We start from the raw sequence: 55,687 nt of genomic DNA on the forward strand, positions 1-55,687 counted from the left end.
GCGGGCTGGCGCGCTTTCCGGTGCTGGCCGTTCCGTCGGCGCTGCGTATCGAGCGTGGCGTGTCGGCGGAGCGGGTGGACATGTCCATCGACGTGTTTCCGGCGCTGCCGGCGACATCGGCCGCGGACGGCAACACGCCGGTTCGCGCCATTGCGCCCGGCGCCGATCCGTTCGGCGAGGCTGGCCTGGCCGAGGCGGCGGGGCACGCCGCGCGCCTTGCCGGCACGATTCGCGATGCGCGTGCCGGTCTCGCGTTGTTCGACGACGGCGACGGCACGTTCACGACCGTTGCGCCGGGCGAGGTGTTGGGGGCCGCGCGCGTGGTGCGCGTCGAGCGCGCGGCCGTGATGCTCGCGACGGCGGACGGATCGCAGCGGCTCGTCCTGGACGACGGAGGCCGGCCGTGACGAAGTACCGTTGTGGGGCGCTTGCCATCTGGGCCGGAATGATGGCGGCCGGCGCAAGCGCGTCGTTGCCGCCGCTGCCGGCGGTGTGGCCTGCCGGATCGACGGATGTGCCGGTGCCGCGCTTGCCGCCGCAGGTGGCTGACGGCATGGACGGCGCGGTCGCGCAGGACGCCGGCCCGCCGCCGTTGGAACAGGCGGCGCGTGCGGCGCTGCAGACGGAAACCGCTGCACCGGGCCCCGCGCTGGAGGGACCGCCGATCCCGCTGGCGCCGCCGGCCCGGATGAGCGACGCCGCGGCCCGGCAACCGGGCGATGCGGACGACGCACGGCGGATCTCGCTGAATCTGCAGGGCGTCGGGCTCGCGGCTGCGTTCGACGCGATCGCGCGGTTCACGGGGCTCAACATCGTCGTCGGCGAGCAGGTGCGGGGCACCGTGACGTTACGTCTGAACAATGTCGGCTGGCGCGACGCGTTCGATACGCTGCTCGACACGCACGGGCTCGCGATGTCCCGGCGCGGCAACGTGATCTGGGTCACCCCGGCAGCCGAGCTGGCTGCGCGCGAACGCGAGCGCTTCGATATGCACGCGCGGGCCGCCGATCTGGAGCCGCTCGCGAGCCGTACGTTCGTGCTGCACTATCCGCGCGCGCAGGACGTGCAACGGCTGCTGGCCGGCGCGACCGGCCAACGCCTGCTGTCGAAGCGCGGCGCCGCGGCGGCCGATCCGCGCACGAACCTGCTGTTCGTGACCGATCTCGCGCCGCGCATCGCGCAGATCGCCGGCCTGATCGATGCGATCGACCGGCCGTCGCGGCAGGTCCGGATCGAGGCCCGCATCGTCGAAGGCGAGCACGGTTTCTCGCGCAGCCTCGGCGCGCGTGTCGCGCTGCGTGCGCAGGGGCGGCCGTCGCCGGCCGACGGCATGCCTTTCACGGCGGACACGCGCAACGCGCTCGATCTCGCCGCGCGGCCGCTCGGCGGCTTCGACGCGGCCACCGCCGGCTTCACGCTGTTCGCCGCGCCGCTCAGCCGCGTACTCGACATCGAGCTGAGCGCGCTGGAGGCGCAGGGCCGGGGCCAGATCGTTTCGCGTCCGCGGGTGGTGACGGCCGACCGCGTCAAGGCCATCGTCGAGCAGGGTTCCGAGCTCCCGTACCAGGCGAAGGTCGGTAATGGCATGAGCGGCGTGCAGTTCCGCCGCGCGACGCTCAAGCTGGAGGTCGAGCCGCAGATCACGCCGGATGGGCGCGTGGTGCTCGATCTCGACGTGACGAAGGACAGCGTCGGGGAGCCGACCGCGGCGGGCCCCGCGATCCATACGAAGCACGTGCAGACGCGCGTCGAGGTCGAGAATGGCGGGACGGTCGCGATCGGCGGCATCTACGAGCAACTGAACCGGAACGATGTGACGCGGGTGCCGCTCTTGGGCAAAATACCGCTTCTGGGCGCGCTTTTCCGGCACCGCGCGCAGCGCGACCAGCGCCACGAACTGGTCGTCTTCATCACGCCGACCGTCGTCGACGCGCGTTGCGGCGCACCCGGCGCGGGCGGCGCGGATGCCGAAAAAACGGGGCCGGAAGCCGCCGGCGCAGGCTCGACAAGGCAGCCGCTTTGCCAGTAAGCTGCGCCACACACCAGCAAGATTGAAGCAGAGGAAGCCGTTGCAAGCGCGGGACCCACATGCAAACGTATTTTTCGTCGGCCTTATGGGAGCGGGTAAGACCACCGTGGGCCGTGCGGTCGCGCGTCGTCTCGACAGGACGTTCTTCGACTCCGACCACGAAATCGAGGCCCGTACGGGCGCGCGCATTCCGGTGATCTTCGAGCTGGAGGGCGAGGCCGGGTTTCGCGATCGTGAAACGCAGGTGATCGCCGATCTCACGCAGCGCGAGAACATCGTGCTCGCCACGGGCGGCGGCGCGGTGCTGCGCCCGGAAAATCGCGATAGCCTGAAAAGCCATGGCATCGTCGTCTACCTGCGCGCCAATCCGCACGATCTGTGGCTGCGCACGCGCAAGGACAAGAACCGCCCGCTGTTGCAGACGGAAGATCCGAAGGGGCGTCTCGAAGCGCTGTATGAAGTGCGCGACCCGCTGTACCGCGAATGCGCGGATTTCGTCATCGAGACCGGCCGCCCGTCGGTCAACGGCCTCGTCAACATGGTGCTGATGCAACTCGAACTGGCCGGCGTCATCGCCAAGCCGCTACAAGCATGATTACTGTCAACGTCGATCTGGGCGACCGCGCCTATCCGATTCATATTGGCGCCGGCCTGATCGGCCGCACCGAGCTGTTCTCGCCTCACATCAAGGGTTCGTCCGTCACGATCGTCACGAACACGACGGTCGATCCGCTCTACGGCGACGCGCTGCGCGCGGCGCTCGCGCCGCTCGGCAAGCGCGTGTCGACGGTCGTGCTGCCGGACGGCGAGGCGTACAAGAACTGGGAAACGCTGAATCTGATCTTCGACGGCCTGCTGACGGATCACGCCGATCGCAAGACGACGCTCGTCGCGCTCGGCGGCGGCGTGGTCGGCGACATGACGGGCTTTGCGGCCGCGTGCTACATGCGCGGCGTGCCGTTCATCCAGGTGCCGACGACGTTGCTGTCGCAGGTCGATTCGTCGGTCGGCGGCAAGACGGGCATCAACCACCCGCTCGGCAAGAACATGATCGGCGCGTTCTACCAGCCGCAGGCCGTGATCGCGGACATCGGCGCGCTGACGACGCTGCCCGATCGCGAGCTGGCGGCCGGCGTCGCCGAAGTCATCAAGACGGGCGCGATCGCCGATGCGGCATTCTTCGACTGGATCGAGGCGAACGTCGAGGCGCTGAACCGTCGCGAGCCCGCGGCGCTCGCGCATGCGGTGAAGCGTTCATGCGAGATCAAGGCGAGCGTCGTCGCGGCCGACGAGCGCGAAGGCGGCCTGCGCGCGATCCTGAACTTCGGCCACACGTTCGGCCATGCGATCGAGGCCGGGCTCGGCTACGGCGAATGGCTGCACGGCGAGGCGGTCGGCTGCGGGATGGTGATGGCGGGCGACCTGTCGGTGCGGCTCGGCCTTCTCGACGAAGCGTCGCGGCAGCGCCTCGATGCGGTGATCGCGGCCGCGCACCTGCCGACCCGCGGGCCCGCGCTCGGCGACGCGCGCTACATGGATCTGATGCGCGTCGACAAGAAGGCCGAGGCCGGCGCGATCAAGTTCATCCTGCTGAAGCGATTCGGCGATACGTTGATCACGCAGGCGCCGGACGAAGCGGTATTCGCTACACTGGCGCAGACGACCGGCTAACGGCGCCCGGATTCGCCGGCGCCGCCGACATGGAGGAGACGTGAGCGAGACATCCAGCAGCACACTGCCCGAAGCCAGCCGCGCATCCGCCGCGCCGGTGGCCGAGCCGCCGACGCTCGCGGCGCTGGAAGCCCATCTCGCTCCGTATGCCGCGCACGCGTCGCAGTCGCGCGGCCGCCGCCATCCGGAACCGCCGCCGGCGGCGCGCACCGAGTTCCAGCGCGATCGCGACCGCATCGTCCATTCGACCGCGTTTCGCCGGCTCGAATACAAGACCCAGGTCTTCGTCAATCACGAAGGCGACCTGTTCCGCACCCGCCTCACGCACAGCCTCGAAGTCGCGCAGATCGCGCGCTCGGTCGCACGCAACCTGCGACTGAACGAGGATCTCGTCGAAGCGATCTCGCTCGCGCACGATCTCGGCCATACGCCGTTCGGGCATGCCGGGCAGGACGCGCTGAATGCGTGCATGCGCGAGCACGGCGGCTTCGAGCACAACCTGCAGAGCCTCGCCGTGGTCGACGAGCTCGAGGAGCACTACGGCGCGTTCAACGGGCTGAACCTGTGCTTCGAGACGCGCGAAGGCATCCTGAAGCACTGCTCGCGCGAGAATGCGCGCAAGCTCGGCGCGCTCGGCGAGCGCTTCCTGCAGGGCCGCCAGCCGTCGCTCGAGGCGCAGCTCGCGAACATCGCCGACGAAATCGCCTACAACAACCACGACGTCGACGACGGCCTGCGCTCGGGCCTGATTACGATCGAGCAGCTCGCGGAAGTCGAGCTGTGGCAGCGCCACTACGAAGCGGCGCTCGCCGAATTCCCGCACCTCGAAGGCCGCCGTCTCGTGCACGAGACGGTGCGCCGCATCATCAACACGCTGATTGTCGACCTGATCGACGAGACCACGCGCAATCTCGCCCGCGTCGCGCCCGCGTCGCTCGACGACGTGCGCGCCGCGCCGCCGCTCGTGTCGCATAGCCCCGAGGTCGCCGCGCAGGCGGCGGCCCTCAAGCGCTTCCTGTTCAAGAACCTGTATCGCCACTACAAGGTGATGCGCATGGCGAGCAAGGCGCAACGCGTCGTCACGGGGCTGTTCGATGCGTTCATCGACGATCCGCGCCTGCTGCCGCCGCCGTACCAGTCCGACGACGCGGCGCAGCAGCCGCGTCTCGTCGCGCACTACATCGCCGGCATGACCGACCGCTTCGCGCTGAAGGAATATCAGCGGCTGTTCGTCGTCAACGACAACTGACTGTCATAAACGATCACTAGACTTCGCCGGTTCAATGGCGACGGGAATGTTGCACACGCTGTTGGTAACGTTTTCATAGGAGAGGTCGATGAAGAAGAAGCCTGCGGGGACACTGGTTCGTTCGATCGCGCTCGGCGGCGCGCTGCTGTTCGGCGCGCAGCACGTCGCGCTCGCCGCGACGGAAATCCAGTTCTGGCATGCGATGGAGGCCGCGCTCGGCGAGCGGGTCAACGCGATCGCCGACCAGTTCAACGCGTCGCAAAGCGATTACAAGATCGTGCCGGTCTTCAAGGGCACTTACGACCAGGCGCTCGCGGCCGGCATCGCGGCCTATCGCAGCGGCAACGCGCCGGCGATCCTCCAGGTCTACGAAGTCGGTACGGCGACGATGATGCAGGCGAAGAAGGCGGTCGTGCCGGTCTACGACGTGTTCAAGCAGGCCGGCGTGACGCTCGACGAAAAGGCGTTCGTGCCGACCATCGCGAGCTACTACAGCGACGCGAAGACGGGCCACCTCGTGTCGATGCCGTTCAACAGCTCGACGCCGGTGCTGTACTACAACAAGGACGCGTTCAAGAAGGCCGGCCTCGATCCGAACCAGCCGCCGAAGACGTGGGCGGACGTGAAGGCCGACGCCGAGAAACTGCGCAAGTCGGGCATGGCGTGCGGCTTCACGACCGGGTGGCAGGGCTGGATCCAGCTCGAAAACTACAGCGCGTGGCACGGGCTGCCGTTCGCGAGCCGCAACAACGGCTTCGACGGCACCGATGCCGTGCTCGAGTTCAACAAGCCGCAGCAGGTCGCGCATCTTTCGTTTCTCCAGCAAATGGCGAAGGACGGCACGTTCACGTACGCGGGCCGCAAGGACGAAGCGTCGGCGAAGTTCTACAGCGGCGACTGCGGGATCCTGACGACGTCGTCGGGCGCGCTCGCGAACGTGCAGAAGTTCGCGAAGTTCAGCTACGGCACGGGGATGATGCCGTACGACGCGAACGTGAAGGGCGCACCGCAGAACGCGATCATCGGCGGCGCAAGCCTGTGGGTGCTGGCCGGCAAGGATCCGGCGACCTACAAGGGTGTGGCCAAATTCCTCGCGTACCTGGCTTCGCCGCCCGTCGCCGCGAAGTGGCACCAGGACACGGGCTACCTGCCGGTCACGACCGCCGCATACGACCTGACGCGCCAGCAGGGCTTCTACGCGAAGAACCCGAGCGCCGAAACCGCGATCAAGCAGATGCTGAACAAGCCGCCGCTGCCGTACACGAAGGGACTGCGGCTGGGCAACATGCCGCAGATCCGCACGATCGTCGACGAGGAGTTCGAACAGGTCTGGGCGCAGAAGAAGTCGCCGAAGGACGCGCTCGATTCGGCCGCGTCGCGCGGCGACGAGCTGCTGCGCCGCTTCGAGAAGTCGGGCGGCTGAGCACGCATCGCGTCGTGCCGCCGGCGGCGCCGCGCGTGAGCGCGTGCCGTCCGGCGGCGCGGTTTCCCTTCCGTTTCGCCTGACCGGATATCCGCGATGCAATCCCGTTCCCGTTTCGGTACGAGCGCCGTGCCGTACCTGCTGATCGCGCCGCAGCTCGCGATCACCGCCGTGTTCTTTCTGTGGCCGGCCGGCGTCGCGCTGTGGCAGTCCACGCAGATGCAGGACGCGTTCGGCACGTCGAGCGAATTCGTCGGCCTCGCGAACTTCACGCACCTGTTCGCCGATCCGCTGTATCTCGATTCGTTCCGCACGACGCTCGTGTTCAGTTCGCTCGTCACGGTGAGCGGCCTCGTCGTGTCGCTGCTGCTGGCCGCCTGCGCCGACCGCGTGATCCGCGGCGCGCGCGCGTACCGCACGCTGCTGATCTGGCCGTACGCGGTCGCGCCGACGATCGCGGCCGTGCTGTGGGCGTTCCTGTTCAACCCGAGCATCGGCCTGATCACCTATGCGCTCGCGAAGGGCGGCATCGTCTGGAACCACGCGCTGAACGGCGAGCAGGCGATGTTCCTCGTCGTGCTGGCGTCGGTGTGGAAGCAGGTGAGCTACAACTTCCTGTTCTTCTACGCGGGCCTGCAGGCGATCCCGCGCTCGCTGATCGAGGCGGCGGCGATCGACGGCGCGGGGCCGGTGCGGCGCTTCTTCAACATCGTGCTGCCGCTGCTGTCGCCGACGAGCTTCTTCCTGCTGGTCGTGAACCTCGTCTACGCGTTCTTCGACACGTTCCCTGTGATCGACGCGGCCACCGGCGGCGGCCCGGCGCAGAGCACCAAGACGCTGATCTACAAGATCTTCGCGGAGGGCTTCCAGGGGCTCGACATCGGCAGCTCGGGCGCGCAGTCGGTCGTGCTGATGATCATCGTCGTCGCGCTCACGGTGATCCAGTTCCGCTTCGTCGAACGCAGGGTGCAATACGCATGATCGAAAATCGCAAGGGCTTCGACCTGTTCTGCCACGCGGTGCTGATCGCCGGCGTCGTGCTGATCGTGTTCCCTGTCTACGTCGCGTTCTGCGCGGCGACGATGAACGCGCAGGAAGTGTTCACGGTGCCGCTGTCGCTCGTGCCGAGCACGCACCTGTTCGAGAACGTCGCGTACATTTGGGGGCACGGCAGCGGCGGCACGACGGCGCCGTTCGGCCGCCTGCTCGTGAACAGCTTCGCGATGGCGCTCGGGATCGCGGTCGGCAAGATCGCGGTGTCGATCCTGTCCGCGTACGCGATCGTCTATTTCCGCTTTCCGTTTCGCAACACGGCGTTCTGGCTGATCTTCGTCACGCTGATGCTGCCGGTGGAAGTGCGGATCTTCCCGACCGTGCAGGTCGTGTCGACGCTGCACCTGACGAACACCTATGCGGGGCTCACGCTGCCGCTGATCGCGTCGGCGACCGCGACGTTCCTGTTCCGCCAGTTCTTCATGACGCTGCCCGACGAGCTGATGGATGCCGCGCGCATCGACGGCGCGGGGCCGCTGCGCTTTTTCTGGGATGTCGTGCTGCCGCTGTCGAAGACGAGTATCGCGGCGCTGTTCGTGATCACGTTCATCTACGGCTGGAACCAGTATCTGTGGCCGATCCTGATCACGACGGAAGCGTCGCTGTCGACGGCCGTGGTGGGCATCAAGACGATGATCGCGAGCGGCGACGCCGCGACCGAATGGCAATACGTGATGGCGGCGACGCTGCTGGCGATGGTTCCGCCGCTCGTCGTCGTGCTGGCGATGCAGCGCTGGTTCGTGCGCGGCCTCGTCGATTCCGAGAAATGAACGACCGACGGTAACCGGGAGAAGGACCAGGTATGGCTGCGCTGAGCTTGAAGGGCGTCAGGAAATCCTACGACGGCAAGCAGCACGTGCTGCACGGCATCGACGTGGAGATCGCCGACGGCGAATTCATCGTGCTGGTCGGCCCGTCGGGCTGCGGCAAGTCGACGTTGCTGCGGATGATCGCGGGGCTCGAGAGCGTGACCGACGGCGAGATCGCGATCGGCGACCGGGTCGTCAACGCGCTGGAGCCGAAGGACCGCGACATCGCGATGGTGTTCCAGAACTATGCGCTGTACCCGCACATGACGGTCGCGCAGAATATGGGCTACGGGCTGAAGATCCGCGGGATCGAGCGCGCGATGATCGATTCGCGGGTGGCCGCGGCCGCGAAGATCCTCGAGCTCGAGCCGCTGCTCGCGCGGCGGCCGCGCGAACTGTCGGGCGGCCAGCGGCAGCGCGTCGCGATGGGGCGCGCGATCGTGCGCGAGCCGTCGGTATTCCTGTTCGACGAGCCGTTGTCGAACCTCGACGCGAAGCTGCGCGTGCAGATGCGGCTCGAGATCCAGCGGCTGCATGCGCGGCTCGCGACGACGAGCGTGTACGTGACGCACGACCAGATCGAGGCGATGACGCTCGCGCAGCGCGTGATCGTGATGAACCGCGGCTACGCGGAGCAGATCGGCGCGCCGGTCGACGTGTACGAGAAGCCGGCGACGGTATTCGTCGCGGGTTTCATCGGCTCGCCCGCGATGAACCTGCTGCATGGCCGGCTGTCGGAAGACGGCGCGACCTTCACCGTCGCGGGCGGCGGTCCGGCTTTGCCGGTCGCCGGCGCGCCCGGCATCGGCAGCGAGATCGCCACCGGGCGCGACTGGGTGCTCGGCGTGCGTCCCGAACACATGACGCCGCAGCCGGGCGCGGCGCACGCGACGCTGCCGGTCGATTCGTGCGAACTGCTCGGCGCGGACAATCTCGCACACGGCCGCTGGGGCGATCACGACGTCGCGGTGCGCCTGCCGCACGCGGACCGCCCCGCGCGCGGCACGGCGCTGGCGGCCGCGCTGCCCGCGCACCGGCTGCATTTCTTCGATCCCGAGACCGGCAGGCGTGCCGGCTGAAACCGTTCGACCGACGGAGACCGACGATGACGATCCGTACCGACTGGCCCTATCCGCGCGTCGTCGCCCATCGCGGCGGGGGCACGCTCGCGCCGGAGAACACGCTGGCCGCGCTCGACGAGGGCGCGCGGCGCGGTCACCGGATGGTCGAGTTCGACGCGAAGCTGTCGGCCGACGACGTGACCTTCCTGCTGCACGACGACACGGTCGACCGGACGTCGAACGGCCATGGCGCGGCGGCAGGCATGCGTTATGCGGCGCTGGCCGCGCTCGACGCGGGCGCGTGGCGCGATGCGCGCTTCGCGGGCGAGCGGATGCCGACGCTCGAGGCGGCGGCGGCGCGCTGCATCGCTCACGGGCTGGCCGCGAACGTCGAGATCAAGCCGTGCCCGGGGCGCGAGCGCGAAACCGGGCAACGCGTGGCGGCCGACGCGGCCGCATACTGGCGCGATGCCGCCGTGGCGCCGCTGCTGTCGTCGTTCTCGTTCGACGCGCTGCGACAGGCACGCGCGAGCGCGCCCACGCTGCCGCGCGGGATGCTCTACGAAGTCGTGCCGGACGACTGGCGCGCGCAGGTGATCGACGCGCTCGACTGCGTATCGTTGCACGCAGACCACACCCGGCTCGACGAACCGCTCGTGCGCGCGATCAAGCGCGCCGGATTGCGCATCCTGGTTTACACGGTGAACGACCTCGAACGGGCGCGCGAGCTCGCGCGCTGGGGCGTCGATGCCGTCTGCACGGACCGTATCGACCTGATCGCGCCCGATGCGCTGGACGACATCGACGTCGTCTGACCGCCACGGCGGCGGCGTCCGGTGAAACCCTTGCCCGAAACGTGCCCGACGCGAAAAAACGACGCCCCGGCGGGATGCCCGCCGGGGCGTTTTGCATCGTGGAGACGTTACGCCAGGAAAATTCCGCTACAAATTGCAGCAGGATTAACCATTCCCCAAATATTCGACTACGCTTAGAAGCGATAGCCGACGTTCAGGTACGTGACGATCGGGTTCAGCGAGATGTGGGCCTTCGACGTTTCCGTCAGCGTGCCGACCGGCGTGCGGCGGGCCGTCGTGAAGGTCGCGGTCACGCTGACCGGGATGTACGAGAGCGACAGGCCGGCGAACCAGTGTTTCGTGAAGTTGTACGTGAAGCCGGCGTTGAAGACGGGCGCCCACTGGTTGCTGGTCGTCGCGCTGGTCGGGCCGCCGAGCACGCCGTTCTCGAAGCTGCCGTTCGTGATCTTCGCGCCGGTGAACCAGACGTACGTCGCGCCGATGCCGACATACGGACGGAACTTCGCGTTGGCGTCGTTGAAGTGGTAGCGAAGCAGTACGGCGGGGCTCCACTGGTACGCACGGCCGAGTACGCCGAATCTTTCGAACTGACCCTTGCCGGTGATGTCGAACTTCGGCGGTATCCCCATGACGAGCTCGGTGGAGATATGGTCGGTGACGAAGTACCCAGCTGCGAGCCCGAGCGTATCGGCGTCGTTGATGCCGGCGCCGGTGTTGGGAATCGACTGGTTGATGGGCGTGCCGCCTACGCCATAGACGAACAGCGGGTCGCTGCTGTCCTGCGGCGAAAGGTGCAGCCAGCCGGTGCTGACGTAGAAATCGCCTGCGGATTGTGCGTGTGCCGGACCGCCCGCTAACGTGAATGCGAGCGCTGCGGCCCCCGTAATGGCCAGTTTTCGTTTCATTGTGTCTCCTCCGATCAAAGGCGTGCTCATTATGACGACTGCGTTTAAAACCAAACAAGCTCGTAAGTTAGAGTTTTCACCCTAGGATTCGCACGACCGTACGCTTCCGCGCCCTGACAGGACAGGCATTCTACGCAGGTGCGCATTTTCGGACCTCCGGGTATTTCCTAACGCGTTCAAACGGACATTCAGCATGGCACGGTTAGCACGACTCTACGTTCCCGACCAGCCGCAGCACGTGATACTGCGCGGCCTGGATCAGCAACCCGCGTTCGTCGACGACCAGGACTACGAACTCTTCATCGATTGCCTGAAGGCCGCCGCACGCGATCATCACCTGTCGGTGCATGCCTACGTGCTGCTGCCGCGCCAGGTGCAACTGCTCGTGACCCCCAGCGACGAGGCCAGCCTGCCGAAGGCGATGCAGGCCGTCGGCCGTCGCTACGTCGCGCATTTCAACCGGCGCTATTCGCGGCGCGGCACCCTGTGGGAAGGCCGCTATCGCGCGACGGTGATCGAAGGCGAGCGCTATTTCCTCCTCGCGAGCCGCGTGGTCGAGATGAGCCCGGTGCGTTCGCAGCTCGTCGCGACGCCCGAGGCCTATCGCTGGTCGAGCTACCGGCATCACGTCGGGCTCACCGTCGACAGCCTGATCACCGACCATCCGCTCTACTGGGCGCTCGGCAACACGCCGTTCGACCGCCAGCGCGCGTACAAGGAGCTGTGCGAGCAGCCGCTCGACGAGCGGCAGGCCGACCAGTTGCAGCAGGCGACGCTGAAGGGCTGGGTGCTCGGCGGCGAGAATTACCGCGAGTGGGCGGCGCGCACCGCCAACCGGCGCGTCTCGCCGTTGCCGCGCGGACGCCCCAGAAAGGTGCGCGAGAACACGCCGCCGATCCAGCAGTAATGCCGGAAAGGCGGGCCAGGAGCGGCGCTGCGGGCGCCGCTTCTTTTTGCACCAAAATTATACGTCCCCAATAAAACGGCACCGGATCGAGGCATTCGTTTAATTGGGGTTCTATCAAGCGGTTTTTGTTGCTATTCCCTTGATTCGTCGCGTATATTCCGAATTCCGGTGGCCCGGGCGAAGCTTGCCCAACCACTGTCGGCCGCGCCGTCTCCCTCGGGAAGCGGGATCGACGGCAACAAGAAAACGGTTCAACGGCCTCCAGGCCCCCTTTACGACGGTGTCCCCATGAACGACCACCAGCAGCCGCTCGCCGCGGTGCCCGCCGCACAAGGTCTGTACGACCCGCAAAACGAACACGACGCCTGCGGCGTCGGTTTCGTCGCTCACATCAAAGGCAAGAAGAGCCATGAGATCATCCAGCAGGGCCTGAAGATCCTCGAGAACCTCGATCACCGCGGCGCGGTCGGCGCCGATCCGCTGATGGGCGACGGCGCAGGCATCCTGATCCAGATTCCGGACGCGTTCTATCGCGAGGAAATGGCGAAGCAGGGCGTCGACCTGCCGCCGGCCGGCGAATACGGGGTCGGGATGATCTTCCTGCCGAAGGAAAACGCGTCGCGTCTCGCGTGCGAGCAGGAGCTCGAGCGCACGGTGAAGGCCGAAGGCCAGGTCGTGCTCGGCTGGCGCGACGTGCCGGTCGACCATGCGATGCCGATCTCGCCGACGGTCAAGGCGAGCGAGCCGCTGATCCGCCAGATCTTCATCGGCCGCGGCAAGGACATCATGGTGACGGACGCGCTCGAGCGGAAGCTGTACGTGATCCGCAAGACGGCGAGCCACCGCATCCAGGCGCTGAAGCTCAAGCACGGCAAGGAATACTTCGTGCCGTCGATGTCGGCGCGCACGGTCGTCTACAAGGGCCTGCTGCTGGCCGGCCAGGTCGGCGTGTACTACCGCGACCTGCAGGACGAGCGCGTCGTGTCCGCGCTCGCGCTCGTGCACCAGCGCTTCTCGACCAACACGTTCCCGGCGTGGGAACTCGCTCACCCGTACCGGATGATCGCGCACAACGGCGAGATCAACACCGTGAAGGGCAACGTGAACTGGCTGAACGCGCGTACCGGCGCGATCGCGTCGCACGTGCTGGCCGACGATCTGCCGAAGCTGTGGCCGCTGATCTATCCGGGCCAGTCGGACACCGCCTCGTTCGACAACTGTCTCGAGCTGCTGGTGATGGCCGGCTACCCGCTCGTGCACGCGGTGATGATGATGATCCCGGAAGCGTGGGAACAGCACACGCTGATGGACGAGAACCGCCGCGCGTTCTACGAATATCACGCCGCGATGATGGAGCCGTGGGACGGCCCGGCCGCGATCGCGTTCACCGACGGCCGCCAGATCGGCGCGACGCTCGACCGTAACGGCCTGCGCCCGGCGCGCTACATCGTGACCGACGACGACCTCGTCATCATGGCGTCGGAAGCCGGCACGCTGCCGATCCCCGAATCGAAGATCGTCAAGAAGTGGCGCCTGCAGCCGGGCAAGATGTTCCTGATCGACATGGAACACGGCCGCATCATCGACGACAAGGAACTGAAGGACAACCTCGCGAACGCGAAGCCGTACAAGAGCTGGATCGACGCCGTGCGCATCAAGCTCGACGAGATCGAGCCGAAGGCCGAGGAAGTCGCGGCCGGCCGCACGCAGGGCGCCGCGCTGCTCGACCGCCAGCAGGCGTTCGGCTACACGCAGGAAGACCTGAAGTTCCTGATGGCGCCGATGGCGCAGCAGGGTGAGGAAGCCGTCGGTTCGATGGGCAACGACTCGCCGCTCGCGGTGATGTCGAACAAGAACAAGACGCTCTATCACTACTTCAAGCAACTGTTCGCGCAGGTGACGAACCCGCCGATCGACCCGATCCGCGAGAACATGGTGATGTCGCTCGTGTCGTTCATCGGCCCGAAGCCGAACCTGCTCGACACGAACAACATCAACCCGCCGATGCGGCTCGAAGTGTCGCAGCCGGTGCTCGACTTCAAGGACATCGCGAAGATCCGCGCGATCGACCAGTACACGGGCGGCAAGTTCAGCGCATACGAGCTGAACATCTGCTACCCGGTCGCGTGGGGCAAGGAAGGCATCGAGGCGCGCCTCGCGTCGCTGTGCGCGGAAGCCGTCGACGCGGTGAAGTCGGGCTACAACATCCTGATCGTGTCGGACCGCAAGACGGATGCCGAGCACGTCGCGATTCCGGCGCTGCTCGCCACGTCGGCGATCCACACGCACCTCGTCCAGCAAGGGCTGCGCACGAGCACGGGCCTCGTCGTCGAGACGGGCTCCGCACGTGAAACGCACCACTTCGCGCTGCTCGCGGGCTACGGCGCGGAAGCCGTGCACCCGTACCTCGCGATGGAAACGCTCGCGAAGATGGCCGAGGGGCTGCCGGGCGACCTGTCGCCGGAGAAGGCCGTCTACAACTTCACGAAGGCGGTCGGCAAGGGCCTGCAGAAGGTGATGTCGAAGATGGGCATCTCGACGTACATGTCGTACACGGGCGCGCAGATCTTCGAAGCACTCGGCCTGTCGAGCGACCTCGTCGAGAAGTACTTCAAGGGCACGGCGTCGAAGGTCGGCGGCATCGGCCTGTTCGAAGTCGCGGAAGAGGCGATCCGCCTGCACCGCGACGCATTCGGCGACAACCCGGTGCTGCGCGACATGCTCGACGCGGGCGGCGAGTACGCGTACCGCGTGCGCGGCGAAGACCACATGTGGACGCCGGATTCGATCGCGAAGCTGCAGCACGCGACGCGCAGCAACTCGTACCAGACGTACAAGGAATACGCGCACCTGATCAACGACCAGACCAAGCGTCACATGACGTTCCGCGGCCTGTTCGAGTTCAAGGTCGAGCCGACCAGGGCGATCCCGATCGAAAACGTCGAGCCGGCGAAGGAGATCGTCAAGCGCTTCGCGACGGGCGCGATGTCGCTCGGTTCGATCAGCACCGAAGCGCACGCGACGCTCGCGGTCGCGATGAACCGGATCGGCGGCAAGTCGAACACCGGCGAAGGCGGCGAGGACGAAAAGCGCTATCGCAACGAACTGCGCGGCATTCCGATCAAGGCGGGCGAGACGCTGAAGTCGGTGATCGGCGACGAGATCGTCAGCGACATTGCGCTGAAGGACGGCGATTCGCTGCGCTCGAAGATCAAGCAGGTCGCGTCGGGCCGCTTCGGCGTCACCGCCGAGTACCTCGCGTCGGCCGACCAGATCCAGATCAAGATGGCGCAGGGCGCGAAGCCGGGCGAAGGCGGCCAGCTGCCGGGCCACAAGGTGTCCGAATACATCGGCAAGCTGCGTTACTCGGTGCCGGGCGTCGGCCTGATCTCGCCGCCGCCGCACCACGACATCTACTCGATCGAGGATCTGGCGCAACTGATCCACGACCTGAAGAACGTGAACCCGAGCGCGAGCATCTCCGTGAAGCTCGTGTCGGAAGTGGGCGTGGGCACGGTCGCGGCCGGCGTCGCGAAGGCGAAGGCCGATCACGTCGTGATCGCCGGCCATGACGGCGGCACGGGCGCATCGCCGCTGTCGTCGGTCAAGCACGCGGGCACGCCGTGGGAACTCGGCCTCGCCGAAACGCAGCAGACGCTGGTGCTGAACCGCCTGCGCGGCCGCATCCGCGTGCAGGCCGACGGCCAGATGAAGACGGGCCGCGACGTCGTGATCGGCGCGCTGCTCGGCGCGGACGAATTCGGCTTCGCGACGGCGCCGCTCGTCGTCGAGGGCTGCATCATGATGCGCAAGTGCCACCTGAACACGTGCCCGGTCGGCGTCGCGACGCAGGACCCGGTGCTGCGTGCGAAGTTCAAGGGCCAGCCCGAGCACGTCGTGAACTACTTCTTCTTCGTCGCGGAGGAAGTGCGCGAGATCATGGCGCAGCTCGGCATCGCGAAGTTCGACGATCTGATCGGCCGCGCCGACCTGCTCGATACGCGCAAGGGCATCGAGCACTGGAAGGCGAAGGGCCTCGACTTCTCGCGCGTGTTCTACCAGCCGGAAGAGTGCGAGGACGTCGCGCGCCGCCACGTCGACGTGCAGGATCACGGCCTCGAACGCGCGCTCGACCACGTGCTGATCGAGAAGGCGAAGGCCGCGATCGAGAACGGCGAGCACGTGTCGTTCATCCAGCCGGTGCGCAACGTGAACCGGACGGTCGGCGCGATGTTGTCGGGCGTGATCGCGAAGCAGCACGGCCACGACGGCCTGGCCGACGACGCGGTGCACATCCAGCTGAAGGGCACGGCCGGCCAGAGCTTCGGCGCGTTCCTCGCGAAGGGCGTGACGCTCGACCTCGTCGGCGACGGCAACGACTACGTCGGCAAGGGCCTGTCGGGCGGCCGGATCATCATCCGTCCGACCAACGACTTCCGCGGCAAGTCCGAGGAAAACATCATCTGCGGCAACACGGTGATGTACGGCGCGATCGAAGGCGAAGCGTTCTTCCGCGGCGTGGCCGGCGAGCGCTTCTGCGTGCGCAACTCGGGCGCGACGGCGGTCGTCGAGGGCACGGGCGACCACGGTTGCGAATACATGACGGGCGGTACGGTCGTCGTGCTCGGCGAGACGGGGCGCAACTTCGCGGCCGGCATGTCGGGCGGCCTCGCGTACATCTACGATCCGGAAGGCACGTTCGCGGCGAAGTGCAACAAGTCGATGGTCGCGCTCGAGCCGGTGCTGCAGCAGGCCGAGCAGGAGCGCACGGTCGACCGCGCGCTCTGGCACGCAGGCACGACGGACGAAGCGCTGCTCAAGGGGCTCGTCGAGCGTCATTTCCAGTTCACGGGTTCGCCGCGCGCGAAGTCGCTGCTGGAAAACTGGGACGCGGCGCGCCGCCAGTTCGTGAAGGTGTTCCCGCACGAATACAAGCGCGCGCTGGGCGAGATCGGTGCGAAGAAGGCGGCGAAGGAAGTGCTGGCTGCCTGAGCGACGAACGACATAGCGAATGCCGCGCGCGCCTGACGGCCGCGCGCGGCTCCCCCACCCGATACACCGAACAGAAGAGCACCTTATGGGCAAGGCAACCGGTTTTCTGGAGTTCGAACGCCGCCACGAGGCGTACGAAGCACCGCTCACGCGCGTGAAGCACTACAAGGAATTCGTCGCGGCACTGACCGACGCGGACGCGAAGGTCCAGGGCGCGCGCTGCATGGATTGCGGCATCCCGTTCTGCAACAACGGCTGCCCGGTCAACAACATCATCCCGGACTTCAACGATCTCGTTTACCGCCAGGACTGGCAGCAGGCGATCGAAGTCCTGCACTCGACCAACAACTTCCCGGAGTTCACGGGCCGCATCTGCCCGGCGCCGTGCGAAGCGGCGTGCACGCTCGGGATCAACAACGATCCGGTCGGCATCAAGTCGATCGAGCACGCGATCATCGACAAGGCCTGGGCGGAAGGCTGGGTGAAGCCGCAGCCGGCCGCGCACAAGACGGGCAAGAAGGTCGCGGTCGTCGGTTCGGGCCCCGCGGGCCTCGCCGCCGCGCAGCAGCTCGCGCGTGCCGGTCACGACGTGACGGTGTTCGAGAAGAACGATCGCATCGGCGGCCTGCTGCGTTACGGGATTCCCGACTTCAAGCTCGAGAAGTGGCTGATCGACCGCCGCATGCGTCAGATGGAGGCGGAAGGCGTGACGTTCCGCACCAGCGTGTTCATCGGCAAGGATCCGCTGCCCGAGTCGATCGGCAGCCTCGCGAAGGAAACCATTTCGCCGGACACGCTGAAGGAAGAATTCGACGCGGTCGTGATCGCCGGCGGTTCGGAAACGCCGCGCGACCTGCCGGTGCCGGGCCGCGAGCTCGCGGGCGTGCATTTCGCGATGGACTTCCTGCCGCAGCAGAACCGCGTGAACGCGGGCGACAAGCTCCCCGACCAGCTGCTGGCGAAGGGCAAGCACGTGATCGTGATCGGCGGCGGCGATACGGGTTCGGACTGCGTCGGCACGTCGAACCGTCACGGCGCGAAGCACGTCACGCAGTTCGAGCTGCTGCCGCAGCCGCCGGAAGAGGAAAACAAGCCGCTCGTGTGGCCGTACTGGCCGATCAAGCTGCGCACGTCGTCGTCGCACGAGGAAGGCTGCGAGCGCGACTGGGCGGTCGCGACGAAGCGTCTCGAAGGCAAGAACGGCAAGGTCGAGAAGCTGATCGCGGTGCGCGTCGAGTGGAAGGACGGCAAGATGCAGGAAGTGCCGGGTTCCGAGTTCGAGATGAAGGCCGACCTCGTGCTGCTCGCGATGGGCTTCACGCAGCCGGCGGCGCCGGTGCTCGACGCGTTCGGCGTCGCGAAGGATGCGCGCGGCAATGCGCGCGCGGCGACCGAAGGCGATCGTTCGTACTACACGTCGGTCGACAAGGTGTTCGCGGCAGGCGACATGCGTCGCGGCCAGTCGCTCGTGGTCTGGGCGATCCGCGAAGGCCGCCAGTGCGCGCGCTCGGTCGATGCGTACCTGATGGGGCATTCGGAACTGCCGCGCTGAGTCGAAGCGCGAGCGGGTTTCGTGAAAGCCGGGCGTCCGAGAGGGCGCCCGGTTTTTTTTATGGTCTGCGCATGGCGGGGCCGATGTTCTTCAGCTTCCGAGGCCGGCCGCGCGCTTGTCCGCGATGCCGGCCCTCCTCGCCATTTGCCCATAGCGTCGCCTAATCTGATGACATCCGGCGTCGATTTTTCGTCATCTCAATTTCTTTCATTTTGTAATAATCCTTGAAAACTGTCATATCATGTTGCCCCTCCGGCCGCATTCGCGCGGTCGCCGCACATGACTGACCGTATTTACAAGGATTCTGGATGGAAGCATTCGTGCAAGGGCTGATCGACGCCGTCAACGGCGTGTTGTGGAACTACGTGCTGATCGCACTGCTGCTCGGCGTGGGCGCGTGGTTCACGCTGCGGTTCCGGATGATCCAGCTGAAGGCGCTGCTCCTGAGCGTGAAGCTGGTCGGCAGCAAGGGCGAGCCGGGCAGCATCTCGTCGTTCCAGGCGTTCGCGACCGGGCTCGCGAGCCGCGTCGGCACCGGCAACATCGCCGGCGTCGCGGTCGCGCTGACGGTCGGCGGGCCGGGCGCGATCTTTTGGATGTGGATGACCGCGCTCGTCGGGATGTCGTCCGCGTTCGTCGAGGCGACGCTCGCGCAGATCTTCAAGGTGTCGCACCCGGACGGCAGTTATCGCGGCGGCCCCGCGTACTACATCCAGACGGGCCTGCGCTCGCGCGGCTTCGGCGTGCTGTTCTCGCTGTCGCTGATCCTCGCGTTCGGCTTCGTGTTCAACGCGGTGCAGGCCAATGCGATCGCCGACGCGTTCCATACGTCGTTCGGCTGGAGCCGCGAGACGGTCGGCCTCGGCCTCGTGCTGCTGTCCGCACCGATCATCTTCGGCGGCATCCGCCGCATCGCGACGGTCGCGCAGGTGATCGTGCCGCTGATGGCGATCGGCTACCTCGCGCTCGCGGTCTACGCGGTCGCGACGCACATCGCGCTGGTGCCCGGCGTGATCGCGCTGATCGTGAAGAGCGCGTTCGGCCTCGAGCAGGCGGCGGGCGGCCTGACGGGCTATGCGGTCAGCCAGGCGGTCGCGATGGGCGTGAAACGCGGGCTGTTCTCGAACGAAGCCGGCATGGGCAGCGCGCCGAACGCGGCGGCGACCGCCAGCACGCGGCATCCGGTCGTGCAGGGGCTGATCCAGATGCTCGGCGTGTTCGTCGACACGATCGTGATCTGCAGCGCGACCGCGTTCGTGATCCTGCTGTCCGGCCAGTACGAGCTGGGCACCGGCATGGAAGGCGCGGCGCTCACGCAGCGCGCGATCGCGGGCCACGTCGGCGACTGGGGCGGCATCTACATGGCGTTCGCGATCTTCTTCTTCGCGTACTCGTCGGTGATCGGCAACTACGCGTATGCGGAAGGCAACGTCGAATTCATCACGAAGCGGCGCGGCGTGCTGCCGCTGTTCCGCATCGCCGTGCTCGGCATGGTGATGTTCGGCAGCGTCGGGCAACTGCCGCTCGTATGGGCGATGGCCGATACGAGCATGGGGCTGATGGCGATCATCAACCTGATCGCGATCCTCGCGCTTGGCAAGTACGCGCACGCCGCGTGGGCCGACTATCGCCGCCAGCGTGCGGCAGGCGTCGCCGATCCGGTGTTCACGCGCAACACGATCCCCGAACTCGCGCGCGTGCTGCCGGCCGACGTGTGGGGCGAGCACGGCCCGTTGCCGCAGCGTCCGGCGGCGGCCGATGTGGCGCGCGCGCCGCGCGCGGTGGCGAACGAGTCATGAACGGCGACCGGCTGCGCGTGTTCGTCGCGCTGATGCCCGATGCGGCATCGCGCGACGCGCTGCACGCGTTGCCGGTCACCCGTGGCGCGCGGCGCCCGCTGCCTGCGCAATTGCATATGACGCTCGCGTTCGTCGGCGCGATCGAACGGGCGCGGTGCGACGCGCTGGCCGCTTGCTTGCCGGCGCTCGCGGCCGAGCATGCGCTGCCGTCGATGCCGGTCGAACGGATCGCGTGGTGGCCGAGCCTGCCGCGCGCACGGCTGATCGTCGCGGAACTGGCCGCCGAACCGGCGTGCGCGGCGTTGAATGCCGCGCTGTCGGCGACGCTGCGCGAGCTTGGCGTGCCGGCCGACCGGCGGCCGTTCCGCCCGCACGTGACGCTCGCGCGGCTGCCGCACGATGCGCTCGGGCAGCCGGCGCACGGCGGTGCGGTGAAACGGCCGGTCGCGTTGCGGTTCGACGCGCTCACCCTGTTCGAAAGCCGGCTGTCGCACGAAGGTGTGTCGCATCGGCCGATCGTGTCGGTGCCGATTGCACGGGCGGACGGCGCGGCAGCGGGTTGAGCCGGACCGGCGATGCCTCGCGCGGGCCGGTCACGCTTGCGGTGATGTCGCAGCCAGGCGTGTCGCGGCATCGCGTCGCCAATGCTGCCCGAGGTCCGGGCTAGCGCCCGTAGCGCGCGAGCGTCAGCCCGGCCAGATCGATCTCCGGCGTCCGTCCGGTGACGAGATCCGCGACCACCTGTCCCGACCCCATCGACATCGCCCAGCCCGTCGAACCGTGGCCGACGTTGAGCCAGAGGCCGTCGATCCCGCTCGCGCCGAGCAGCGGCGGGCCGTCGGGCGTCATCGGCCGGCGGCCGACCCAGAAACGCGCCGACGCGCGATCGGCCGCGTGCGGGAACCAGTCGTCGAGCACCTTCATCAACGTGTCGAGCGCCTGCTGCCGCAATGCCGCCCGGCGGTTGCCGAGCTCCGCGGTGCCGGCGACGCGCAGCGTCGGGCCGAAGCGCGTGATCGCGGTCTTCAGCGATTCGTCCATCAGCGCGGCGCACGGCGCCTTTTCATCGTCGACGACCGCGAGCGTGGCCGAGTAGCCCTTCACCGGATACAGCGGCACGTCGATGCCGTGCGGCCGCAGCAGGCCCGCGCTGTCGACGCCGAGCGCGACGACGATCGCGTCGGCGGCGAGCAGCGCATCGCGCCGGGCGGCGGCGCCTGGGCCGAGCGAGTCGACCCGCACGCCGCGCACCTTGCCGCTCGCGACATCGAGCGCGCGAATCGCGGTGCGAAACCGGAACGTCACGCCGTTCGCTTCGCACAGCGCCCGCAATTCGCGCGTGAAGCGCGCGCAGTCGCCCGCTTCGTCGTCGGGCAGGTAGATGCCGCCGACGGGCGGCTGCCGCGCCCAGCGCAGGCCCGGTTCGATCGCGGTGCAGCCGGCGGCATCCAGTTCGCGAAACGCGATGCCGGCGTCGCGCAGCACCTTCAGCGCGGGCTGCGCCATCTCGACGTCGAACGCGCCGCGCAGCAGTTGCAGGTAGCCGCGGCTCGCGCCGTAGTCGAATGGATGACGTTCGCGAAACGCATGCAGGCACGCGCGGCTGTAATACGCGATGCGCTGCATCCGCTGCTTGTTCACGCGAAACCGCTCGAACTCGCATTCGCGCAGCCAGCGCGCGATCCAGCGCCACTGCGCGGCGTCGAGCGTGGGCCTGAAGATCAGCGGCGACGCGGGCTTGAACAGATATTTGAGGATCTTGCCGGGCATCCCGGGCGCGGCCCACGGCGTCACGTAGCCGGGCGCGATCACGCCCGCGTTGCCGAGGCTCGTCGCTTGCGCGACGTCGGCCTCGCGTTCGATCACGGTGACGTCGCAGCCTGCTTCGCGCAGGTGCCAGGCGGTGGTGACGCCGATCACGCCGGCGCCGAGAACGATCACGTGCATGCGGTGTCCGGAACGAAACGGGGGCTCACGACGCGACGGCCGGATCGTCGGCGAGCGACTTGCCGCGCGTTTCGGGCAGCACGAGCGCCGCGACGATCACGACCAGGTAGCCGCCGCCCGCGACGAGGCCGATCGCCTTCACGAGCGACATCGACTGCGACAGCGCGCCGACGAGGATCGGGAAGAACGAGCCCAGCCCGCGGCCGAGGTTGTAGCAGAAGCCCTGGCCCGAGCCGCGGATCGCGCCCGGATACAGCTCCGACAGATACGCGCCGACGCCCGCGAAGATGCCCTGCACGACGATGCCGAGCGGGAAGCCGAGCAGCAGCATCGCGGTATCCGTGATCGGCAGCATCGTGTACGCCATGCCGAGCGAGAACGAGCCGACCGCGAACAGGATGAACGACGCGCGGCGGCCGAGCCGGTCGGACAGGATCGCGCCGACCACGTAGCCGACGAACGAACCGACGATCAGCACGACCAGATAGCCGCTCGTGTTGAATACCGACAGGTGGCGCACGGTTTTGAGATAGGTGGGCAGCCACGTCGTGATCGCGTAGTAGCCGCCGAGCATGCCGGTGCACAGCGCGCTGCCGAACAGCGTCGCACGCAGGTGCGGCGGCGAGAAGATCTCGAGGAAATGGCCCGACACGCGGCCTTCGTCGCGCGCGCGGCGCGTGGCCGTGTAGATGTCGGGATCGCTGACGTTGCGGCGGATGTAGAGAATCCACAGCGCGGGCACGATGCCGATCCAGAAGCACGCGCGCCACGCGACCTGCTCGGGCAGCAGCGCGAAGAACGCCCAGTAGAGGATCGCGGCCGCGCCCCAGCCGAACGACCAGCTGCTCTGCACGGTGCCGACGGCCTTCGCGCGATGCTCGGGCGAGCGGATCGTCTCGGCCATCATGATCGTCACGACCGACCATTCGCCGCCGAAACCGAAACCCTGCAGCGTGCGCGTCGCAAGGAGCTGCCAGAACGAATGCGTGAAGCCGGACAGGCACGTGAACAGCGCGAACGTCGCGATCGTCCACTGCAGCACGCGCACGCGGCCGTAGCGGTCGGCGAGGATGCCGGCGACCCAGCCGCCGATCGCCGACGAGATCAGCGAGCTCGTCGCGATCATCCCGGCCTCGCTCTTCGTGATGCCCCAGGTGGCGATCAGCGTCGGAATCAGGAACGAATAGATCATGAAGTCGAACGCATCGACCGCATAGCCGCCGAAGCCGGCATACAGCGTCCGGCGTTCGCGCGTCGATAGTTCGTTGAACCACTGGAATGCCTGCATGCTTGCCGCCCCCTGTCGCCTCGTCTGGTCCCGCGCTGCCGCGTCGCGGCTATTTTACGGGCGCGATCCTGCCCGCCAAAAAGGCGGCTTCGGGTTCGTGCGGAAAGGGCGGAGGGAAGGGCGACGCGTCAGAGCGTCAGGCCGCCATCGACGTGGATGACCTGGCCGGTGATCTGCCGCGCCGCGTCCGACAGCAGGAACGCGATCAGCGTGGCGACGTCGTCGGGCTCGGCGATCCGGCCGAGCGGCGTCGCCTGTTCGGCCTGCGCCCACGCGGCGGCGTTGCCGGCGCTCGGCCCGTGATCCTTGCGCGTGAAACCCGGCGCGACCGCGTTGACGGTGATGCCTTGCGCGGCGAATTCGGCGGCCGCGCTACGCACCAGCGATTCGAGCGCCGCTTTAGCGGCGGCGGTTGCCGCGAACGGCGCATCGGCGCGGTAGCGGTGCGCGACGAACGAGCTGACCGCGACGATCCGCGGTGCGGCCGACGCTTCGAGCAGCGGCCGCGCGCGGCCCGCGAGCGCGGAGAACGCGCCGGGCATCGCCGCGAAGGCGGACGCGAGCGCGCCCGCGGAAAGATCGGAAAAGGATTGCCGTGCGGCGAAACCGGCGTTCGCGACGAGTTGATCGAGCCCGCCGAAGCGGGTGGCGGCTGCGTCGACGAGCGCGGCGGCAACACCCGGCTCGCCGAGATCGCCGGTCAGCGTCAGGCACTCCGCGCCGGCCGCCGTGCACGCATGGGCGACGTCGGCGAGCCGCGCGCGTGCCGCATCGTTCGCGCCGCGCGCATGCAGCGCCAGCGCGACGTCGGGCGCCGCGAGCCGCCGCGCGAGCGCCGCGCCGATCCCCGAACCTGCGCCGGTGATCAGCGCGATCCGTGCGATGGGCGCGGCGCGTGCGCTCACGCGGCGACCTTGTCGTCGTCGTTCACGCGCTCGACGTTGATCGTGCCGACGTGGAACGCGGCGAGCGACTCGCGGTGCGCGATGCTGACGATCGCGGCCTTCGGCAGCCGTTCGGCGAACAGGCGATAGAGGCGCGCCTCGTTGTCGGCGTCGAGCGCGCTGGTCGCTTCGTCGAGGAACAGGAAGTCGGGCTTGTGCAGCAGCACGCGCGCGCCGGCCAGACGCTGCTGCTCGCCCGGCGACAGCACGCGGGTCCAGTGCGCGGTTTCGTCGAGGCGCTCGACGTAATCCTCGAGGCGGCACGCGCGCAGCGCGTCGCGGCACGCTTCGTCGCTGAACGTGTCGGGCGTCGCCGGGTAGGTGAGCGCGGCTTTCAGCGTGCCGATCGGCAAGTAGCTCGTTTGCGGCACGAACATCATCCGCGCGCCGACCGGCGCGTCGATCGCGCCGTCGCCGAATGGCCACAGGCCCGCGAGCGCGCGCATGAACGTGCTCTTGCCGGAACCGGACTTGCCGACCACGAGCCAGCGCGAGCCGGGCTCGATCGTGACGTCGCCGATGTTGGCGAGCGCGTTGCCGTTCGGCAGCGCGAGCTTGAGCGACGACGTGGACAGCTTCGCGGCGTCGATGTAGTGCAGGTTGATGCCGCCGTGCTCGGTCGCGGGCGACAGGCTTTCCTTCAGGTGCGACGTGCCCATCACGCGCTTGAATTCGCGCAGACGGTTGACGGTGGCGCGCCATTCGACGAGCGAGCCGTAACTATTGATGAACCACGAAAACGAGTCGCTGACACTACCGAAGGCCTGCGAAATCTGCATCAGTGTTCCGAACGAGAAGGCACCTGCGAAGTATGCGGGGGCCGCTGCGATCAACGGAAAGATATTCGCGACTTGGCTGTAGAAATTCAACACGAAGTTCAGCCGCATTGTGTACTTCATCAGTCGCCACCAGTTGTCACGGATTCGACCGAAAAGTTGTCGCGCATTATTGCCTTCGAAATCGGCGCCGTCATAGAACGCGATCTGTTCGGCGTTTTCTCGTACGCGAATCATACCGAAGCGAAAGTCGGCTTCGACACGCTGTTGCTGGTAGTTGATCGACACAAGCGGATGGCCGGCCCGATGCATTAGGTAAGAGCCAACTAGCGCATATATTGCAGCGACCCACACCATGTAGCCCGGAATGACGATAGACGTACCACCGATCGGAACGGTCAGCGGACCGGCCAGGGTCCACAGGATCACGGTGAATGACGCAAGCGATGCAACAGTCGACAACAGATCAAGCGACAGCGAGAGCGAAGTGGTTGCGAACGCTTGAAGGTCATCGGTGATGCGCTGGTCGGGGTTGTCGGTCAATCGGTCCCGCTCAATCCGATAGAACGCACGGTCATTCAACCATTCATCGAGGAATCGGTTAGTGAGCCATTGCCGCCAGCGGAACGAAAGCATCTGGGTCAGATAGCGGCGGAACACGAACAGAATAATGGCGCCAAACGCGATGGCACAGAATTCCAGCATCAGATGTGGAAAGTGCTGTGCATCCTTTGCCTGCAATGTGTTCGTGAATCGTCCGTACCATCCGTTGAAGCGCACGCTTAGCCATACGCTCGCGAAGTTCATTGTGATGATCGTGACCAGCAGCCCCCACGCGATTTTCCATTCGGACGACACCCAGTAGGGCTTGATGAGGCTCCATGCGGATACCGGGCGCTCGTCCTGCGGCGCGTCGGAGGCGGAGCGGACGGGATCGATCGATTGGGTCATGTGCTTCCTGATGATGAGCCGGCGCGCGGGCCGGGCGAAACCGGGGCGCGCGCCGCGATACGGCATGCCGGGGCGCGGCGCCGAGTGACGGCGGGCGTCCGGATGGTCGCCCGTGCGTCTTAAACGGCACTTAAAAACCGGCGGTGACGCGGCAACCGGCCGCTCGCGCGGCCGGCCTGCGGGCATTGTGCCAGAGCGGCGCAACACGCCGGCGAATTTGCCGCAACGGGGACAGTTTGCGGCGCTTTCCGCTTTTATGGTCTAATGGCCGACGACGAAACAGGGGTGCTTCGTGACGCGGCCGGCGGATGTTCCGGGCAGCGCGGCGAGGCTGAGAAAGACCCTTCGCACCCGATCCGGGTAATACCGGCGAGGGAAGTTTCTGATCCCGCCGGGCCGCGCTGGCCGCCATCCCACATGGTCAGCGCCCGAGTCCCGCCCGGCCGGCCTTTGCTGCCGGTTTCGTCCTTTTGGGTACGCGCATTGCGCGTTACGGAAGGAATGATGACCGCACAATCTTCAGTCTTTTGCCCGGTTCCCGGCCCGATGTCGCGTGCGTTCGCATGCGGCGGCGCGCACGCGTCGACGTTCGTCGCGCGTGAGCGCGCGGAGGGCGGGCGATGAACGTCCGGGACGCACGGCCCGATTTCGCGGTGCTCGGCGGCGGCCTCGTCGGCCGCCTGATCGCATGGCGGCTCGCCGGCGATGGCCATCGCGTCGCGCTCTACGAGCGCGGCGGCCCGGACGGCGAGCAGTCGGCCGCGTGGGTCGCGGCCGCGATGCTCGCGCCGCTCGCGGAAGCCGCGAGCGCGGAGCTGCTGATCACCGAGCTCGGCGCCGCGTCGCTCGCGCGCTGGCCGCAGTGGCTAGCGGAACTGCCCGAACCCGTCTTCTTCCAGCATCACGGCACGCTCGTCGTCTGGCATCAGGCCGACCGCGCGGAGGCGCCGCTGTTCGAGCGGCGCGTGCGTGCGAACGCGCCGGCCGAGCTGTTCGACGGCGGCTTCGTGACGCTGGCCGGTGCGCAGGTCGACGCGGCCGAACCCGCGCTCGCGGGCCGCTTCGCACGCGGGCTGCTGCTGCCGCGCGAAGGCCAGCTCGACAACCGTCAGGCGCTGCGCGCGCTGGCGGCGGGCCTCGCGCAGCGCGGCGTCGAAACGCACTGGCGCGCGTCGGTCGACGACACGAGTCCGCCCGCCGCGCATTTCACGATCGATTGCCGGGGGCTCGGCGCGAAACCCGCGCTGCCGGCGCTGCGCGGCATCCGCGGCGAGGTCGCGCGCGTGCATGCGCCCGGCATCGGGCTCACGCGGCCCGTGCGGCTGCTGCATCCACGCTATCCGCTGTACGTCGCGCCGAAGCAGGACGATCTCTATGTGATCGGCGCGACCGAGGTGGAGGGCGAGGACATGTCGCCCGTCAGCGTGCGTTCCGCGCTCGAACTGCTGAGCGCGGCGTTTTCCGTGCATCCGGCGTTCGGCGAGGCACGCATCCTCGAACTCAACGCGCAATGCCGGCCGACGCTGCCCGATCATCGCCCGGCCGTGATCTGGGACGGCGCGTCGACGCTCGCCGTCAACGGCCTGTACCGGCATGGCTTCATGATCGCGCCGGAAGTCGCGCAGGCGGCCGTCGCGTTCGCGCAGGCCGCGCTCGGCGGCGCGCTCGGCGATCCCGACGCGTTCGCCGCGTGGCGCGCCGCCGCCCGCTGGCCGACACTGCTTCATCACCGTAACGACGCGCGCCAGCCGGCCTGACGCGCGCCGCCGACCGAATCCGACCGAGCCTCATGGATATCCAGATCAATCAACAGACCCTGACGCTGCCCGACGGCGCGACGGTGGCCGACGCATTGGCCGCGTACGGCGCGCGTCCGCCGTACGCGGTCGCGCTGAACGGCAACTTCGTCGCGCGCACGCAGCATGCGGCGCGCGCGCTCGCGGCGGGCGACAAGCTCGACGTCGTGCACCCCGTCGCGGGCGGCTGAGCGCCGCCGGTTCGTCCCCGCTCTTCCAGGAAAACGACATGACGTCCCCCACCTCCGCCGACGCGCTCACGCTGTACGGCGTAACCTTCGCAAGCCGCGTGCTGCTCGGCACGTCGCGCTATCCGTCGCTGCAGTCGCTGTCCGATTCGATCGCCGCGTCGCGCCCCGGAATGGTGACGGTCGCGCTGCGCCGGCAGATGACGGGCGGCACGGCCGAAGCCGGCTTCTTCGACCTGCTCAAGCGCCACGCGGTGCCGCTGCTGCCGAACACGGCCGGCTGCCAGACCGTCGCCGAAGCGGTGACCACCGCGCACATGGCGCGCGAGGTATTCGATACCGACTGGATCAAGCTCGAACTGATCGGCGACGACTACACGCTGCAGCCCGACCCGGTCGGGCTGATCGAAGCCGCGGCGCAACTGGTCAAGGACGGCTTCAAGGTGCTGCCGTACTGCACCGAGGATCTCGTGATCGGCCGGCGCCTGCTCGACGTCGGCTGCGAGGCGCTGATGCCGTGGGGCGCGCCGATCGGCACCGGCAAGGGCGTCGTGAATCCGTACGGTCTGCGCGTGCTGCGCGAACGGCTGCCGGACGTGCCGCTGATCGTCGACGCGGGGCTCGGCGTGCCGTCGCACGCGTGTCAGGTGATGGAGTGGGGCTTCGACGGCGTGCTGCTGAATACGGCCGTGTCGCAGGCCACGCACCCGGAAATCATGGCGCGCGCGTTCGCGCAGGGCGTCGAGGCGGGCCGCGCCGCGTATCTCGCCGGCCCGATGGATGCGCGCGAGACCGCGCACGCGAGCACGCCGGTCGTCGGGATGCCGTTCTGGCACCAGGACGGGGGCGGCGCATGAGCGCGCGCTTCGCCGATGCGTTCTGGCCGCCCGCCGACGAACTGGCCGAAGCGGCCGAGCGGATTCGCGCACGGCTCGGCGACTGGCCGGACGGCGCGGCGCCGTGGCGGCTCTGCGTGGCGGCGCCCGACGTGCCGGCCGACGGCGACGTGCTGATCGTGTCGGCGGGCGACCGTGCCGCGCAGGCGCGTGCGTCGGCCGTGTCGCGGCCTGCGTCGCCGGACGCGGTGGCGATCGAATTCGACGAGGGCGGCGCCGTGCTGCATGCGGCCGGCGTGCGCTACGCGCTCGACGCCGCGCATCCGCTCGCGGACGACTGGATCGCGGCGCTCGCCGCGTTCCTCGATTGCGGCTTCGCGCCGGTCGACGCGCTGGTGCTCGCGCTGGCGTGGCGTGACGGCGACGAGACGCGCGCCGCCGACGCATGGCCGGTCGATGCCGCGCGATTCCCGCGTGTCGCCGGGCTGCCGCCTGCGCCGGAGCCGGCGTTCGCGCCGTGCCCCGCGCGGCTCGGCCTCTATCCGGTCGTGCCGAGCGCCGCATGGGTCGAGCGCGTGCTCGACGGCGGCGCGCGAACCGTGCAATTGCGCGTGAAGGATGCGGCGCCGGACGCGCTGCGTCGGGAAATCGCGCGCGCGGTCGCGGCGGGGCGCCGCTATCCCGATGCGCGCGTGTTCATCAACGATCACTGGCAGATCGCGGTAGAAGAAGGCGCGTACGGCGTCCATCTCGGCCAGGAGGACCTCGAAACGGCCGACCTGGCCGCGATCGCGCGCGCGGGCCTGCGGCTCGGACTTTCGAGCCACGGTTATTACGAGATGTTGCGCGCGCTGCACGCGCGGCCGAGCTATCTCGCGCTCGGCCCCGTGTACGCGACCGCGACGAAGGCCGTCGCCGCGCCGCCGCAGGGCCTCGCGCGGATTGCCCGCTACGCGCGCTTCGCCCGGGCGCGCGCGCCGCTCGTCGCGATCGGCGGGGTCGGGCTCGACACGCTGCCGGCCGTGCTGGGCACGGGCGTCGGCAGCGTCGCGGTGGTCAGCGCGGTCACGGGCGCGGCCGATTATCGGACGGCGCTTATTGCACTGCAGCAGTGCTTTGCCGGACAATTTGACAATCATTGACCGCAGGGCTCGGAACGGCGTCACGACATCATTCCAATGCAGGCCCTATAATTCGGCGTTCTGCGTAAAAGGACTGTCAGCTCCGTGAGCCCCACTCCTACCGAGACCCTGCTGGAACTTCGCGACGTCGACTTCGGCTACGGCGACCGCCTCGTCCTGTCCAACCTGAACCTGCGCTTCGGGCGCGGGCAGGTCGTCGCGGTCATGGGCGGCTCGGGTTGCGGCAAGACCACCGTGCTGCGCCTGATCGGCGGCCTCGTGCGTGCGCGCCGCGGCCAGGTGCTGTTCGACGGCGCCGACGTCGGCGCGCAAACGCGCGACGGCCTGTACGCGCTGCGCCGCAAGATGGGCATGCTGTTCCAGTTCGGCGCGCTGTTTACCGACATGTCGGTGTTCGAGAACGTCGCGTTCGCGCTGCGCGAGCACACCGATTTGCCCGAAGACCTGATCCGCGACCTCGTGCTGATGAAGCTGAACGCGGTCGGGCTGCGCGGCGCGCGCGACCTGATGCCGTCCGAGGTGTCGGGCGGGATGGCGCGCCGCATCGCGCTGGCGCGCGCGATCGCGCTCGATCCGCAGCTCATCATGTACGACGAGCCGTTCGCGGGCCTCGATCCGATCTCGCTCGGCATCACCGCGAACCTGATCCGCACGCTGAACCAGGCGCTCGGCGCGACGTCGATCCTCGTCACGCACGACGTGCCGGAATCGTTCGCGATCGCCGACTACGTGTATTTTCTGGCCAATGGCGGCGTGCTCGCGCAGGGCACGCCCGACGAGCTGCGCGCGTCGACCGATCCGAGCGTGCGGCAGTTCATCGACGGCGCGCCGGACGGCCCGTTCAAATTTCATTACACGAGCCCGCCGCTGGCAGCGGATTTCGGGCTCGGCGGAGGGCGCGCATGATCAGCGCGATCGGACGTTACGTCATCGGCGGCCTCGAGCGGGCGGGCTACGGCACGCGCCTGTTCGTGCGCCTCGTGCTGGAATTCTTCCCGCTGCTGCGCCGGCCGCGGCTCGTCACCAAGCAGATCCACTTCCTCGGCAACTATTCGTTCGTGATCATCGCCGTGTCGGGGCTGTTCGTCGGCTTCGTGCTCGGCCTGCAGGGGTATTACACGCTGAACCGCTACGGTTCCGAGCAGGCGCTCGGCCTGCTGGTCGCGCTGTCGCTCGTGCGCGAGCTCGGGCCGGTCGTCACCGCGCTGCTGTTCGCCGGCCGCGCGGGCACGTCGCTCACGGCCGAGATCGGCCTGATGAAGGCCGGCGAGCAACTTACCGCGCTCGAGATGATGGCGGTCGACCCGATCAAGAACGTGATCGCGCCGCGCATGTGGGCCGGCATCATCGCGATGCCGCTGCTGGCCGCGATCTTCAACGCGGTCGGCGTGCTCGGCGGCTATTTCGTCGGCGTCGTGCTGATCGGCGTCGATCCGGGCGCGTTCTGGTCGCAGATGCAGGGCGGGGTCCAGGTGTGGGCCGACGTCGGCAACGGCGTGATCAAGAGCATCGTGTTCGGGTTCGCCGTGACCTTCATTGCACTGTTTCAAGGGTATGAAGCGAAGCCCACGCCCGAAGGCGTGTCGCGCGCGACCACCAAGACGGTCGTGTTCGCGTCGCTCGCCGTACTCGGCCTCGATTTCCTGCTGACCGCGCTGATGTTCAGCTAAGCCTCAGCCAAGCCAAATTTTGGGATGACGATGAAAAAGACTGCTCTCGACTTCTGGGTCGGCCTGTTCGTGGTGGTGGGCTTCCTCGCGGTGCTGTTCCTGGCGCTGAAGGTCGGCAACATGAGCTCGCTGTCGTTTCAGCCGACCTACTCGGTGAGAATGAAATTCGACAACATCGGCGGCCTGAAGCCGCGCGCGGCCGTGAAAAGCGCGGGCGTCGTGGTCGGCCGCGTGAAGTCGATCGGGTTCGATACCAACACCTACCAGGCGGTCGTCACGATCGACGTCGACGGTCAGTATCAATTCCCGAAGGATTCGTCGGCGAAGATCCTGACGTCCGGCCTGCTCGGCGAGCAATATATCGGCCTCGATCCGGGCGGCGACACCGAAATGCTGAAGGCCGGCGATACGATCACGATGACGCAGTCGGCGATCGTGCTCGAGAACCTGATCGGCCAGTTCCTGTACAGCAAGGCCGCCGACGCGGGCGGCGCGAAGCCGGCAGCCGGGGCACCGGCGGCGCCCGCCGCGCCCGCGCCGGTGGCGGTGCCGGCGTCCGCGGTGTCCGGCGCCGCAGCCCAATAACCACACGAGAGAAAGACAAGAGGGTAATGACCATGCACACGATCCGCATCAGGCACGCCGCGCTGGCGGTTGCGGCAGTCGCCGCGTTGAGCGGCTGCGCGACCGTGCAGACGCCGACCAAGGGCGATCCGCTCGAAGGTTTCAACCGGACGATGTACAAGTTCAACGACACGGTCGACACGTACGCGCTGAAGCCGGTCGCGAAGGGTTACCAGTACGTGGTGCCGCAGCCGGTGCGTGACAGCGTGACGAACTTCTTCTCGAACATCGGCGACGTCTACATCGCGGCGAACAACATCGTGCAGCTGCGGATCGCCGACGGCGTCGGCGACATCATGCGCGTCGTGATCAACACGGTGTTCGGCGTCGGCGGCCTGTTCGACGTCGCGACGATCGCGAAGCTGCCGAAGCACACGGCCGACTTCGGGATCACGATGGGCCGCTACGGCATGCCGTCGGGCCCGTACCTCGTGCTGCCGCTGCTCGGCCCGAGCACGCTGCGCGACACGGCCGGCCTCGGCGTCGACTACGTCGGCAACCCGCTCACCTACGTGAAGCCGGACGGCCTGAGCTGGGGCCTGTTCGGCGTGAACCTCGTCAACACGCGCGCGAACCTGCTCGGCGCGGGCGACGTGCTGGATGCCGCGGCGCTCGACAAGTATTCGTTCGTGCGCAATGCGTATCTGCAGCGCCGCCAGATGCTGATCAGCAACGCGCGCGGCGAGGCCGCCGCGACGTCGAGCAACGACGCGCTGCCGAAGTACGACTTGCCGGAAGACGGCGCGGCACCGGCGGCAGCCGGCGCGGCCGGTACGGCGGGCGCGGCGGGCGCGGCGGCGGTGGGCGGGGCGGCGCCGGCGGGCGCATCGGGCGCGGCGGTTGCCGCGCCGGCCTCGGGCACGGCCGAAGCGCCGAACCCGGCCAGCGAGACGAACGTACCGGCGATGCAGGTGGCGCCGCCGTCGCCGGGCGGGCTCCGGTTCCCGAGCATCCGGCTGCACTGACGGGCTTACATTCGTTACAGCCGGAAACGATTCAGTCGGTAGCGTATGCGAACTTGCGCGTAAGCTACCTGCTCCAACCTTCGCATCGACTCATTCATGCAGGCCACTATGATGAAAAAACTGTTCCTGATCCCCGTTTTCGCGGCGCTGTTCTCGTTCGGCGGCGCAGCTCACGCGCAAGTCGACCAGTCGAACCCGCAAGCGCTGATCAAGACGGCGACGCAGCAAGTCCTCGACGAAGTCAAGCAGCAGACGATCAAGCAGGGCGACACCAACCGCATCATCTCGATCGTCAACAAGGACATCCTGCCGTACACCGATTTCCGCCGCACGACGCAGCTCGCGATGGGCCGCAACTGGCGCACGGCGACGGCCGAGCAGCAGCAGCAGGTTCAGGAGCAGTTCAAGCTGCTGTTGATCCGCACGTATTCGGGCGCGCTCGCGCAGCTGAAGCCGGACCAGCAGATCCAGTACCCGCCGTTCCGCGCCGATCCGGCCGATACCGACGTGGTGGTCAAGACGGTCGCGATGAACAACGGCCAGCCGGTCCAGATCGATTACCGCCTGTACAAGACGGCGAACGGCTGGAAGGTGTACGACCTGAACGTGCTCGGCGCATGGCTGATCCAGACGTACCAGCAGCAGTTCAACGAGAAGATCCAGCAAAGCGGCGTGGACGGCCTGATCAAGTTCCTGACGCAGCGCAACCAGGAGCTTGCCGCGGGCAAGCAGGCGTCGTGAGCGGCTTCGAAGCCGGCTCCTCGCTGACCGTCGCGAGCGCGAAGTCCGCGCTCGCGGACGGTCTTGCGCGCATCGGCGCGGGCGCGACCGCCGTCGATTGCGCGGCGCTCGCGCAGTTCGACTCGTCCGCGCTCGCCGTGCTGCTCGCATGGCAACGTGCCGCCAAGGCGCGCGGCGCGGCCCTCGACATCCTCAATCTCCCTCCGAAGCTCGCCAGCCTCGCGCGCGCCTACGGCGTCGACGCGCTCATCGAAGGCGCCGGGCGACATTGACCCTGTCCGACCGAAGCCTGCCGCGCCAGCCGGCGCGCGCACGCTTCAGGCCGCGCGCCGTCGGCGCCGGCTCCCCCAGCCGGTTTGCCCTATAATCAAGCGTTTTGCGGGGCAGTCAATCGGCGTCCGGCCCCCATTTTCTTTCGCAGCAAGCACAGAATAGGCGTCGCGGCCGTTGCGCCGCGCACAGTCATGTCAGCCATAGAAATCCGTCACGTCAAGAAGCGCTACAAGTCGCTTCAGGCGCTCAAGGGCGTCAGCCTGTCGGTCGAGGAAGGCGAGTTTTTCGGTCTGCTCGGCCCCAACGGCGCAGGCAAGACCACGCTCATCAGTATCCTCGCCGGGCTCGCCCGGGCCGACGAAGGCAGTATCTCGGTGCGCGGTCACGACGTCGTCCAGGACTTCCGCAACGCGCGCCGCGCCCTCGGCGTCGTTCCGCAGGAACTCGTTTTCGACCCGTTCTTCACCGTCCGCGAGACGCTGCGGATCCAGTCCGGCTATTTCGGGCTGCGCCGCAACGACGACTGGATCGACGAAGTGATGGCCAATCTCGATCTCACCGAGAAAGCCGACGCGAACATGCGTGCGCTGTCGGGCGGGATGAAGCGCCGCGTGCTCGTCGCGCAGGCGCTCGTGCACCGGCCGCCCGTGATCGTGCTCGACGAGCCGACCGCCGGCGTCGACGTCGAATTGCGCCAGACGCTGTGGAAATTCATCTCGCGCCTGAACCGCGAGGGTCACACGATCGTGCTGACCACCCATTACCTCGAGGAAGCCGAGTCGCTGTGCGACCGTATCGCGATGCTGCGCCGGGGCGAAGTCGTCGCGCTCGACCGCACCGACGCGCTGCTGCGCCGCTTCGCGGGGCTGCAGCTGTACCTGCGGCTCGCGACGGGCGCGCTGCCGGCCGAGCTGCGCGGGCTGGAGACCGATCCGGCCGCGCGCGCGCCGGGCGAGCACCTGCTGCGCCTCGCGAGCTACGACGAGGTCGAGCGTATCCTCGCGCAATGCCGCGCGGCCGGCTGCACGTTCGACGAGATCGAGGTCCGCAAGGCCGACCTCGAGGATGTGTTCGTCCAGGTGATGAACGGGGCCGAGGTGATCGAGGGTCTGGCATGAATCAACACTCCCCACGCGAACTGCGTTCGCTGCCGCTCGAAGGGGCGGCCCGGCGCGTGCCGGGAAGCGGGTTTCGGACGCTGTTCTACAAGGAACTGCTGCGTTTCTGGAAGGTGTCGTTCCAGACGGTGCTCGCGCCGATCGTGACGGCGCTGCTGTACCTGACGATCTTCGGCCATGCGCTGTCGGGCCGCGTCGAGGTGTATCCGGGCGTCGAGTACGTGAGCTTTCTCGTGCCGGGCCTCGTGATGATGAGCGTGCTGCAGAACGCGTTCGCGAACAGCTCGTCGTCGCTGATCCAGTCGAAGATCACCGGCAACCTCGTGTTCATGCTGCTGCCGCCGCTGTCGTACCGCGACATCTTCGGCGCCTACGTGCTCGCGTCGGTCGTGCGCGGGCTCGCGGTCGGCACCGGCGTGTTCGTCGTGACGATCTGGTTTATCCCGATGCACTTCGCGGCGCCGCTGTTCATCATGGCATTCGCGCTGCTCGGCTCGGCGATCCTCGGCACGCTCGGCCTGATCGCCGGGATCTGGGCCGAGAAGTTCGACCAGCTCGCCGCGTTCCAGAACTTCCTGATCATGCCGCTGACGTTCCTGTCCGGCGTGTTCTATTCGACGCATTCGCTGCCGCCCGTGTGGCGCGAGGTGTCGCGTCTCAACCCGTTTTTCTACATGATCGACGGCTTCCGTTTCGGGTTCTTCGGCGCGTCCGACATCAACCCGTTCGCGAGCCTCGCGATCGTCACCGGTTTCTTCGTGCTGCTCGCGCTGATCGCGATGCGGCTGCTCGCGACCGGCTACAAACTGCGTCATTGATATCGACAGGCCGCGGCCGCCCCACGGGCGGCGCGCGCCGACAGGAGCCTTACACCATGTTGCCGACTCCCGAACAGGTCAAGCAATACATCGCCGGCGGTCTCGCCTGCACGCATCTGGAAGTCGAAGGCGACGGCCAGCATTTCTTCGCGACGATCGTGTCGGCGGCCTTCGAAGGCAAGCGGCCGATCCAGCGGCACCAGCTCGTCTATGCGGCGCTCGGCGATCGCATGAAGCAGGAAATTCACGCGCTCAGCATGAAGACGCTGACGCCCGCCGAATGGCAGAACGCATAAACGGAAATCACTGAGTGCAAGTCACCGTCAACGAGCGCGACGCCGTCCAGAGCGTCGCCACGGCACACCCGGCCGCCAACGGGGAATCGCAGGGACAGGGGATGGACAAACTCGCGATCGAAGGCGGCAACCGCCTGTCCGGCGAGATCGTCGTGTCGGGCGCGAAGAACGCCGCGCTGCCGATCCTGTGCGCGGGGCTGCTCAGCGCCGAGCCGGTCGAGCTCGACAACGTGCCGAACCTGAAGGACGTGCGCACGACGCTGAAGGTGCTGAACCAGATGGGCGTGAAGAGCGAGACCGACGGCTGCCGCGTGCAGCTCGACGCGTCGCGCGTCGACAACCTCGTCGCGCCGTACGAACTCGTGAAGACGATGCGCGCGTCGATCCTCGTGCTCGGGCCGCTGCTCGCGCGCTTCGGCGAGGCGAAGGTGTCGCTGCCGGGCGGCTGCGCGATCGGCGCGCGGCCGGTCGACCAGCACATCAAGGGCCTGCAGGCGATGGGCGCGGATATCAGCATCGAGCACGGCTTCATCGAAGCGCGCGCGAAGCGCCTGAAGGGCGCGCGCATCGTGACCGACATGATCACGGTGACGGGGACGGAAAACCTGCTGATGGCCGCGACGCTCGCCGACGGCGAGACGGTGATCGAAAACGCCGCGCGCGAGCCGGAAGTGAGCGATCTCGCACACTTGCTGGTCGCGATGGGCGCGAAAATCGACGGCATCGGCACCGACCGCCTCGTGATCCAGGGCGTCGAGCGGCTGCACGGCGCCCGCCACGCGGTGATCCCCGACCGTATCGAGGCCGGCACGTTCCTGTGCGCGGTCGCGGCCGCCGGCGGCGACGTGATGCTGACGGGCGTGCGCCCGCACATCCTCGACGCGGTGATCGACAAGCTGCGCGAAGCCGGCGTGTCGATCGAGGAAGGCGACAGCTGGCTGCGCGTGAAGATGGACCGCCGCCCGCAGGCGGTGACGATCCGCACGTCGGAATACCCGGCCTTCCCGACCGACATGCAGGCGCAGTTCATGGCCCTCAATACGGTCGCGACGGGCACCGCGCAGGTCGTCGAAACCATTTTCGAGAACCGCTTCATGCACGTGCAGGAGCTGAACCGGCTCGGCGCGAACATCACGATCGACGGCAACACGGCGCTCGTGACGGGCGTCGACAAGCTGTCGGGCGCGAACGTGATGGCGACCGACCTGCGTGCATCGGCGAGCCTCGTGATCGCCGGGCTGCGCGCCGACGGCGAAACGCTCGTCGACCGCATCTATCACCTGGACCGCGGCTACGACCGCATGGAAGCCAAACTGACCGCCGTCGGCGCGAACGTGCGCCGCCTTTCCGGGAGCCAAGCATGAGCGCGCCGCTGACCCTCGCCCTGTCGAAGGGCCGGATTTTCGAGGAAACCCTGCCGCTGCTGGCCGCCGCCGGCGTGCAGGTGGCCGAGGACCCGGAAACGTCGCGCAAGCTGATCCTGCCGACGACCGATCCGAACCTGCGCGTGATCATCGTCCGCGCGAGCGACGTGCCGACCTACGTGGAATACGGCGCGGCCGATTTCGGCGTGGCCGGCAAGGACGTGCTGGTCGAGCACGGCGGCTCGGGCCTGTACCAGCCGATCGATCTGAACATTGCGCGCTGCCGGATGTCGGTGGCCGTGCCGGCCGGCTTCGACTACGCGAACGCGGTGCGCCAGGGCGCGCGCCTGCGGGTCGCGACCAAATACGTCGAAACGGCGCGCGAACACTTTGCCGCGAAGGGCGTGCACGTCGACCTGATCAAGCTGTACGGCTCGATGGAGCTCGCGCCGCTGGTCGGCCTGGCCGACGCGATCGTCGACCTCGTCAGCTCGGGCGGCACGCTGAAGGCGAACAATCTGGTCGAGGTCGAGGAGATCATGGCGATCTCGTCGCGCCTCGTCGTGAACCAGGCCGCGCTGAAGTTGAAGCGCGCGGCGCTCAAGCCGATCCTCGACGCGTTCGAACGCGCGTCGCAGAATGGCGGTTGAGCGCATCACCGTAACGGAACTCCCATGTCCATCACCATCCGCAAGCTCGATTCGACGAACGAAGGCTTCGGCGCCGCGCTGCGCGCCGTGCTCGCGTTCGAGGCGAGCGAAGACGAAGCGATCGAGCAATCGGTCGCGAAGATCCTCGCCGACGTGAAGTCGCGCGGCGACGCCGCGGTGCTCGAGTACACGAACCGCTTCGACCGGCTGAGCGCGACGAGCGTCGGCGCGCTCGAACTGCCGCAGGACGCGCTGCAGACGGCGCTCGACGGCCTCGCGCCGAAGGCGCGCGCGGCGCTGGAAGCCGCCGCCGCCCGCGTGCGCGCGTACCACGAGAAGCAGAAGATCGAGTGCGGCACGCATAGCTGGCAGTACACGGAAAGCGACGGCACGGTGCTCGGCCAGAAAGTCACGCCGCTCGACCGCGTCGGCCTGTACGTGCCGGGCGGCAAGGCCGCGTATCCGTCGTCGGTGCTGATGAACGCGATTCCGGCGCGCGTCGCCGGGGTCGGCGAAATCGTGATGGTCGTGCCGACGCCGGACGGCGTGAAGAACGACCTCGTGCTGGCCGCGGCGCTGCTCGGCGGCGTCGATCGCGTGTTCACGATCGGCGGCGCGCAGGCGGTCGGCGCGCTCGCGTACGGCACGCAGACGGTGCCGGCCGTCGACAAGATCTGCGGCCCCGGCAACGCGTACGTCGCGTCGGCGAAGCGCCGCGTGTTCGGCACGGTCGGCATCGACATGATCGCCGGGCCGTCGGAAATCCTCGTGCTGTGCGACGGGACGACCGATCCGAACTGGGTCGCGATGGACCTGTTCTCGCAGGCCGAGCACGACGAACTCGCGCAATCGATCCTGCTGTGCCCGGACGGCGCGTTCCTCGAGCGCGTCGAGAAGGCGATCGACGAGCTGCTGCCGACCATGCCGCGCCAGGACGTGATCCGTGCGTCGCTCGAAGGCCGCGGCGCGCTGATCAAGGTGCGCGACATGGCCGAGGCGTGCCGGATCGCGAACGACATCGCGCCGGAACACCTCGAAATCTCGGCGCTGGAGCCGCAGCAATGGGGCCAGCAGATCCGCCACGCGGGCGCGATCTTCCTCGGCCGCTACACGAGCGAGAGCCTCGGCGACTACTGCGCGGGCCCGAACCACGTGCTGCCGACGTCGCGCACCGCGCGCTTCTCGTCGCCGCTCGGCGTGTACGACTTCATCAAGCGTTCGAGCCTGATCGAGGTCAGCGCGGAAGGCGCGCAGACGCTCGGCGAGATCGCGTCCGAGCTCGCGTACGGCGAAGGGCTGCAGGCGCACGCGAGGAGCGCCGAGTTCCGGATGAAGGGCTGAGCGCGCAGGGTGCGCGGGGCCGGGCAGGCGCCGATGCGCCGCGCCGGCCGCCCCGGATCGGGGCAGGGGACCAGTGCAGGGCGGCAGCCGCCGCCTTGCCGACCATTTGACGCCGGCGCGATGCACGCCGGCTTGAAACCATGACGACGCCACAAGACATCATCCGCCGCGACGTGCTCGCGATGACCAGCTATCCGGTGCCGGACGCGAGCGGGTTCGTGAAGCTCGACGCGATGGAGAACCCGTATCCGCTGCCCGAACCGCTCGCCGCGGCGCTCGGCGAGCGGCTCGCGCAGGTCGCGCTGAACCGCTATCCGGCGCCGCGCCCGGCCGCGCTGCTCGACAAGCTGCGCCATGCGATGGGCGTGCCGGCCGGCTGCGACGTGCTGCTCGGCAACGGCTCCGACGAAATCATCAGCATGATCTCGGTCGCGTGCGCGAAGCCGGGCGCGAAGGTGCTCGCACCGGTGCCGGGCTTCGTGATGTACGAACTGTCGGCGAAGTTCGCGCAGCTCGAATTCGTCGGCGTGCCGCTGAAGGCCGACCTGACGCTCGACGCCGACGCGCTGCTCGCGGCGATCGCCGAGCACCGGCCTGCGATCGTCTATCTCGCGTATCCGAACAACCCGACCGGCACGCTGTACGACGATGCCGACGTCGAACGGATCGTCGCGGCCGCGCGGCACAGCCTGATCGTGATCGACGAGGCGTACCAGCCGTTCGCCGAGCGCTCGTGGCTGCCGCGCGCCGCCGAGTTCGACAACGTCGTCGTGATGCGCACGGTGTCGAAGCTCGGCCTCGCGGGCATCCGCCTCGGCTATCTCGTCGGCTCGCCCGCGTGGCTGAACGAATTCGACAAGGTGCGGCCGCCGTACAACATCAACGTGCTGACCCAGGCGACCGCCGATTTCCTGCTCGACCACCTCGACGTGCTCGACGCGCAGGCGGCCGAATTGCGCGCGGAACGCGCGCGCCTCGCGCAGGCGGTGGCCGCGCTGCCGGGCGCGACGGTGTTCCCGAGCGCCGGCAATTTCCTGCTGGTGCGCGTGCCGGACGCGGCCGCCGTGTTCGATGCGCTGCTCACCGAGCGGGTGCTGGTCAAAAACGTGAGTAAAATGCATCCGTTACTGGCCGAATGCGTGCGGCTGACCGTCGGTTCTCCCGACGAAAACGCTCGCCTCCTGGCCGCCTTGAAACTCGCGCTGCCCGGTTGAGCCCAGGGCGCGGCGGCGCGCGACGATCAATCCCCATTTACATCAGACTCAATCAAGGAATTGCCATGCGTGTGGCGGAAGTCGTTCGCAATACCAGCGAAACGCAGATCCGTGTGAAGCTCGATCTCGACGGCACCGGCCAGCAGAAGCTGGCCACCGGTGTGCCGTTTCTCGACCATATGCTCGACCAGATCGCGCGACACGGTCTGGTCGATCTCGAGGTCGAAGCGCACGGCGACACGCATATCGACGATCACCACACGGTCGAGGATGTCGGCATCACGCTCGGTCAGGCCGTCGCGAAGGCGATCGGCGACCGCAAGGGCATCCGCCGCTACGGCCACTCGTACGTGCCGCTCGACGAGGCGCTGTCGCGCGTCGTGATCGACTTCTCCGGCCGGCCGGGCCTCGAATTCCACGTGCCGTTCACGCGCGCGCGGATCGGCACGTTCGACGTCGACCTGTCGATCGAATTCTTCCGCGGGTTCGTGAACCACGCGGGCGTCACGCTGCACATCGACAACCTGCGCGGGATCAACGCGCACCATCAGCTCGAGACGGTGTTCAAGGCCTTCGGCCGCGCGCTGCGCGCGGCGGTGGAGCTCGACGAGCGCGCGGCGGGGCAGATTCCGTCGACCAAAGGCAGCCTCTGAACCTCCGGACGGACGACGCCAAGGACAACCTCACGGCTTCGGCGCGGCGCGCCGGCTTGCGATGGATCTGCTCAAATCGTTCATTTCGCTGCTCGCGCTGATCAATCCGGTCGGCGCGGTGCCGTTCTTCCTGAGCCTGACGGCGCAGCAGACGGACGGCGAGCGGCGGCGCACGATCCGGATCGCATCGGTGTCGGTGTTCTGCGTGATGACGGTGACCGCGCTGCTCGGGCAGCAGATCATCAACTTCTTCGGCATTTCGGTCGGGTCGCTCGAGGTGGGCGGCGGGATCATCATGCTGCTGATGGCGATCAACATGCTGAACGCGCAGATCGGCAACACGCGATCCACGCCGGAGGAGCGCCACGAAGCCGAGCTGAAGGACAACATCGCGGTCGTGCCGCTGGCGATTCCGCTGCTCACGGGCCCCGGCTCGATCAGCACGGTGATCATCTATGCGGCGAACGCGCATCACTGGTATGAGCGGGCCGGGCTGGTCGCGATCGGCGCGGTCCTGGCTGTTCTGTGTTTCGTCGCGATGCGGCTCGCCGAGCCGATCGCGAACTGGATCGGCCGCACCGGCATCAACATCGCCACGCGGCTGATGGGTCTGATGCTGTCGGCGCTGGCGGTGGAATTCATCGTCGATGGACTGAGGGCGCTACTGCCTGCACTGAGATGAAAACTTCGATTGCGATTGTGGATTATGGGATGGGCAACCTGCGCTCGGTCGCGCAGGCGCTCAAGAAGGCCGAACCGGCCGCCGACGTGGCGATCGTCGACACGCCGGCCGCGATTCGCGCGGCCGACCGCGTCGTGCTGCCCGGCCAGGGCGCGATGCCCGACTGCATGCGTTGCCTCGGCGAATCGGGGCTGCAGGAAGCGGTGATCGACGCATCGCGCACGAAGCCGCTGCTCGGCGTGTGCGTCGGCGAGCAGATGCTGTTCGACTGGAGCGCGGAAGGCGACACGAAGGGCCTGGGCCTGTTGCCCGGCAAGGTCGTGCGTTTCGAGCTGGACGGCCGGCTGCAGGACGACGGCTCGCGCTTCAAGGTGCCGCAGATGGGCTGGAACCGCGTGCGCCAGGCGCAGCCGCACCCGCTGTGGGACGGCGTGCCCGACGACGCGTATTTCTACTTCGTGCACAGCTACTACGTGACGCCGGACAACCCGGCGCACACGGTAGGCGAAACGGCTTACGGCGCGCCGTTTACGTCCGCGGTCGCGCGGGACAACCTCTTCGCGACCCAATTCCACCCGGAGAAAAGCGCGGAGGTCGGGTTGCGTCTGTATCGCAACTTCGTACACTGGAAACCGTAAAACGTGGTGCGCGAGCCACAGTCGACCTGGCCGAACGGCCTGTCGCACGTGGCACGCGCGCTTAAGCGCCGAAAGAGTTGTACTAAACTAGCGAGACGGCGCGGCACCGGTTTGGCCGGTACGCGCCGGATTCTTTTCATTTTCCACGACGACACCCGATTGCTATGTTGCTGATTCCGGCCATCGATCTCAAAGACGGTCAGTGTGTGCGCCTGAAACAGGGCGATATGGACCAGGCCACGATTTTCTCCGAGGACCCGGCGGCGATGGCCCGCAAGTGGGTCGACCTCGGCGCACGGCGGCTCCATCTCGTCGACCTGAACGGCGCATTCGCCGGCAAGCCGAAGAATCTCGACGCGATCGAAGCGATCCTCGACGAAGTCGGCGACGAAATCCCCGTACAGCTCGGCGGCGGCATCCGCAGCCTCGAGACGATCGAGAAGTACCTCGACGCCGGCCTGTCCTACGTGATCATCGGCACCGCGGCCGTGAAGAATCCGGGCTTCCTGCAGGACGCGTGCACCGCGTTCTCCGGCAACATCATCGTCGGGCTGGACGCGAAGGACGGCAAGGTCGCGACCGACGGCTGGAGCAAGCTGACGGGCCACGAGGTGATCGATCTCGCGAAGAAGTTCGAGGACTACGGCGTCGAATCGATTGTCTACACGGACATCGGCCGCGACGGGATGCTGCAGGGCATCAACATCGACGCGACCGTGAAGCTCGCGCAGGCGGTCGGCATCCCGGTGATCGCGAGCGGCGGCCTGTCGAACCTCACGGACATCGAGAGCCTGTGCGAAGTGGAAGAGCACGGCGTCGAAGGCGTGATCTGCGGCCGGGCGATCTACTCCGGCGATCTCGATTTCGCGGCCGCGCAAAAGCGCGCGGACGAACTGAACGGCGAACTCGACAACGCGTAACCGCGGTCGTCCCGTTCGCCGGGGCTGCCCGCGGGCAGCCCCGCCGGAAGCCTCGCGCGAGGCTTCCGTAACCGGCCGTCCCAGCGCGGCATTTGGCGCAACATCATGGCTCTAGCTAAACGCATCATCCCCTGCCTGGACGTGACCGCCGGGCGTGTCGTCAAGGGCGTCAACTTCGTCGAGCTGCGCGACGCCGGCGACCCCGTCGAAATCGCCCGCCGCTACGACGACCAGGGTGCCGACGAACTCACCTTCCTCGACATCACCGCGACCTCCGACCAGCGCGACCTGATCCTGCCGATCATCGAAGCCGTCGCGTCGCAGGTATTCATTCCGCTGACCGTCGGCGGCGGCGTGCGCGCCGTCGAGGACGTGCGGCGCCTGCTGAACGCGGGCGCGGACAAGGTCAGCATGAACTCGTCGGCGGTCGCGAATCCGCAGCTCGTGCGCGACGCGGCCGACAAGTACGGCTCGCAGTGCATCGTCGTCGCGATCGACGCGAAGCGCGTATCGGCCGACGGCGAGACGCCGCGCTGGGAAGTGTTCACGCACGGCGGCCGCAAGAACACGGGCCTCGACGCGATCGAATGGGCGCGCAAGATGGCCGAGCTCGGCGCGGGCGAGATCCTGCTCACGAGCATGGACCGCGACGGCACGAAGTCGGGCTTCGACCTCGCGCTCACGCGCGGCGTGTCGGACGCGGTGCCGGTGCCGGTGATCGCATCGGGCGGCGTCGGCTGCCTGCAGGATCTCGCGGACGGCATCAAGGACGGCCGCGCCGACGCGGTGCTGGCCGCGAGCATCTTCCACTACGGCGAGCACACGGTCGGCGAGGCGAAGCGCTTCATGGCCGATCAGGGCATCCCGGTGAGGCTGTGATGAATACCGAAACGAAATCCCTGCCCGCGTGGCTCGACAAGGTCCGCTGGGACGACAACGGCCTCGTGCCGGTGATCGCGCAGGAAGCGTCGACGAACGACGTGCTGATGTTCGCATGGATGAACCGCGAGGCGCTCGCGAAGACGGTCGAGACCCGGCGCGCGGTCTACTATTCGCGTTCGCGCAAGCGCCTGTGGTTCAAGGGCGAGGAGTCGGGCCACGTGCAGCACGTGCACGAGGTGCGGCTCGACTGCGACGAGGACGTCGTGCTGCTGAAGGTCGAGCAGGTGTCGGGCATCGCGTGCCACACCGGCCGGCATTCGTGCTTCTTCCAGAAATTCGAAGGTACGGTGGACAGCGGCGACTGGGTCGCGGTCGAGCCGGTGCTGAAAGACCCCGAACACATCTACAAATGACGCAATCGACCGAAGACACGCTGCTGCGCCTCGCGGCCGTGATCGATAGCCGCAAGGGCGGCGATCCCGATCAATCGTACGTGTCGCGCCTGTTCCACAAGGGCGACGACGCGGTGCTGAAGAAAATCGGCGAAGAGGCGACGGAAGTCGTGCTCGCCGCGAAGGACGTGCGCCAGGGCGGCGCGCCGGGCGCGCTCGTCGGCGAGGTGGCCGACCTGTGGTTCCACTGCCTCGTGATGCTGTCGCATTTCGACCTGAGCCCGGCCGACGTGATCGCCGAACTCGAGCGCCGCGAAGGCTTGTCGGGCATCGAGGAAAAAGCGCTGCGCAAGCGTCGCGAGCGCGAGGAAAACGGCGGGTGACGGGCAGGCCCGCCGCGGTGGCAACAGTGCGGTAAGCTGTAAGAATTGTCATCCAACGGGGGTAGCATCATGAACGATACGTCGAACCAGTTTCCGACGCCGGCGGTGCCGGGCGCAGCGGACGCCGAACGCCTGAACGGGCTGCGCACGCTCACGCACGTGCTCTACGGCCTCTATGCATTTCACTGGCTGACGGGCGGCGTGACGGGCATCATTGCGATCATCATCAACTACGTGAAGCGCGGCGATGTGGCCGGCACGCCGTACGCCGATCACTTCGAGTGGCAGATCCGCACGTTCTGGCGCGCGCTGATCGCCTACGTGATCGGGTTCGCGCTGGCCTTCGTGGTGATCGGATTCGCGGTGATGTTTGTCACGTGGATCTGGACGCTGTACCGTATCATCAAGGGTTGGCTGTACCTGAACGACAACAAGACGCTCGATCCGCAGGCGTGGTTCTGACCGGCCGCGGGCGGGCGTTTGCAGGAGCAACATGAGTCACGATCCGAATTGCCTGTTCTGCAAGATCGCGGCAGGCGAGATCCCGAGCACGAAGGTGCACGAGGACGATGAATTCGTCGCGTTCCGCGACATCCGCCCGGCGGCCGACACGCACGTGCTCGTGATTCCGCGCCGGCACCTGCCGACGCTGTCGGCGGCAGGTGAGGCCGATGCGCCGATGCTCGGCCGGCTGATGCTGCTCGTCGCGCGTCTGGCCGACCAGCTCGGCGTCGCGTATACGGGCGGCGAAACGGGTTTTCGCACGGTGATCAACACGGGCCCGGGCGGCGGGCAGGAGGTCTACCACCTGCACGCGCATATCCTGGCCGGCCCGCGCCCGTGGCAGCGAATGGGTTGACGACGCGGGGCGTTTCCCCGCATCCGATAGTCGAAGCCGGCGCGTCGCCGGCGATTTGCGCCGCATGGCGGCGTGGTTGAGGAGAGGTTTCATCATGGGTGGATTGAGCATTTGGCACTGGCTGATCGTGCTGCTGATCGTCGCGCTGGTTTTCGGGACGAAGAAGCTGCGCAACATCGGCAACGACCTCGGCAGCGCCGTCAAGGGTTTCAAGGACGGCATGAAGGAAGGCGAAACGCCGGCGGATGCGCAGCAACTGCCGCGTTCGGGCGCGGTCGACGTCAACGCGAAGGAAACGACGCGTTCCGATTCGAACAAGGCGTAACGCCGGCACGCTGACAGGCATTCTCGATGCTGGATCTCGGTCTTTCGAAGATGGCGCTGATCGGCGTCGTCGCGCTCGTGGTGCTCGGCCCCGAGCGCCTGCCGCGCGTCGCGCGTACGGCAGGCGCGCTGTTCGGCCGCGCGCAGCGGTACATCAACGACGTGAAGGCCGAGGTCTCGCGCGAAATCGAACTCGACGCGCTGCGGACGATGAAGACCGATTTCGAATCGGCCGCGCGCAACGTCGAGACGACGATTCACGACAACCTGCGCGAGCACGAGAAGGAACTGAACGACACGTGGCATTCCGCGGTCGGCGGTCTTGACGGGGCGTCCGGCGACGCCGGTTCCGTCGGTTCCGCGGGTTCCGACACGCCTGCGGCGCCGTCGTGGCGAGGCAGTTCGACCGCGCTTGCGCCGAAGCGTCGCAACTGGCGCATCAAGCAGGCGGCGACACCTGTCTGGTACAAGCGCGCGACCACCCGCCGCACGCACGTGCAGTCGGGCGCCGCGCGTGTCGCGCGCCACCAGCCGGCCAGCCTGCGCCGGCCGACGCGCTTCTTCTGAGTCGAGCGCATGCTCGCTCGTCAATCCTACCGAGGGCCGGTGTGAGCGACCCCCAGCAGAACCCGGGCGACGCCCCGGAAGAAACCTTCATTTCCCATCTCGTCGAGCTTCGCGATCGCATCATTCGCGCGGGGCTGGCCGTGATCGTCGTGTTCGTCGGGCTCGTCTACTGGGCGCCGGACATCTTCAAGCTGCTCGCGCGGCCGCTGATGGACAACCTGCCGAAAGACGGCAAGATGATCGTCACCGACGTCACCGGCTCGTTCTTCGTGCCGATGAAGGTCACGATGCTCGTCGCGCTCGTGATCGCGCTGCCGATCGTGCTGTACCAGATCTGGGCGTTTGTCGCGCCGGGGCTGTACCAGCACGAGAAGAAGCTCGTCGCGCCGCTCGTCGGCAGCAGCTACTTCCTGTTCCTGTGCGGGATGGCGTTCGCGTACTTCCTCGTGTTTCCGACGATCTTCCGCGTGATGGCGCACTACAACGCGCCGCTCGGGGCCGAGATGACGACCGACATCGATAACTACCTGAGCTTCGTGCTGGGGATGTTCATCGCGTTCGGGGTCACGTTCGAGGTGCCGATCGTCGTCGTGCTGCTCGTCCGGATGGGCGTGCTGTCCCTGAAGAAGCTGAAGGAGATGCGGCCGTACGTGATCGTCGGCGCATTCGTGGTCGCGGCGGTCGTCACGCCGCCGGACGTGTTCTCGCAACTGATGCTCGCGCTGCCGCTGATCGTGCTGTTCGAGATCGGGCTGCTGGCCGCGCGGTTCTTCGTACCGAAGAAGCCGGTGGAAGAGGGCGAGGCAGGCAACGGCGAAGCCGCGAGTTGACCGCGCCGCCGCGTGGCGCTGCGGCCAGGTCGGCGTGGGCCCGGTACCGCGGTTGGCCGCCGGCCGGTGCGTGGCATAGCCATCTTCCCGGCACCAGGCATCGTTTGAAGCAACGTAAAAGGGCAGCCGGCCGGCTGCCCTTTTTCAATTCCGCATCGCGTCTGACCGGCAGGCGGCGTGCCGCCCGCCGACCGTCATTCGCTGTCGCTGTCCTGCTCGTCGAGTGCCTGTTTCGGCGGTGGCGGGCGCTTGCCGATCACGACGTTCACGTCGAACTGCTTGCCCTTGCGCACGACGTGCACCTTGGTGGGCGTGCCCGGCTTGATCTGCGCGACGACGTTCAGCAGCTTCGTCGTGTCGGTGATGTCCTCGCCGTTGACGCTCACCAGGATGTCGCCCGGCCGGATGCCGGCCTTGTCGGCCGGGCCGCCCTGCAGCACGCCCGCGACGATCGCGCCCGATTTCTGCTGGAGCCCGAACGACTCGGCGATTTCCGGCGTGACGTCCTGCGGCTCGACGCCGATCCAGCCGCGCGTGACCGAGCCCGTCGTGATGATGCTTTCGAGCACCGTGCGCGCGGTCGAGACCGGAATCGCGAAACCGATGCCGAGCGAGCCGCCGGAGCGCGAGTAGATCGCCGTGTTGATGCCGAGCAGGTTGCCGTTCACGTCGACCAGCGCGCCGCCGGAGTTGCCGGGGTTGATCGGCGCGTCGGTCTGGATGAAGTTCTCGAACGTGTTGATGCCGAGGTGGTTGCGGCCGAGCGCGCTGATGATGCCCATCGTGACCGTCTGGCCGACGCCGAACGGGTTGCCGATCGCGAGCACGACGTCGCCGACGCGCGACTGGTCGGAGCGCCCGAGCGTGATCGTCGGCAGGTTCGTCATGTTGATCTTCAGCACGGCGAGATCGGTTTCGGGATCGCTGCCGATCACCTTCGCGGTGGCCGTGCGGCCATCGGCGAGCGCGACTTCGATCTGGTCGGCGCCGTCCACGACGTGCTGGTTCGTTAGAATGTAACCTTCAGGGCTCACGATGACGCCCGAGCCGAGGTTGGCGGCCGGCTCGTCCTGCTGCTTGCGGGCGTTGCGGTCGCCGAAGAAGTAGCGGAACAGCGGATCCTTCGCGCGCGGGTCGGGCGGCAGCGAGCCGTCCTTGCTGGAGAACACGTTGACGACGGCCGGCATCGCCTTCTGCGCGGCTTCGGCATACGACGTGGTTGCCGGTGCGCCGCCGATGCCCGGCGCGACTTCGCGCAGCGCGACGATCGGCGTGGCGAGCTGCTTGCCGAGCTGTCCTTGCCGTTGCAGCCATTGCGGCTTGAGCGTCACGACGATGAACATCAGCGCGAGCAGTACGGTCACCGCCTGCGCGAAGAACAGCCAGAAGCGTCTAAGCATCTGAATGGATTAGAGGTTTATATGGATCGGATCGAACTCGAATTGTACTTGAACAATACCCTTGAAACCGCGCGCTTCAAGGACTATTGCCCGAACGGCCTGCAGGTCGAGGGCCGCCGCAAGATCGAGAAGATCGCCACCGGCGTGACGGCGTCGGTCGCGCTCCTCGAAGCCGCGCTCGAATGGGGCGCGGATGCCGTGCTCGTCCATCACGGCTATTTCTGGCGCAACGAGGCGCCGCAGATCACCGGCCGCAAGTATCGGCGCCTGAAACTGCTGCTCGCGAACGACCTGAACCTGTTCGCGTTTCACCTGCCGCTCGACGCGCACCCCGAATTCGGCAACAACGCGCAGCTCGGCGAGAAGCTCGGGCTGATCGGCGAGCAGCGTTTCGGCGAAGGCGATCTCGGCTGGATGGCGACGCTGCCGATGCCCGTCACGCTCGAGCACTTCGTCGCGAAGGTCGAGCACACGCTCGGCCGCACGCCGCTCGTGCTCGGCGATCCGGACACGCAGTTGCGCCGCATCGCGTGGTGCACGGGCGCCGCGCAGAGCTATTTCGATGCGGCGATCGACGCCGGTGCGGACGTGTTCCTGACCGGCGAGGTGTCCGAGTCGACCACGCACGCGGCGGCGGAAAGCGGTGTCGCGTTCGTTGCGGCGGGGCACCATGCGACCGAACGCTACGGAATCCAGGCGCTGGGGCGCCACTTGTCCGAGGAATTCGATCTCGAACACCTTTTTATCGATATTCATAATCCGGTCTGAGCGCCGGATTTGCGGCGGTGCATCGAAATTCCACAATGTAGCATCCACTTAAAAGCGAAATGATTTAATTGCTCCGATAGTGGGGGATAACCCTTAACTATCAAACACTTCGAAGGGATTTTCATCTCCGGGCCTTGTAAATGACGACTCCATTCGAGCAAACTAGCGGCGGAATGGAAAGTCGTGACGGAAAATCCAACTCAGAAGTGGGGCGTGTGATGCGAGACAAGGAAGAGAAACGCGTCGACAGCGGCCGCCGTACCTGGCTGATTGCGACATCCGTAGCAGGTGGCGTAGGAGGCGTCGCCACCGTCATACCTTTCGCGGCGTCGCTTGCGCCGTCCGCGAAAGCAAAAGCGGCCGGTGCGCCGGTCGAGGTCGACATCAGCGGTCTGAAGCCGGGCGAAATGGTCACCGTGCCGTGGCGCGGCAAACCCGTCTGGATCCTGAATCGCACCGATTCGATGCTGGCCGACGTCGTCAAGGCCGACAAGGAAGTGGCCGATCCGGCCACGAAATCCCCGTATTCGATGCCGTTGCCCGCGTATTGCGCGAACGAATATCGGTCGCGGGCCGATCGCAAGAACATTCTCGTCGTGATGGCCGTGTGTACGCACCTCGGCTGCACGCCTAGCCAACGCTTCACGCCGGGTCCGCAGCCGAACCTGCCGGACGACTGGCCGGGCGGTTTCCTGTGCCCGTGCCATGGTTCGACCTACGACCTCGCCGGCCGCGTGTTCAAGAACAAGCCGGCGCCTCAGAATCTCGACATCCCGCCCTACATGTTCACGTCGGCGACGACCCTCGTGATCGGCAAGGACGAGAAAGGAGAAGCGTGATGGCCGCCGACAACAACGAAGTCTCCACGACAGGTTTCACCGGCTGGATCGACCAGCGCTTCCCGTTCACGTCCACCTGGAAGAAGCACGTATCCGAGTACTACGCGCCGAAGAACTTCAACTTCTGGTACTTCTTCGGCTCCCTCGCGCTGCTCGTGCTCGTCAACCAGATCGTCACGGGCATCTTCCTGACGATGAACTACAAGCCCGACTCGATGCTCGCGTTCGCGTCGGTCGAGTACATCATGCGCGAGGTGCCGTGGGGCTGGCTGATCCGCTACATGCACTCCACCGGTGCATCGATGTTCTTCGTGGTCGTGTACCTGCACATGTTCCGCGGGCTGCTGTACGGCTCGTACCGCAAGCCGCGCGAGCTCGTCTGGATCTTCGGCTGCGCGATCTTCCTGTGCCTGATGGCCGAGGCATTCTTCGGCTACCTGCTGCCGTGGGGCCAGATGTCGTTCTGGGGCGCGCAGGTGATCGTGAACCTGTTCTCGGCGATTCCGTTCGTCGGCCCGGACCTGTCGCTGTGGATTCGCGGCGACTACGTCGTGTCCGACGTCACGCTGAACCGCTTCTTCGCGTTCCACGTGATCGCGATTCCGCTCGTGCTGGTCGGCCTCGTGATCGCGCACCTCGTCGCGCTGCACGAAGTCGGGTCGAACAACCCGGACGGCATCGAGATCAAGGCGAAGAAGGACGAGAACGGCATCCCGCTCGACGGCATCCCGTTCCACCCGTACTACTCGGTGCACGATTTCCTCGGCGTGTGCGTGTTCCTGATGGTGTTCGCGCTGATCGTGTTCTTCTCGCCGGAGATGGGCGGCTACTTCCTCGAGGCGAACAACTTCGTCCCGGCGAACCCGCTGCAGACGCCGCCGGAGATCGCGCCGGTCTGGTACTTCACCGCGTTCTACGCGATGCTGCGCGCGACCACCGACCCGTTCAAGATCGTGCTGATGATCGTGATCGCGCTGCTCGGCGTGCTCGCGCTGATCCGCGCGCGCGGCAAGTGGAAGATCGGGCTGCCGGTGCTGGCCGCCGCGATCGTCGTGTTCATGTACCTGACGGAGTCGAAGTTCTGGGGCGTCGTCGTGATGGGCGCGGCGGTGATCACGCTGTTCTTCCTGCCGTGGCTCGACCGCAGCCCGGTGAAGTCGATCCGCTACCGGCCGCTGTTCCACAAGGTGTTCCTCGGGATCTTCGTCGCGGCGTTCCTGACCCTCGCGTTCCTCGGCACGCGGCCGCCTTCGCCGGCGGCGACACTGATCGCGCAGTTCTGCGCGTTGATTTACTTCGCGTTCTTCCTCGGCATGCCCGTCTGGACGCCGCTTGGCACGTTCAAGCAGCCGCCGGAACGGGTGCGCTTCAAGCCCCATTAACGTGAGCGAGGAGAGAACGACATGAAGAAACTGCTTTCGACACTCGCGCTGATCGGGGCGACCGCGTGTGCGCTGCTGGCGGCGCCGGCCGTGCGGGCGGAGGGTAATTTTCCGCTCGACCGGGCGCCCGATAACACGGAAAATCTCGTTTCGCTTCAGCACGGCGCGCAATTGTTTGTAAACTATTGCCTGAACTGCCACAGCGCGAACCTGATGCGCTACAACCGTCTGACGGATCTGGGCATATCCCAGAAGGAGATCGAAAAGAATCTCCTGTTCACGACCGACAAGGTCGGGAACACGATGTCCGTCGCGATGCGGCCCGACGACGCGAAGAACTGGCTCGGCACCACGCCGCCCGACCTGTCGGTCGAGGAGCGTGCGCGCGGCCGCGACTGGCTGTACACGTATCTGCGCAGCTTCTACCGCGACGATACGCGGCCGACCGGCTGGAACAACGCGGTGTTCGAGAACGTTGGCATGCCCCATGTGTTGTGGCAGTTGCAGGGGCAGCGCGTAGCCAAATTCGAAGACAAGACGGACGAGGAGACGGGCGAGAAGGCCCACGTGCTCGTCGGCTTCCAGCAGGTCACGCCGGGCACGCTTTCGTCGCCTGACTATGACGCTGCGGTGGCCGACCTGGTGGCCTATATGACATGGATGTCCGAGCCGGCCCAGCAGACCCGCAAGCGCCTTGGCGTGTGGGTGCTGATCTTTCTCGGTGTCCTGACTTTCCTGGCCTGGCGGCTGAATGCCGCGTACTGGAAAGATATCAAGTAAACACGCCTGACCGGCGTGGGGCCGGCGCAAGGCGGAACCCGTGAAAGGGGTTGCGCCGCGTGCCGGCCCTCGGCTTTTTTGAGGAAACGCAAATATGATGGTTCTGTATTCCGGCACAACTTGCCCGTTCTCCCAGCGTTGCCGGCTGGTGCTGTTCGAGAAGGGCATGGACTTCGAAATCCGCGACGTCGACCTGTTCAACAAGCCGGAAGACATTTCGGTGATGAACCCGTACGGTCAGGTGCCGATCCTCGTCGAGCGCGACCTGATCCTGTACGAATCGAACATCATCAACGAGTACATCGACGAGCGCTTCCCGCATCCGCAACTGATGCCGGCCGACCCGGTGCAGCGCGCCCGCGCGCGCCTGTTCCTGCTCAACTTCGAGAAGGAACTGTTCGTCCACGTCAGCACGCTCGAGAACGAGAAGGGCAAGGCGGCGGAGAAGAACCACGAAAAGGCACGCCTCGCGATCCGCGATCGCCTGACGCAGCTCGCGCCGATCTTCGTGAAGAACAAGTACATGCTCGGCGAAGAGTTCTCGATGCTCGACGTCGCGATCGCGCCGCTGCTGTGGCGCCTGGATCACTACGGCATCGAGCTGTCGAAGAACGCCGCGCCGCTGATGAAGTATGCCGAACGGATCTTCAGCCGTCCGGCCTACATCGAAGCACTGACGCCGTCCGAAAAGGTCATGCGTCGCTAATGTTGCAATGAAGGCATGACGGAGCGGTGGCGCGGCGTGCCGCGCGTCCGCTCCGGGTTCGAGGATTGTGATGCAAGAGATTTCAACGAAGCCGTATCTGCTGCGCGCGTTGTACGAGTGGTGCACCGATAACGGTTACACGCCGCATATCGCGGTGAGGGTCGACAACTCGACGCGCGTGCCGCGTCAGTTCGTGCGTGACGGCGAGATCGTGCTCAACATCAGCTTCGAGGCGACGAGCCAGTTGCAGATGGGCAATGAGTGGATCGAGTTCACGGCCCGGTTCTCCGGGAAGGCGCACAAGATCGAGATTCCGGTTGCAAACGTGCTCGCGATCTATGCGCGCGAGAACGGGCAGGGCATGGCGTTCCAGGTCGATGCGGTCGCAGGCGAAGGCGAGGATTCGGGCGCGTTCGACGATGACGCCGTGCCGGCCGACGACGCGCAGCGTGACGAGTCCGTATCGCCGTTGGCGCCCGTCGCCGACAGCGGCGGGAACGAGGAACCGTCCGAAGGCGCCGACGAACCGCCGAAAACCGACGGCGACGGCTCGAAAGGCGGCAGCAGACCTCGCCTCAAGATCGTGAAATGAGGTAGAATCTCGCGCTACGCCGGCTTAGCTCATCTGGTAGAGCAGTTGATTTGTAATCATCAGGTGGCGGGTTCGAGTCCTGCAGCCGGCACCAAATCCGAAAAGGGGTTACGGAATTTTCCGTAACCCCTTTTTTGTTCATGGGTCGCGCGCCGCGATGTCGCGAGCGCCGTCGTTACCCCTTTTTCCTGTCACGCCCGCGTCACGCCGCACCTCTAACGTTGCACATTCCCATCGCGGCAGCACTTTCACGAGCCGAGCGCGCGTGACCGCATCCGACGCCGTGCCCGCGTCGCGCAGGCTCACCCGGGATCTCGCTCCCGCCAGCGCATCGGCTTCTGCCTCGCATCCATTCCATTCGAAAACGCGATCGACGCCGATCGAACTGCATCGCGGACGATCAGGAGACACGAACCATGCTGAGCCCGCACGAATTCTCGATGCTGCTGCGCATTGCGCGTGCGCCCGACAGTGTCGATCTCGCGAACCCGGCCTTTGCCGTGCTCGTCGAAAAGCGGCTGGTCGACGACACGCAGGTACGCGTGAACGAGGTGGCGACGCGCCCGGCGCTGACGCCGATCGGCCAGATGCTGCTTGCCCGCTTCGACGACGCGGCCTGACGGAAAAGGCAAAGGGGGAAGGCTGCAACCGCGCGTCACGCCTTCGCCGCAGCGAAAACGTGACGCATCGAACGCGCGCCGAACCGCTTACTGCGCAACCGGCACCGTCACGTCGCTGCCGAACCAGTGCATCGAGATCTTCTTCAGCGTGCCGTCCTTGCGCAGCGAATCGAGCGCGTCGTTGATCGCCTTCTCGAACTTCGGGTTGCCCTTGCGGAACGGGATCGCCATCTCCTGCTTGCCGCCGTTCAGCACCGCACCCG

At 67.1% G+C, this 55,687-nt stretch carries 58 protein-coding genes, 1 tRNA gene and 1 riboswitch (2 of these 60 only partly in view); of the genes, 52 read left to right on the plus strand and 7 right to left on the minus strand.

Translation table 11 applies throughout. The features are described 5' to 3' along the window. The 10 genes from CFB35_RS01580 to ugpQ form a co-directional block, all read left to right on the plus strand. Nucleotides 1-407, plus strand: partial view of a hypothetical protein gene (locus tag CFB35_RS01580; RefSeq protein ID WP_059577329.1) — the end only. It extends 460 nt beyond the left edge of the window; only the last 407 of its 867 coding nucleotides appear in the window; its start codon lies beyond the left edge, outside the window; its stop codon occupies nt 405-407. Next, nucleotides 404-2,029 (plus strand): type IV pilus secretin PilQ, encoded by a 1,626-nt coding sequence (pilQ, locus tag CFB35_RS01585; protein ID WP_059577327.1) that lies wholly within the window; start codon nt 404-406, stop codon nt 2,027-2,029. Before CFB35_RS01580 ends, pilQ begins: the two co-directional genes overlap by 4 nt. A gap of 40 nt (nt 2,030-2,069) precedes the next feature. Continuing rightward, nucleotides 2,070-2,624 carry a shikimate kinase AroK gene (gene aroK / locus CFB35_RS01590; protein WP_059577324.1) on the plus strand — a complete coding sequence of 185 codons (555 nt, stop codon included), beginning with the start codon at nt 2,070-2,072 and terminating at the stop codon, nt 2,622-2,624. Beyond that, a complete protein-coding gene (aroB, locus tag CFB35_RS01595) occupies nt 2,621-3,700 on the plus strand; it encodes a 3-dehydroquinate synthase (protein WP_059577321.1) in 1,080 nt (359 codons plus the stop codon). Before aroK ends, aroB begins: the two co-directional genes overlap by 4 nt. Before the next feature lie 40 nt (nt 3,701-3,740). Continuing rightward, entirely contained in the window at nt 3,741-4,949 is a 1,209-nt protein-coding gene (locus CFB35_RS01600; protein WP_059577319.1) for a deoxyguanosinetriphosphate triphosphohydrolase, read from the plus strand. Nucleotides 4,950-5,037: 88 nt separating this feature from the next. Beyond that, a complete protein-coding gene (gene ugpB / locus CFB35_RS01605; RefSeq protein WP_059577316.1) occupies nt 5,038-6,372 on the plus strand; it encodes a sn-glycerol-3-phosphate ABC transporter substrate-binding protein UgpB in 1,335 nt (444 codons plus the stop codon). Between the two features lie 96 nt (nt 6,373-6,468). Continuing rightward, nucleotides 6,469-7,353 (plus strand): sn-glycerol-3-phosphate ABC transporter permease UgpA, encoded by an 885-nt coding sequence (gene ugpA / locus CFB35_RS01610; RefSeq protein WP_059577313.1) that lies wholly within the window; start codon nt 6,469-6,471, stop codon nt 7,351-7,353. Next, nucleotides 7,350-8,195: a sn-glycerol-3-phosphate ABC transporter permease UgpE gene (gene ugpE, locus CFB35_RS01615; protein ID WP_059577311.1), complete on the plus strand. Its 846-nt coding sequence runs from the start codon at nt 7,350-7,352 to the stop codon at nt 8,193-8,195. Before ugpA ends, ugpE begins: the two co-directional genes overlap by 4 nt. 32 nt (nt 8,196-8,227) lie before the next feature. After that, nucleotides 8,228-9,313, plus strand: a complete 1,086-nt coding sequence (locus CFB35_RS01620; RefSeq protein WP_059577308.1) for a sn-glycerol-3-phosphate import ATP-binding protein UgpC — start codon at nt 8,228-8,230, stop codon at nt 9,311-9,313. A 26-nt stretch (nt 9,314-9,339) separates the two neighbouring features. After that, a complete protein-coding gene (gene ugpQ / locus CFB35_RS01625; protein ID WP_059577305.1) occupies nt 9,340-10,110 on the plus strand; it encodes a glycerophosphodiester phosphodiesterase in 771 nt (256 codons plus the stop codon). A gap of 173 nt (nt 10,111-10,283) precedes the next feature. Here ugpQ and CFB35_RS01630 read toward each other — a convergent pair whose 3' ends face one another. Continuing rightward, nucleotides 10,284-11,015 carry an OmpW family protein gene (locus CFB35_RS01630; RefSeq protein WP_059577302.1) on the minus strand — a complete coding sequence of 244 codons (732 nt, stop codon included), beginning with the start codon at nt 11,013-11,015 and terminating at the stop codon, nt 10,284-10,286. Between the two features lie 193 nt (nt 11,016-11,208). Between CFB35_RS01630 and CFB35_RS01635 the strand changes: the two genes are divergently transcribed. The 5 genes from CFB35_RS01635 (at nt 11,209) to thpR (ending at nt 20,828) form a co-directional block, all read left to right on the plus strand. Next, the gene (locus tag CFB35_RS01635) at nt 11,209-11,922 is read left to right on the plus strand and encodes a transposase (protein ID WP_027783329.1); all 714 of its coding nucleotides are present in this window, start codon (nt 11,209-11,211) and stop codon (nt 11,920-11,922) included. Nucleotides 11,923-12,210: 288 nt separating this feature from the next. Further along, nucleotides 12,211-16,914 (plus strand): glutamate synthase-related protein, encoded by a 4,704-nt coding sequence (locus CFB35_RS01645; RefSeq protein WP_059577297.1) that lies wholly within the window; start codon nt 12,211-12,213, stop codon nt 16,912-16,914. A gap of 85 nt (nt 16,915-16,999) precedes the next feature. After that, nucleotides 17,000-18,466: a glutamate synthase subunit beta gene (locus CFB35_RS01650; protein ID WP_059577294.1), complete on the plus strand. Its 1,467-nt coding sequence runs from the start codon at nt 17,000-17,002 to the stop codon at nt 18,464-18,466. A gap of 308 nt (nt 18,467-18,774) precedes the next feature. Beyond that, nucleotides 18,775-20,265 carry a sodium:alanine symporter family protein gene (locus tag CFB35_RS01655; RefSeq protein ID WP_059577291.1) on the plus strand — a complete coding sequence of 497 codons (1,491 nt, stop codon included), beginning with the start codon at nt 18,775-18,777 and terminating at the stop codon, nt 20,263-20,265. Next, the gene (gene thpR / locus CFB35_RS01660; RefSeq protein WP_059577289.1) at nt 20,262-20,828 is read left to right on the plus strand and encodes an RNA 2',3'-cyclic phosphodiesterase; all 567 of its coding nucleotides are present in this window, start codon (nt 20,262-20,264) and stop codon (nt 20,826-20,828) included. Before CFB35_RS01655 ends, thpR begins: the two co-directional genes overlap by 4 nt. A 100-nt stretch (nt 20,829-20,928) precedes the next feature. Here thpR and CFB35_RS01665 read toward each other — a convergent pair whose 3' ends face one another. The 4 genes from CFB35_RS01665 to CFB35_RS01680 all read right to left on the minus strand — a co-directional run bounded on the left by CFB35_RS01665 (nt 20,929) and on the right by CFB35_RS01680 (nt 26,171). Beyond that, a complete protein-coding gene (locus CFB35_RS01665) occupies nt 20,929-22,212 on the minus strand; it encodes a D-amino acid dehydrogenase (protein ID WP_059898186.1) in 1,284 nt (427 codons plus the stop codon). 25 nt (nt 22,213-22,237) lie between these two features. Continuing rightward, nucleotides 22,238-23,500, minus strand: a complete 1,263-nt coding sequence (locus tag CFB35_RS01670) for an MFS transporter (RefSeq protein ID WP_089464490.1) — start codon at nt 23,498-23,500, stop codon at nt 22,238-22,240. 128 nt (nt 23,501-23,628) lie between these two features. Continuing rightward, the gene (locus CFB35_RS01675) at nt 23,629-24,405 is read right to left on the minus strand and encodes an SDR family NAD(P)-dependent oxidoreductase (protein WP_089464491.1); all 777 of its coding nucleotides are present in this window, start codon (nt 24,403-24,405) and stop codon (nt 23,629-23,631) included. After that, nucleotides 24,402-26,171, minus strand: coding sequence for an ABC transporter ATP-binding protein/permease (locus CFB35_RS01680; RefSeq protein WP_089464492.1), 1,770 nt, complete (start codon nt 26,169-26,171; stop codon nt 24,402-24,404). Before CFB35_RS01680 ends, CFB35_RS01675 begins: the two co-directional genes overlap by 4 nt. Nucleotides 26,172-26,442: 271 nt before the next feature. After that, nucleotides 26,443-26,566: riboswitch (TPP riboswitch) on the plus strand. Nucleotides 26,567-26,791: 225 nt separating this feature from the next. Here CFB35_RS01680 and CFB35_RS01690 point away from each other — a divergent pair. The 29 genes from CFB35_RS01690 (at nt 26,792) to tatC (ending at nt 48,337) form a co-directional block, all read left to right on the plus strand. Further along, on the plus strand, nt 26,792-27,928 hold the full coding sequence (locus tag CFB35_RS01690; protein WP_059577275.1) for an FAD-dependent oxidoreductase: 1,137 nt from the start codon (nt 26,792-26,794) through the stop codon (nt 27,926-27,928). A gap of 32 nt (nt 27,929-27,960) precedes the next feature. Next, complete coding sequence (gene thiS / locus CFB35_RS01695) at nt 27,961-28,158, plus strand: sulfur carrier protein ThiS (protein WP_027783340.1); 198 nt, start codon at nt 27,961-27,963, stop codon at nt 28,156-28,158. A 38-nt stretch (nt 28,159-28,196) separates the two neighbouring features. Beyond that, the gene (locus CFB35_RS01700; protein ID WP_059577272.1) at nt 28,197-29,012 is read left to right on the plus strand and encodes a thiazole synthase; all 816 of its coding nucleotides are present in this window, start codon (nt 28,197-28,199) and stop codon (nt 29,010-29,012) included. Continuing rightward, a complete protein-coding gene (gene thiE, locus CFB35_RS01705) occupies nt 29,009-30,133 on the plus strand; it encodes a thiamine phosphate synthase (RefSeq protein WP_063892423.1) in 1,125 nt (374 codons plus the stop codon). Before CFB35_RS01700 ends, thiE begins: the two co-directional genes overlap by 4 nt. An 84-nt stretch (nt 30,134-30,217) precedes the next feature. Further along, on the plus strand, nt 30,218-31,039 hold the full coding sequence (locus tag CFB35_RS01710) for an ABC transporter ATP-binding protein (RefSeq protein ID WP_006477138.1): 822 nt from the start codon (nt 30,218-30,220) through the stop codon (nt 31,037-31,039). Further along, a complete protein-coding gene (gene mlaE / locus CFB35_RS01715; RefSeq protein ID WP_050013133.1) occupies nt 31,036-31,803 on the plus strand; it encodes a lipid asymmetry maintenance ABC transporter permease subunit MlaE in 768 nt (255 codons plus the stop codon). The genes CFB35_RS01710 and mlaE overlap by 4 nt, the downstream gene beginning before the upstream one ends. Nucleotides 31,804-31,827: 24 nt before the next feature. Next, complete coding sequence (gene mlaD / locus CFB35_RS01720) at nt 31,828-32,388, plus strand: outer membrane lipid asymmetry maintenance protein MlaD (RefSeq protein WP_059577270.1); 561 nt, start codon at nt 31,828-31,830, stop codon at nt 32,386-32,388. Nucleotides 32,389-32,420: 32 nt separating this feature from the next. After that, complete coding sequence (locus CFB35_RS01725; protein WP_059577405.1) at nt 32,421-33,392, plus strand: VacJ family lipoprotein; 972 nt, start codon at nt 32,421-32,423, stop codon at nt 33,390-33,392. A gap of 111 nt (nt 33,393-33,503) precedes the next feature. After that, entirely contained in the window at nt 33,504-34,133 is a 630-nt protein-coding gene (locus CFB35_RS01730; protein ID WP_059577402.1) for a phospholipid-binding protein MlaC, read from the plus strand. Beyond that, nucleotides 34,130-34,405, plus strand: a complete 276-nt coding sequence (locus tag CFB35_RS01735; RefSeq protein ID WP_059577268.1) for a lipid asymmetry maintenance protein MlaB — start codon at nt 34,130-34,132, stop codon at nt 34,403-34,405. The genes CFB35_RS01730 and CFB35_RS01735 overlap by 4 nt, the downstream gene beginning before the upstream one ends. Nucleotides 34,406-34,597: 192 nt before the next feature. Continuing rightward, nucleotides 34,598-35,524: an ABC transporter ATP-binding protein gene (locus tag CFB35_RS01740; RefSeq protein WP_011694114.1), complete on the plus strand. Its 927-nt coding sequence runs from the start codon at nt 34,598-34,600 to the stop codon at nt 35,522-35,524. Next, nucleotides 35,521-36,342 carry an ABC transporter permease gene (locus CFB35_RS01745; RefSeq protein ID WP_226094291.1) on the plus strand — a complete coding sequence of 274 codons (822 nt, stop codon included), beginning with the start codon at nt 35,521-35,523 and terminating at the stop codon, nt 36,340-36,342. Before CFB35_RS01740 ends, CFB35_RS01745 begins: the two co-directional genes overlap by 4 nt. Before the next feature lie 56 nt (nt 36,343-36,398). Beyond that, nucleotides 36,399-36,638, plus strand: a complete 240-nt coding sequence (locus tag CFB35_RS01750) for a BolA family protein (protein WP_006477131.1) — start codon at nt 36,399-36,401, stop codon at nt 36,636-36,638. Between the two features lie 14 nt (nt 36,639-36,652). After that, nucleotides 36,653-38,002 carry a UDP-N-acetylglucosamine 1-carboxyvinyltransferase gene (gene murA, locus CFB35_RS01755; protein WP_059577265.1) on the plus strand — a complete coding sequence of 450 codons (1,350 nt, stop codon included), beginning with the start codon at nt 36,653-36,655 and terminating at the stop codon, nt 38,000-38,002. Further along, nucleotides 37,999-38,652: an ATP phosphoribosyltransferase gene (hisG, locus tag CFB35_RS01760; RefSeq protein ID WP_034209773.1), complete on the plus strand. Its 654-nt coding sequence runs from the start codon at nt 37,999-38,001 to the stop codon at nt 38,650-38,652. The genes murA and hisG overlap by 4 nt, the downstream gene beginning before the upstream one ends. A 24-nt stretch (nt 38,653-38,676) precedes the next feature. Continuing rightward, a complete protein-coding gene (gene hisD / locus CFB35_RS01765) occupies nt 38,677-39,993 on the plus strand; it encodes a histidinol dehydrogenase (RefSeq protein ID WP_059577262.1) in 1,317 nt (438 codons plus the stop codon). A 140-nt stretch (nt 39,994-40,133) separates the two neighbouring features. Then, nucleotides 40,134-41,207: a histidinol-phosphate transaminase gene (hisC, locus tag CFB35_RS01770; RefSeq protein WP_059577259.1), complete on the plus strand. Its 1,074-nt coding sequence runs from the start codon at nt 40,134-40,136 to the stop codon at nt 41,205-41,207. A gap of 65 nt (nt 41,208-41,272) precedes the next feature. Continuing rightward, on the plus strand, nt 41,273-41,860 hold the full coding sequence (gene hisB, locus CFB35_RS01775) for an imidazoleglycerol-phosphate dehydratase HisB (protein WP_006477126.1): 588 nt from the start codon (nt 41,273-41,275) through the stop codon (nt 41,858-41,860). Nucleotides 41,861-41,921: 61 nt separating this feature from the next. Next, nucleotides 41,922-42,542, plus strand: coding sequence for a MarC family protein (locus tag CFB35_RS01780; RefSeq protein ID WP_059577253.1), 621 nt, complete (start codon nt 41,922-41,924; stop codon nt 42,540-42,542). Further along, complete coding sequence (gene hisH, locus CFB35_RS01785) at nt 42,539-43,180, plus strand: imidazole glycerol phosphate synthase subunit HisH (RefSeq protein WP_059577249.1); 642 nt, start codon at nt 42,539-42,541, stop codon at nt 43,178-43,180. The genes CFB35_RS01780 and hisH overlap by 4 nt, the downstream gene beginning before the upstream one ends. A gap of 164 nt (nt 43,181-43,344) precedes the next feature. After that, nucleotides 43,345-44,100, plus strand: coding sequence for a 1-(5-phosphoribosyl)-5-[(5-phosphoribosylamino)methylideneamino]imidazole-4-carboxamide isomerase (gene hisA, locus CFB35_RS01790; RefSeq protein ID WP_059577248.1), 756 nt, complete (start codon nt 43,345-43,347; stop codon nt 44,098-44,100). A gap of 105 nt (nt 44,101-44,205) precedes the next feature. Further along, nucleotides 44,206-44,979 (plus strand): imidazole glycerol phosphate synthase subunit HisF, encoded by a 774-nt coding sequence (gene hisF / locus CFB35_RS01795; RefSeq protein WP_039366643.1) that lies wholly within the window; start codon nt 44,206-44,208, stop codon nt 44,977-44,979. Further along, complete coding sequence (hisI, locus tag CFB35_RS01800) at nt 44,979-45,395, plus strand: phosphoribosyl-AMP cyclohydrolase (protein ID WP_059577245.1); 417 nt, start codon at nt 44,979-44,981, stop codon at nt 45,393-45,395. Before hisF ends, hisI begins: the two co-directional genes overlap by 1 nt. Then, entirely contained in the window at nt 45,392-45,757 is a 366-nt protein-coding gene (locus tag CFB35_RS01805) for a phosphoribosyl-ATP diphosphatase (RefSeq protein ID WP_027783358.1), read from the plus strand. Before hisI ends, CFB35_RS01805 begins: the two co-directional genes overlap by 4 nt. 69 nt (nt 45,758-45,826) lie before the next feature. Then, complete coding sequence (locus tag CFB35_RS01810) at nt 45,827-46,219, plus strand: hypothetical protein (protein WP_059236499.1); 393 nt, start codon at nt 45,827-45,829, stop codon at nt 46,217-46,219. A gap of 31 nt (nt 46,220-46,250) precedes the next feature. After that, entirely contained in the window at nt 46,251-46,616 is a 366-nt protein-coding gene (locus tag CFB35_RS01815) for a histidine triad nucleotide-binding protein (protein WP_027783360.1), read from the plus strand. Between the two features lie 94 nt (nt 46,617-46,710). Continuing rightward, nucleotides 46,711-46,941, plus strand: a complete 231-nt coding sequence (tatA, locus tag CFB35_RS01820; protein WP_006477115.1) for a Sec-independent protein translocase subunit TatA — start codon at nt 46,711-46,713, stop codon at nt 46,939-46,941. Nucleotides 46,942-46,967: 26 nt separating this feature from the next. Next, complete coding sequence (tatB, locus tag CFB35_RS01825) at nt 46,968-47,507, plus strand: Sec-independent protein translocase protein TatB (RefSeq protein WP_059577243.1); 540 nt, start codon at nt 46,968-46,970, stop codon at nt 47,505-47,507. Nucleotides 47,508-47,548: 41 nt separating this feature from the next. Next, entirely contained in the window at nt 47,549-48,337 is a 789-nt protein-coding gene (gene tatC / locus CFB35_RS01830; RefSeq protein ID WP_059577240.1) for a twin-arginine translocase subunit TatC, read from the plus strand. 194 nt (nt 48,338-48,531) lie between these two features. On the opposite strand, the gene CFB35_RS01835 is transcribed toward tatC, so the two are convergent. After that, nucleotides 48,532-49,737 (minus strand): S1C family serine protease, encoded by a 1,206-nt coding sequence (locus CFB35_RS01835; protein ID WP_059577237.1) that lies wholly within the window; start codon nt 49,735-49,737, stop codon nt 48,532-48,534. 21 nt (nt 49,738-49,758) lie between these two features. Between CFB35_RS01835 and CFB35_RS01840 the strand changes: the two genes are divergently transcribed. From CFB35_RS01840 to CFB35_RS01875, 8 genes are all read left to right on the plus strand, one after another. Beyond that, complete coding sequence (locus tag CFB35_RS01840; RefSeq protein ID WP_060315486.1) at nt 49,759-50,505, plus strand: Nif3-like dinuclear metal center hexameric protein; 747 nt, start codon at nt 49,759-49,761, stop codon at nt 50,503-50,505. A gap of 218 nt (nt 50,506-50,723) precedes the next feature. Then, nucleotides 50,724-51,344: a ubiquinol-cytochrome c reductase iron-sulfur subunit gene (gene petA / locus CFB35_RS01845; protein ID WP_006491868.1), complete on the plus strand. Its 621-nt coding sequence runs from the start codon at nt 50,724-50,726 to the stop codon at nt 51,342-51,344. Next, a complete protein-coding gene (locus tag CFB35_RS01850) occupies nt 51,344-52,726 on the plus strand; it encodes a cytochrome bc complex cytochrome b subunit (protein ID WP_089464493.1) in 1,383 nt (460 codons plus the stop codon). The genes petA and CFB35_RS01850 overlap by 1 nt, the downstream gene beginning before the upstream one ends. A gap of 21 nt (nt 52,727-52,747) precedes the next feature. Then, complete coding sequence (locus tag CFB35_RS01855) at nt 52,748-53,506, plus strand: cytochrome c1 (RefSeq protein ID WP_060009428.1); 759 nt, start codon at nt 52,748-52,750, stop codon at nt 53,504-53,506. A 94-nt stretch (nt 53,507-53,600) separates the two neighbouring features. Next, complete coding sequence (locus CFB35_RS01860) at nt 53,601-54,212, plus strand: glutathione S-transferase N-terminal domain-containing protein (RefSeq protein WP_006400565.1); 612 nt, start codon at nt 53,601-53,603, stop codon at nt 54,210-54,212. Between the two features lie 70 nt (nt 54,213-54,282). Then, nucleotides 54,283-54,804 carry a ClpXP protease specificity-enhancing factor gene (locus CFB35_RS01865; protein ID WP_089464494.1) on the plus strand — a complete coding sequence of 174 codons (522 nt, stop codon included), beginning with the start codon at nt 54,283-54,285 and terminating at the stop codon, nt 54,802-54,804. A gap of 18 nt (nt 54,805-54,822) precedes the next feature. Continuing rightward, nucleotides 54,823-54,898: transfer RNA gene (locus CFB35_RS01870), tRNA-Thr, on the plus strand. 322 nt (nt 54,899-55,220) lie between these two features. Further along, entirely contained in the window at nt 55,221-55,424 is a 204-nt protein-coding gene (locus CFB35_RS01875) for a hypothetical protein (protein ID WP_089464495.1), read from the plus strand. 87 nt (nt 55,425-55,511) lie between these two features. Here the strand turns inward: CFB35_RS01875 and CFB35_RS01880 are convergent, their stop codons facing one another. After that, on the minus strand, nt 55,512-55,687 hold the 3' end of the coding sequence (locus CFB35_RS01880) for a cystine ABC transporter substrate-binding protein (RefSeq protein WP_089464496.1). It continues 625 nt past the right edge of the window; the window shows 176 of its 801 coding nt (coding positions 626-801); the start codon falls outside the window, past its right edge; it ends in the stop codon at nt 55,512-55,514.

Source organism: Burkholderia sp. AU16482 (assembly GCF_002223285.1).
GTDB classification, from domain to species: Bacteria; Pseudomonadota; Gammaproteobacteria; order Burkholderiales; family Burkholderiaceae; genus Burkholderia; species Burkholderia semiarida.

What these genes read in the sequence shown, in the direction of transcription:
- aroB (WP_059577321.1), top strand. Translation starts at nt 2,621, where the DNA reads ATGATTACTGTCAACGTCGATCTGGGCGACCGCGCCTATCCGATTCAT.
- ugpB (WP_059577316.1), top strand. Translation starts at nt 5,038, where the DNA reads ATGAAGAAGAAGCCTGCGGGGACACTGGTTCGTTCGATCGCGCTCGGC.
- ugpA (WP_059577313.1), top strand. Translation starts at nt 6,469, where the DNA reads ATGCAATCCCGTTCCCGTTTCGGTACGAGCGCCGTGCCGTACCTGCTG.
- ugpE (WP_059577311.1), top strand. Translation starts at nt 7,350, where the DNA reads ATGATCGAAAATCGCAAGGGCTTCGACCTGTTCTGCCACGCGGTGCTG.
- CFB35_RS01620 (WP_059577308.1), top strand. Translation starts at nt 8,228, where the DNA reads ATGGCTGCGCTGAGCTTGAAGGGCGTCAGGAAATCCTACGACGGCAAG.
- ugpQ (WP_059577305.1), top strand. Translation starts at nt 9,340, where the DNA reads ATGACGATCCGTACCGACTGGCCCTATCCGCGCGTCGTCGCCCATCGC.
- CFB35_RS01630 (WP_059577302.1), bottom strand. Translation starts at nt 11,015, where the DNA reads ATGAAACGAAAACTGGCCATTACGGGGGCCGCAGCGCTCGCATTCACG.
- CFB35_RS01635 (WP_027783329.1), top strand. Translation starts at nt 11,209, where the DNA reads ATGGCACGGTTAGCACGACTCTACGTTCCCGACCAGCCGCAGCACGTG.
- CFB35_RS01645 (WP_059577297.1), top strand. Translation starts at nt 12,211, where the DNA reads ATGAACGACCACCAGCAGCCGCTCGCCGCGGTGCCCGCCGCACAAGGT.
- CFB35_RS01650 (WP_059577294.1), top strand. Translation starts at nt 17,000, where the DNA reads ATGGGCAAGGCAACCGGTTTTCTGGAGTTCGAACGCCGCCACGAGGCG.
- CFB35_RS01655 (WP_059577291.1), top strand. Translation starts at nt 18,775, where the DNA reads ATGGAAGCATTCGTGCAAGGGCTGATCGACGCCGTCAACGGCGTGTTG.
- thpR (WP_059577289.1), top strand. Translation starts at nt 20,262, where the DNA reads ATGAACGGCGACCGGCTGCGCGTGTTCGTCGCGCTGATGCCCGATGCG.
- CFB35_RS01665 (WP_059898186.1), bottom strand. Translation starts at nt 22,212, where the DNA reads ATGCACGTGATCGTTCTCGGCGCCGGCGTGATCGGCGTCACCACCGCC.
- CFB35_RS01670 (WP_089464490.1), bottom strand. Translation starts at nt 23,500, where the DNA reads ATGCAGGCATTCCAGTGGTTCAACGAACTATCGACGCGCGAACGCCGG.
- CFB35_RS01680 (WP_089464492.1), bottom strand. Translation starts at nt 26,171, where the DNA reads ATGACCCAATCGATCGATCCCGTCCGCTCCGCCTCCGACGCGCCGCAG.
- CFB35_RS01690 (WP_059577275.1), top strand. Translation starts at nt 26,792, where the DNA reads ATGAACGTCCGGGACGCACGGCCCGATTTCGCGGTGCTCGGCGGCGGC.
- thiS (WP_027783340.1), top strand. Translation starts at nt 27,961, where the DNA reads ATGGATATCCAGATCAATCAACAGACCCTGACGCTGCCCGACGGCGCG.
- CFB35_RS01700 (WP_059577272.1), top strand. Translation starts at nt 28,197, where the DNA reads ATGACGTCCCCCACCTCCGCCGACGCGCTCACGCTGTACGGCGTAACC.
- thiE (WP_063892423.1), top strand. Translation starts at nt 29,009, where the DNA reads ATGAGCGCGCGCTTCGCCGATGCGTTCTGGCCGCCCGCCGACGAACTG.
- mlaE (WP_050013133.1), top strand. Translation starts at nt 31,036, where the DNA reads ATGATCAGCGCGATCGGACGTTACGTCATCGGCGGCCTCGAGCGGGCG.
- mlaD (WP_059577270.1), top strand. Translation starts at nt 31,828, where the DNA reads ATGACGATGAAAAAGACTGCTCTCGACTTCTGGGTCGGCCTGTTCGTG.
- CFB35_RS01725 (WP_059577405.1), top strand. Translation starts at nt 32,421, where the DNA reads ATGCACACGATCCGCATCAGGCACGCCGCGCTGGCGGTTGCGGCAGTC.
- CFB35_RS01730 (WP_059577402.1), top strand. Translation starts at nt 33,504, where the DNA reads ATGAAAAAACTGTTCCTGATCCCCGTTTTCGCGGCGCTGTTCTCGTTC.
- CFB35_RS01740 (WP_011694114.1), top strand. Translation starts at nt 34,598, where the DNA reads ATGTCAGCCATAGAAATCCGTCACGTCAAGAAGCGCTACAAGTCGCTT.
- CFB35_RS01745 (WP_226094291.1), top strand. Translation starts at nt 35,521, where the DNA reads ATGAATCAACACTCCCCACGCGAACTGCGTTCGCTGCCGCTCGAAGGG.
- CFB35_RS01750 (WP_006477131.1), top strand. Translation starts at nt 36,399, where the DNA reads ATGTTGCCGACTCCCGAACAGGTCAAGCAATACATCGCCGGCGGTCTC.
- hisG (WP_034209773.1), top strand. Translation starts at nt 37,999, where the DNA reads ATGAGCGCGCCGCTGACCCTCGCCCTGTCGAAGGGCCGGATTTTCGAG.
- hisD (WP_059577262.1), top strand. Translation starts at nt 38,677, where the DNA reads ATGTCCATCACCATCCGCAAGCTCGATTCGACGAACGAAGGCTTCGGC.
- hisC (WP_059577259.1), top strand. Translation starts at nt 40,134, where the DNA reads ATGACGACGCCACAAGACATCATCCGCCGCGACGTGCTCGCGATGACC.
- hisB (WP_006477126.1), top strand. Translation starts at nt 41,273, where the DNA reads ATGCGTGTGGCGGAAGTCGTTCGCAATACCAGCGAAACGCAGATCCGT.
- CFB35_RS01780 (WP_059577253.1), top strand. Translation starts at nt 41,922, where the DNA reads ATGGATCTGCTCAAATCGTTCATTTCGCTGCTCGCGCTGATCAATCCG.
- hisH (WP_059577249.1), top strand. Translation starts at nt 42,539, where the DNA reads ATGAAAACTTCGATTGCGATTGTGGATTATGGGATGGGCAACCTGCGC.
- hisA (WP_059577248.1), top strand. Translation starts at nt 43,345, where the DNA reads ATGTTGCTGATTCCGGCCATCGATCTCAAAGACGGTCAGTGTGTGCGC.
- hisF (WP_039366643.1), top strand. Translation starts at nt 44,206, where the DNA reads ATGGCTCTAGCTAAACGCATCATCCCCTGCCTGGACGTGACCGCCGGG.
- hisI (WP_059577245.1), top strand. Translation starts at nt 44,979, where the DNA reads ATGAATACCGAAACGAAATCCCTGCCCGCGTGGCTCGACAAGGTCCGC.
- CFB35_RS01805 (WP_027783358.1), top strand. Translation starts at nt 45,392, where the DNA reads ATGACGCAATCGACCGAAGACACGCTGCTGCGCCTCGCGGCCGTGATC.
- CFB35_RS01810 (WP_059236499.1), top strand. Translation starts at nt 45,827, where the DNA reads ATGAACGATACGTCGAACCAGTTTCCGACGCCGGCGGTGCCGGGCGCA.
- CFB35_RS01815 (WP_027783360.1), top strand. Translation starts at nt 46,251, where the DNA reads ATGAGTCACGATCCGAATTGCCTGTTCTGCAAGATCGCGGCAGGCGAG.
- tatA (WP_006477115.1), top strand. Translation starts at nt 46,711, where the DNA reads ATGGGTGGATTGAGCATTTGGCACTGGCTGATCGTGCTGCTGATCGTC.
- tatB (WP_059577243.1), top strand. Translation starts at nt 46,968, where the DNA reads ATGCTGGATCTCGGTCTTTCGAAGATGGCGCTGATCGGCGTCGTCGCG.
- CFB35_RS01835 (WP_059577237.1), bottom strand. Translation starts at nt 49,737, where the DNA reads ATGCTTAGACGCTTCTGGCTGTTCTTCGCGCAGGCGGTGACCGTACTG.
- CFB35_RS01840 (WP_060315486.1), top strand. Translation starts at nt 49,759, where the DNA reads ATGGATCGGATCGAACTCGAATTGTACTTGAACAATACCCTTGAAACC.
- petA (WP_006491868.1), top strand. Translation starts at nt 50,724, where the DNA reads ATGCGAGACAAGGAAGAGAAACGCGTCGACAGCGGCCGCCGTACCTGG.
- CFB35_RS01850 (WP_089464493.1), top strand. Translation starts at nt 51,344, where the DNA reads ATGGCCGCCGACAACAACGAAGTCTCCACGACAGGTTTCACCGGCTGG.
- CFB35_RS01855 (WP_060009428.1), top strand. Translation starts at nt 52,748, where the DNA reads ATGAAGAAACTGCTTTCGACACTCGCGCTGATCGGGGCGACCGCGTGT.
- CFB35_RS01860 (WP_006400565.1), top strand. Translation starts at nt 53,601, where the DNA reads ATGATGGTTCTGTATTCCGGCACAACTTGCCCGTTCTCCCAGCGTTGC.
- CFB35_RS01865 (WP_089464494.1), top strand. Translation starts at nt 54,283, where the DNA reads ATGCAAGAGATTTCAACGAAGCCGTATCTGCTGCGCGCGTTGTACGAG.
- CFB35_RS01875 (WP_089464495.1), top strand. Translation starts at nt 55,221, where the DNA reads ATGCTGAGCCCGCACGAATTCTCGATGCTGCTGCGCATTGCGCGTGCG.